Annotated in this window: 45 protein-coding genes (1 of these 45 only partly in view); 26 read left to right on the top strand and 19 right to left on the bottom strand. The window is 60.0% G+C overall.

Annotation, left to right across the window (positions count from 1 at the left end):
- Positions 1 to 509: 509 nt before the first annotated feature.
- From erpA to clcA, 3 genes are all read right to left on the bottom strand, one after another.
- The gene (gene erpA / locus ACW5XD_RS17725) at positions 510 to 860 is read right to left on the bottom strand and encodes an iron-sulfur cluster insertion protein ErpA (protein WP_456495995.1); all 351 of its coding nucleotides are present in this window, start codon (positions 858 to 860) and stop codon (positions 510 to 512) included.
- 90 nt (positions 861 to 950) lie between these two features.
- A complete protein-coding gene (locus ACW5XD_RS17720) occupies positions 951 to 1,646 on the bottom strand; it encodes a DUF6776 family protein (protein WP_065403755.1) in 696 nt (231 codons plus the stop codon).
- An 87-nt stretch (positions 1,647 to 1,733) separates the two neighbouring features.
- The gene (gene clcA, locus ACW5XD_RS17715; protein WP_456495994.1) at positions 1,734 to 3,143 is read right to left on the bottom strand and encodes a H(+)/Cl(-) exchange transporter ClcA; all 1,410 of its coding nucleotides are present in this window, start codon (positions 3,141 to 3,143) and stop codon (positions 1,734 to 1,736) included.
- A gap of 241 nt (positions 3,144 to 3,384) precedes the next feature.
- Between clcA and hemL the strand changes: the two genes are divergently transcribed.
- Complete coding sequence (hemL, locus tag ACW5XD_RS17710; protein ID WP_456495993.1) at positions 3,385 to 4,671, top strand: glutamate-1-semialdehyde 2,1-aminomutase; 1,287 nt, start codon at positions 3,385 to 3,387, stop codon at positions 4,669 to 4,671.
- A 214-nt stretch (positions 4,672 to 4,885) separates the two neighbouring features.
- Positions 4,886 to 5,701, top strand: a complete 816-nt coding sequence (locus ACW5XD_RS17705) for a hypothetical protein (RefSeq protein ID WP_456495992.1) — start codon at positions 4,886 to 4,888, stop codon at positions 5,699 to 5,701.
- On the opposite strand, the gene ACW5XD_RS17700 is transcribed toward ACW5XD_RS17705, so the two are convergent.
- Both ACW5XD_RS17700 and ACW5XD_RS17695 read right to left on the bottom strand, forming a co-directional pair.
- Positions 5,616 to 6,518, bottom strand: a complete 903-nt coding sequence (locus ACW5XD_RS17700) for a sulfite exporter TauE/SafE family protein (RefSeq protein ID WP_456495991.1) — start codon at positions 6,516 to 6,518, stop codon at positions 5,616 to 5,618. The genes ACW5XD_RS17705 and ACW5XD_RS17700 overlap by 86 nt on opposite strands.
- Positions 6,519 to 6,774: 256 nt before the next feature.
- Positions 6,775 to 7,497: a phosphatase PAP2 family protein gene (locus tag ACW5XD_RS17695; RefSeq protein WP_456495990.1), complete on the bottom strand. Its 723-nt coding sequence runs from the start codon at positions 7,495 to 7,497 to the stop codon at positions 6,775 to 6,777.
- A 197-nt stretch (positions 7,498 to 7,694) separates the two neighbouring features.
- On the opposite strand from ACW5XD_RS17695, the gene ACW5XD_RS17690 reads away from it, so the two are divergent.
- Complete coding sequence (locus tag ACW5XD_RS17690; protein ID WP_456495989.1) at positions 7,695 to 8,222, top strand: DUF2937 family protein; 528 nt, start codon at positions 7,695 to 7,697, stop codon at positions 8,220 to 8,222.
- 73 nt (positions 8,223 to 8,295) lie between these two features.
- Here the strand turns inward: ACW5XD_RS17690 and ACW5XD_RS17685 are convergent, their stop codons facing one another.
- Together ACW5XD_RS17685 and ACW5XD_RS17680 are read right to left on the bottom strand one after the other, a co-directional pair.
- Positions 8,296 to 9,876, bottom strand: a complete 1,581-nt coding sequence (locus tag ACW5XD_RS17685; protein ID WP_456495988.1) for a DUF3369 domain-containing protein — start codon at positions 9,874 to 9,876, stop codon at positions 8,296 to 8,298.
- A gap of 114 nt (positions 9,877 to 9,990) precedes the next feature.
- Positions 9,991 to 10,872 (bottom strand): LysR family transcriptional regulator, encoded by an 882-nt coding sequence (locus ACW5XD_RS17680; protein WP_456495987.1) that lies wholly within the window; start codon positions 10,870 to 10,872, stop codon positions 9,991 to 9,993.
- 157 nt (positions 10,873 to 11,029) lie between these two features.
- On the opposite strand from ACW5XD_RS17680, the gene ACW5XD_RS17675 reads away from it, so the two are divergent.
- Both ACW5XD_RS17675 and ACW5XD_RS17670 read left to right on the top strand, forming a co-directional pair.
- On the top strand, positions 11,030 to 11,443 hold the full coding sequence (locus ACW5XD_RS17675) for an SMR family transporter (protein ID WP_456495996.1): 414 nt from the start codon (positions 11,030 to 11,032) through the stop codon (positions 11,441 to 11,443).
- On the top strand, positions 11,431 to 11,751 hold the full coding sequence (locus ACW5XD_RS17670; protein ID WP_456495986.1) for an SMR family transporter: 321 nt from the start codon (positions 11,431 to 11,433) through the stop codon (positions 11,749 to 11,751). Before ACW5XD_RS17675 ends, ACW5XD_RS17670 begins: the two co-directional genes overlap by 13 nt.
- Before the next feature lie 90 nt (positions 11,752 to 11,841).
- On the opposite strand, the gene gloA2 is transcribed toward ACW5XD_RS17670, so the two are convergent.
- From gloA2 to hrpB, 3 genes are all read right to left on the bottom strand, one after another.
- Positions 11,842 to 12,243 carry an SMU1112c/YaeR family gloxylase I-like metalloprotein gene (gloA2, locus tag ACW5XD_RS17665; protein ID WP_456495985.1) on the bottom strand — a complete coding sequence of 134 codons (402 nt, stop codon included), beginning with the start codon at positions 12,241 to 12,243 and terminating at the stop codon, positions 11,842 to 11,844.
- 45 nt (positions 12,244 to 12,288) lie between these two features.
- A complete protein-coding gene (gene mrcB / locus ACW5XD_RS17660) occupies positions 12,289 to 14,604 on the bottom strand; it encodes a penicillin-binding protein 1B (protein ID WP_456495984.1) in 2,316 nt (771 codons plus the stop codon).
- A 147-nt stretch (positions 14,605 to 14,751) separates the two neighbouring features.
- A complete protein-coding gene (hrpB, locus tag ACW5XD_RS17655) occupies positions 14,752 to 17,211 on the bottom strand; it encodes an ATP-dependent helicase HrpB (protein WP_456495983.1) in 2,460 nt (819 codons plus the stop codon).
- Between the two features lie 180 nt (positions 17,212 to 17,391).
- Between hrpB and thpR the strand changes: the two genes are divergently transcribed.
- From thpR to ACW5XD_RS17610, 9 genes are all read left to right on the top strand, one after another.
- Positions 17,392 to 17,919 (top strand): RNA 2',3'-cyclic phosphodiesterase, encoded by a 528-nt coding sequence (gene thpR, locus ACW5XD_RS17650; protein WP_456495982.1) that lies wholly within the window; start codon positions 17,392 to 17,394, stop codon positions 17,917 to 17,919.
- Positions 17,920 to 17,965: 46 nt separating this feature from the next.
- A complete protein-coding gene (sfsA, locus tag ACW5XD_RS17645; protein WP_456495981.1) occupies positions 17,966 to 18,709 on the top strand; it encodes a DNA/RNA nuclease SfsA in 744 nt (247 codons plus the stop codon).
- Positions 18,710 to 18,828: 119 nt separating this feature from the next.
- Positions 18,829 to 19,278, top strand: coding sequence for an RNA polymerase-binding protein DksA (gene dksA / locus ACW5XD_RS17640; protein WP_033137830.1), 450 nt, complete (start codon positions 18,829 to 18,831; stop codon positions 19,276 to 19,278).
- A 113-nt stretch (positions 19,279 to 19,391) separates the two neighbouring features.
- Complete coding sequence (gluQRS, locus tag ACW5XD_RS17635) at positions 19,392 to 20,327, top strand: tRNA glutamyl-Q(34) synthetase GluQRS (protein WP_456495980.1); 936 nt, start codon at positions 19,392 to 19,394, stop codon at positions 20,325 to 20,327.
- A gap of 134 nt (positions 20,328 to 20,461) precedes the next feature.
- Positions 20,462 to 21,937, top strand: coding sequence for a polynucleotide adenylyltransferase PcnB (gene pcnB, locus ACW5XD_RS17630; protein WP_456495979.1), 1,476 nt, complete (start codon positions 20,462 to 20,464; stop codon positions 21,935 to 21,937).
- 11 nt (positions 21,938 to 21,948) lie between these two features.
- Positions 21,949 to 22,455 (top strand): 2-amino-4-hydroxy-6-hydroxymethyldihydropteridine diphosphokinase, encoded by a 507-nt coding sequence (folK, locus tag ACW5XD_RS17625; protein WP_456495978.1) that lies wholly within the window; start codon positions 21,949 to 21,951, stop codon positions 22,453 to 22,455.
- 61 nt (positions 22,456 to 22,516) lie between these two features.
- A complete protein-coding gene (gene panB, locus ACW5XD_RS17620; RefSeq protein WP_043138776.1) occupies positions 22,517 to 23,311 on the top strand; it encodes a 3-methyl-2-oxobutanoate hydroxymethyltransferase in 795 nt (264 codons plus the stop codon).
- Positions 23,312 to 23,417: 106 nt separating this feature from the next.
- Entirely contained in the window at positions 23,418 to 24,275 is an 858-nt protein-coding gene (gene panC, locus ACW5XD_RS17615; protein ID WP_456495977.1) for a pantoate--beta-alanine ligase, read from the top strand.
- 24 nt (positions 24,276 to 24,299) lie between these two features.
- Positions 24,300 to 24,647, top strand: coding sequence for a putative quinol monooxygenase (locus ACW5XD_RS17610; RefSeq protein ID WP_456495976.1), 348 nt, complete (start codon positions 24,300 to 24,302; stop codon positions 24,645 to 24,647).
- Positions 24,648 to 24,709: 62 nt separating this feature from the next.
- On the opposite strand, the gene ACW5XD_RS17605 is transcribed toward ACW5XD_RS17610, so the two are convergent.
- The 3 genes from ACW5XD_RS17605 to hpt all read right to left on the bottom strand — a co-directional run bounded on the left by ACW5XD_RS17605 (position 24,710) and on the right by hpt (position 27,040).
- Positions 24,710 to 25,483: an ABC transporter permease gene (locus ACW5XD_RS17605; RefSeq protein ID WP_042869444.1), complete on the bottom strand. Its 774-nt coding sequence runs from the start codon at positions 25,481 to 25,483 to the stop codon at positions 24,710 to 24,712.
- On the bottom strand, positions 25,480 to 26,397 hold the full coding sequence (locus tag ACW5XD_RS17600) for an ABC transporter ATP-binding protein (RefSeq protein WP_456495975.1): 918 nt from the start codon (positions 26,395 to 26,397) through the stop codon (positions 25,480 to 25,482). Before ACW5XD_RS17600 ends, ACW5XD_RS17605 begins: the two co-directional genes overlap by 4 nt.
- Positions 26,398 to 26,509: 112 nt before the next feature.
- Positions 26,510 to 27,040 carry a hypoxanthine phosphoribosyltransferase gene (hpt, locus tag ACW5XD_RS17595; RefSeq protein ID WP_042869448.1) on the bottom strand — a complete coding sequence of 177 codons (531 nt, stop codon included), beginning with the start codon at positions 27,038 to 27,040 and terminating at the stop codon, positions 26,510 to 26,512.
- A gap of 200 nt (positions 27,041 to 27,240) precedes the next feature.
- Between hpt and ACW5XD_RS17590 the strand changes: the two genes are divergently transcribed.
- The gene (locus ACW5XD_RS17590; RefSeq protein WP_456495974.1) at positions 27,241 to 27,855 is read left to right on the top strand and encodes a TetR/AcrR family transcriptional regulator; all 615 of its coding nucleotides are present in this window, start codon (positions 27,241 to 27,243) and stop codon (positions 27,853 to 27,855) included.
- A 116-nt stretch (positions 27,856 to 27,971) separates the two neighbouring features.
- Here ACW5XD_RS17590 and ACW5XD_RS17585 read toward each other — a convergent pair whose 3' ends face one another.
- Both ACW5XD_RS17585 and mpl read right to left on the bottom strand, forming a co-directional pair.
- Positions 27,972 to 28,583 carry a flavin prenyltransferase UbiX gene (locus ACW5XD_RS17585; protein ID WP_456495973.1) on the bottom strand — a complete coding sequence of 204 codons (612 nt, stop codon included), beginning with the start codon at positions 28,581 to 28,583 and terminating at the stop codon, positions 27,972 to 27,974.
- Complete coding sequence (mpl, locus tag ACW5XD_RS17580; RefSeq protein WP_456495972.1) at positions 28,580 to 29,950, bottom strand: UDP-N-acetylmuramate:L-alanyl-gamma-D-glutamyl-meso-diaminopimelate ligase; 1,371 nt, start codon at positions 29,948 to 29,950, stop codon at positions 28,580 to 28,582. Before mpl ends, ACW5XD_RS17585 begins: the two co-directional genes overlap by 4 nt.
- 234 nt (positions 29,951 to 30,184) lie before the next feature.
- Between mpl and ppa the strand changes: the two genes are divergently transcribed.
- Positions 30,185 to 30,715, top strand: a complete 531-nt coding sequence (gene ppa / locus ACW5XD_RS17575) for an inorganic diphosphatase (RefSeq protein WP_456495971.1) — start codon at positions 30,185 to 30,187, stop codon at positions 30,713 to 30,715.
- Positions 30,716 to 30,740: 25 nt separating this feature from the next.
- Here ppa and ACW5XD_RS17570 read toward each other — a convergent pair whose 3' ends face one another.
- Positions 30,741 to 31,088, bottom strand: a complete 348-nt coding sequence (locus ACW5XD_RS17570) for a hypothetical protein (RefSeq protein WP_456495970.1) — start codon at positions 31,086 to 31,088, stop codon at positions 30,741 to 30,743.
- Positions 31,089 to 31,227: 139 nt separating this feature from the next.
- Here ACW5XD_RS17570 and ACW5XD_RS17565 point away from each other — a divergent pair, with 139 nt between their 5' ends.
- From ACW5XD_RS17565 to ACW5XD_RS17520, 10 genes are all read left to right on the top strand, one after another.
- The gene (locus ACW5XD_RS17565) at positions 31,228 to 32,106 is read left to right on the top strand and encodes a hypothetical protein (RefSeq protein WP_456495969.1); all 879 of its coding nucleotides are present in this window, start codon (positions 31,228 to 31,230) and stop codon (positions 32,104 to 32,106) included.
- 263 nt (positions 32,107 to 32,369) lie between these two features.
- A complete protein-coding gene (locus ACW5XD_RS17560) occupies positions 32,370 to 32,912 on the top strand; it encodes a YtfJ family protein (RefSeq protein ID WP_456495968.1) in 543 nt (180 codons plus the stop codon).
- A gap of 44 nt (positions 32,913 to 32,956) precedes the next feature.
- Positions 32,957 to 33,247 (top strand): hypothetical protein, encoded by a 291-nt coding sequence (locus tag ACW5XD_RS17555; protein ID WP_456495967.1) that lies wholly within the window; start codon positions 32,957 to 32,959, stop codon positions 33,245 to 33,247.
- Between the two features lie 35 nt (positions 33,248 to 33,282).
- Positions 33,283 to 33,873: a DUF2796 domain-containing protein gene (locus ACW5XD_RS17550; RefSeq protein WP_456495966.1), complete on the top strand. Its 591-nt coding sequence runs from the start codon at positions 33,283 to 33,285 to the stop codon at positions 33,871 to 33,873.
- A gap of 4 nt (positions 33,874 to 33,877) precedes the next feature.
- Positions 33,878 to 34,567, top strand: coding sequence for an ABC transporter ATP-binding protein (locus tag ACW5XD_RS17545; protein ID WP_456495965.1), 690 nt, complete (start codon positions 33,878 to 33,880; stop codon positions 34,565 to 34,567).
- Positions 34,568 to 34,643: 76 nt separating this feature from the next.
- A complete protein-coding gene (locus ACW5XD_RS17540) occupies positions 34,644 to 35,891 on the top strand; it encodes an ABC transporter permease (RefSeq protein WP_456495964.1) in 1,248 nt (415 codons plus the stop codon).
- 25 nt (positions 35,892 to 35,916) lie between these two features.
- A complete protein-coding gene (locus tag ACW5XD_RS17535) occupies positions 35,917 to 36,396 on the top strand; it encodes a DUF3299 domain-containing protein (RefSeq protein ID WP_456495963.1) in 480 nt (159 codons plus the stop codon).
- Between the two features lie 205 nt (positions 36,397 to 36,601).
- Positions 36,602 to 37,462, top strand: a complete 861-nt coding sequence (locus tag ACW5XD_RS17530) for a TIGR03899 family protein (RefSeq protein ID WP_456495962.1) — start codon at positions 36,602 to 36,604, stop codon at positions 37,460 to 37,462.
- 240 nt (positions 37,463 to 37,702) lie between these two features.
- Complete coding sequence (locus tag ACW5XD_RS17525; protein ID WP_456495961.1) at positions 37,703 to 39,340, top strand: methyl-accepting chemotaxis protein; 1,638 nt, start codon at positions 37,703 to 37,705, stop codon at positions 39,338 to 39,340.
- A 567-nt stretch (positions 39,341 to 39,907) separates the two neighbouring features.
- Positions 39,908 to 40,723 carry a TIR domain-containing protein gene (locus ACW5XD_RS17520; protein ID WP_456495960.1) on the top strand — a complete coding sequence of 272 codons (816 nt, stop codon included), beginning with the start codon at positions 39,908 to 39,910 and terminating at the stop codon, positions 40,721 to 40,723.
- Between the two features lie 623 nt (positions 40,724 to 41,346).
- Here ACW5XD_RS17520 and cysC read toward each other — a convergent pair.
- The 3 genes in view from cysC to cysN are tightly spaced (at most 49 nt apart) and all read right to left on the bottom strand, a layout consistent with a single transcriptional unit that may run on beyond the window.
- Positions 41,347 to 41,937: an adenylyl-sulfate kinase gene (gene cysC / locus ACW5XD_RS17515; RefSeq protein WP_456495959.1), complete on the bottom strand. Its 591-nt coding sequence runs from the start codon at positions 41,935 to 41,937 to the stop codon at positions 41,347 to 41,349.
- A gap of 49 nt (positions 41,938 to 41,986) precedes the next feature.
- The gene (locus ACW5XD_RS17510; protein ID WP_456495958.1) at positions 41,987 to 43,711 is read right to left on the bottom strand and encodes an SLC13 family permease; all 1,725 of its coding nucleotides are present in this window, start codon (positions 43,709 to 43,711) and stop codon (positions 41,987 to 41,989) included.
- Between the two features lie 4 nt (positions 43,712 to 43,715).
- Positions 43,716 to 44,546: the 3' portion of a sulfate adenylyltransferase subunit CysN gene (gene cysN / locus ACW5XD_RS17505; RefSeq protein ID WP_456495957.1), read on the bottom strand. It continues 597 nt past the right edge of the window; only the last 831 of its 1,428 coding nucleotides appear in the window; its start codon lies beyond the right edge, outside the window; it ends in the stop codon at positions 43,716 to 43,718.

The following is a 44,546-nucleotide window of genomic DNA, read 5'->3' as shown; positions in this document are numbered from 1 at the left end:
CTTCACCAGACATTGAAAATCAACAAAATTGTTTGATGTTCGATGCTGTGAGTGCCCACACAGATTGCTTGATTCAAATTGTTAAAGAGCGTCACGCTTGCCGCGCTGAGGAGGCGCATATTACGCTCCTCACTTAGAAAGTCAAGCGATTGTTTTCGCTTTTCTTTCGGCGCCCACTTCACTAGGAAGCTGGCTCATCAGCTCGGCGTGTTGTGCCGTGCTGGTAGGGGCGCATTATAGGGAGCTGAATCTTTCTGGCAAGTAAAAACACTGTGTTTTATTGAAGAAGACGTTCAAGTGTTTAATCAACAACCAAGTCGTATAATAAGCATCCATTCATATGCGTCAGGAGAGGCTCTATCCCTCTTTTACAGGCCAAAAAACCGTTGCGTCTGACGATGCCTTTATAAGGATGCGACGCCTTATATAGGAAGGCAGACAGGGATAAATAGAGAAAGAAATAGAAAAGGGCCCTACTGGGCCCTTTTCTATCGTGCCGTTACGACACATCAGATGGAGAAACTGGAACCGCAGCCACAGGTTGTGGTGGCATTGGGGTTGGTCACGGTAAAGCGGGAGCCTTCCAGACCTTCGGTGTAGTCCACACAGCCACCCACCAAGTATTGCAGGCTCATGGGATCGATCACCATGGTGACCCCACTCTTCTCGACCACTGTGTCCCCTTCATTGATCTTCTCATCGAAGGTGAAACCGTACTGGAAACCGGAGCAGCCACCGCCCGTGATGTAGACCCGCAGCTTGAGCTCGGGATTTTCTTCTTCGGTGATCAGGTTCTTCACCTTGTTGGCTGCCGCATCCGTCATCTGGATTGGCAACGGGGCTTCTGCTACTGCACTCATTACTGACCTCACAACCGTTAAATCCACAAACATGGAAACCGCGAAATTATCCAATACCCGACCATTTAGTTCAAGTATTCACCATGCTTCTTACTGCACCGCAGGTGCCGGTGCGGGCGGAGCAACCACCAGGGGTTTGATCACCTCGCCCCATTCGGCCAGCAACTCCTGGGCGGGTTGCCGACCCTCTTTGCCAATAGTGACACGCACCCGGTCAGGTACAAAGCCTTCCGGTAACTGCCAGTTGCCTTCCAGCAGCTGAAAGTAGCGCAAGGCGTAACGCCCCTCGCCCACTTTCATGCCAAGCTCACGGCTGCCGAGGGTTCTGGGCTTGTCACCCAGGCTCCCTTCTACCTTTATCTGCACCTGACCGCGAAACAGTTCGCGCTTCTTGGCGGGCTGGGTCAAGGCCAGCCGATAGTGATAGCGACCGGGAATGCTGGTCTCCTGCAGGGTGAGATTATCGATCACCACCCCCACCTGCTCACCTGTCGGTCGCATGATGCGCTCGAAGAAGGCCAGCTGCCGCTTTTGTTCCTGCACCTGGGCTTCCTGATCCTTGAGCGTCTGCTGCAGTTGTTCGAACGCGGCTCTCTGGGTGGCCAGCAGCGTCTCCTTGATGCCGAGGTCACTCTTGAGCTGGCCAATCGCCTTGCCCTGCCGCTCCAGGGTCTCTTGCTGCACCGTCAACAAGCTGCTCTGGGCCAGTTCCTGTCGATTGCCGACGAAATACCCGATCAGCGCGCCCATCAGCAGCACAGCCAACAACTTCAATATCTGGGACATAAGGCCTCTTTTGTTACTGCGCCATACAGCGGCCATGCTCCCTTCACTATACGCGACTAGACCGGATTCGCGCTGACATACAAGGAGTTAACTGGCCATGGCACCGCTGTCTCCCCGCTTTTGACGCGCCGCAAGCCGTAAAGTTCGCTCCAGGATCTGCGAATAGATGGGACGCCCACCCAGCCACTGAGCCACCAGGGTTGCCCCGACCGTGGTGATCATCATGGGCAGGATCAGCTGGTAGTTGTCGGTCATCTCGGTGACCAGCACGATTCCGGTGATGGGAGCACGCACAGTGGCGGCAAACAACGCCCCCATGCCGGCGATGGCAAAGGCGCCCGGCTCTATGCCAAGCTCGGGAAATGCGGCATGAAACAGATGACCGAACACCACGCCAAACAGGGTGCCAAGCGCCAGGGTGGGAGCAAACACGCCACCGGGCGCACCGGAGCAGAAACAGATCAGGGTAGCCACCAGCCGGATGGAGAAGATGAGAAACAGGGTCGCCATCGCATATTCACCGCCCATCAGATGGGGAATGAGCTCTGTCCCACCGCCAGTCACCGAGGGGGCAAACAGCGACAGCACGCCGAAGGTGCCCGCCACCAGCATGCCGATGGCCACAAACCGGTGGCGTTTGTTCCGGTGCAGCGCCAGATAAGCATCCTGACAGGCCAGCACCAGCTTATTGAAGACAAAGCCCAGCACCCCGAAGGTGGCCCCCATGAAGAGGAACAGCCAGAGCGCCTTCAGCGCCGGAGCGTCATAGTGCGGCAGGCTGATCACGGGCGCCTGGCCCTTCATGTTCTGCAGCATCAGGGTTGCCATGATGGCAGAGATCCCCACCGCCTTGATAGCCAGGAAAGAGTAGCGAAACTGGGGGCGCATCTCCTCCATCACGAACAGGATCCCCGCCAGGGGGGCATTGAAGGCGGCGGCTAACCCACCCGCAGCCCCGGCAGCCAGCAGTGCATGGCTGTGCTCCTTCGGCAGCCGGAAGATATCCGCCACCATCTTGCCCAAGTTGCCCCCGATCTGTACCGAGGGCCCCTCCCGTCCCAGCACCATGCCTGAGCTCAGGGTGCAGATGCCGCCAAAAAACTTGACCGGCAACACCCGCCACCAGCGCACCGGACGCAGATCATCCATGGCACCCTCGATCTCGGGAATGCCGGAACCGCCCGCTTCAGGGGCAAAGCTGTGGGTGAGGAAGTAGCCGACAAAGCCCAACAGGGCGCTGAAGCCAAACCCGAGCAGACCGAGCTGCCACCAGGGACGATCGGCCAGCAAGGCGAGCCGCAGCCCGGCCAGCCAGTGCACGCCCGATTCGAACAGGCCGCACACCAGACCGGCCAGAGTGCCGACCAAGGCTGCCAGCAAGAGTACCAGCAGCGGCATCTTGTCTTGCTGAACAAGCTGCAGCAAGGAAGGGCGTCGCAAGACGGAGCCTGGGGGAGAGGCGAGCGGGTCGGAGGAGGAGAGTTCTTGTTGCACCAACGTATTGCACCATTTGGAAAAACCACATTCGTCTGCAAGCAGACGCGGGGATCATCCGGCATGCCGCCCGGCTGCCCAGCACAGGGCCTTTCTGCTATAGTCGGCCCGTTTCATTTAGCACGGGGCAGGCTTGGGGCCCGGATGACGAGAGCGCAAAGCATACTCCACCGCCCCCTCACTGCCGAGCCGCAATCGGCCGCCTGCGCCTGTGTGACGACCAAAATCCCATTAAGGATGATCCATGTCAAAATCAGATCAGCTGTTTGAACAGGCCCGCCAGACCATTCCAGGTGGCGTCAACTCACCGGTCCGCGCCTTCAATGGGGTCGGCGGAACACCCCGCTTCATCGATCACGCCGATGGTGCCTACCTCTATGATGTCGACGGTCAGGCCTATGTGGACTATATCGGCTCCTGGGGCCCCATGCTGCTGGGGCACAATCACCCGGCCATCAAGGCCGCCGTCATCAAGGCGGTGGAGAAAGGTCTGAGCTACGGTGCACCGACCGAGATCGAAGTGCTGATGGCAGAAAAGGTGCGCCAGATCGTCCCCTCCATGGAGCAGGTGCGAATGGTCAACTCCGGCACCGAAGCAACCATGAGCGCCATCCGGCTGGCCCGCGGCTACACCGGCCGCGACAAGATCGTCAAATTCGAGGGCTGCTACCACGGTCACGCCGACTCCCTGCTGGTCAAGGCAGGTTCCGGCGCCCTGACCCTGGGTCAGCCCAACAGCCCGGGCGTCCCGGCCGATTTCGCCAAGCATACCCTGACCTGCGTGTTCAACGATCTGGACTCGGTACGCGAAGCCTTCACCCAGTACGGCAGCGAGATCGCCTGCATCATAGTCGAGCCGGTGGCTGGCAACATGAATTGCATCCCGCCGGTGCCGGGCTTTCTGGAAGGGCTGCGCGCCATCTGTGACGAGTTTGGCGCCCTGCTGATCCTGGACGAGGTGATGACCGGTTTCCGTGTCTCCCTGCGCGGTGCCCAGGGCCACTACAACATAGACCCGGATCTCACCACTCTCGGCAAGATTATCGGTGCCGGCATGCCGGTGGGTGCCTTCGGTGGCAAAAAGAAGGTGATGCAGTACATAGCCCCGACCGGCCCTGTCTATCAGGCGGGCACTCTCTCCGGCAACCCAGTGGCCATGGCCGCCGGTCTGACCATGCTGGATCTGCTGCTGGAGCCGGGATTGTATGACCAGCTAAATGCCAAGACTGCCCGTGTCGCCGAGGGGCTCAAAACCGCTGCCGCCAAGCACGGCATCCCGCTCGCCATCAACTATGTCGGTGGCATGTTCGGTTTCTTCTTCACCGACGAGGCCGAGATCACCCGCTACGAGCAGGTGACCCGCTGCGACATGGAGCGCTTCAAGCGCTTCTACCATCTGATGCTGGAAGAAGGTGTCTATCTGGCGCCAAGCGCCTACGAGGCAGGCTTCCTGTCGCTGGCGCACGGTGACAAGGAGATTGAACATACCCTGGCCGCCGCCGAGCGCAGCTTTGCCAAGCTGGCGGGCTAAGCCACTGCATGTCGTCGCAAAAGGGCCCTCAACGGGCCCTTTTTCATTTCTGACTCAACTCCCCTCCTGTGCGCTCGATGCTGGTGCATGACTTCGACATGCGGCAGCGGTTTGTCACCAAATGGTGCACTTCCTGCCACCCTCCCTGTCATAAAGCGGGCCCACAATTTGCAGCCTTTCAGAATGGGCAAAAGCCCATTTGACCGAAGTGTCTATGGCAGAAATGAGCCCCATCGATGTGCTGCGGCGCTATCAGGAGTACGAAACCGAACTGACCCCCTTGTTGCTGGGGTTGCTCACCGCCTCCCTCGACTCGCTCAGGGGCTATCCCTTCATACTGGCCATAGGCCAGAGCCGGGAGTCTGCGAGGATCTTGCCCCCCGTGCCGGCACCACAGGCACAGCTGCGCCTGGTGGTACAGGGTCATGGCCGGGAACTGACCCTTTGCCTCAATCAGCTGATCGCCTGGCTGATGGGCGATCGGGAGCGACGCCGGGCCATGCCCTGGTTCAAGGCCGTGTACGTTGTGCTCAGCATGGCGCTATTTCTCATCGTCGCCACCCTGATCTGGCATGGGCTGGAGCAGCTCTATCTGCTGCTGTGCGGAGCCCAGCAAAATCGGCTCGGCGCCTTCAGCGCCATCATATTCTTGACCCTGGCGCTGGCAGTGTTCGATCTGGGTAAAACCATTCTGGAAGAGGAGGTGCTGTTGCATAAGGATATCTTCCGCCACAGTGCCGTTCGCCGCACCATCACCCGCTTCATCGCCGCCATCCTGATCGCGGTCTCTATCGAAGGGTTGTTGTTGCTGTTCAAGGGATCCCTCGGCCAGAGCGAGCTGCTCTGGCCTGCGGCGGGGGTGATGGGCTGCGCCGTGGGACTGCTGCTGGCCCTCGGACTCTATGTGTTTCTGGGGGCCAGGGCCGAAGCAGCGCTGGTGCAGGCTAGCCTGCGGCTCCCGCCAGCCGGGGTTGGCATTCGCGCCGCGCCGCGCGCCAGGAGGCATACATGGTCCAGGAGGTATAGATGACGATGAAGGCCACCAACCATTTCAGCATCGCCATATCCATGGATTTAACCAGCATGGCAGCCAGCACCACGCCAATGGGGCCGAAGATGGCCACCGCCAGCACGGCCTTGGCATCGAAGGCGCCCTTGCGGATGAAGGTGCCCGCCGAGAAAACGCTGAGCACAGCGGTGGAGCCCATCATGATGGGGAAGGCCGCCAGTGGATTCATGCCGAGCAGATAAACCAGCGTCATGCAGGGGGCAAACAGGCCGATCCCCACATTCATCAAGACGCCAAAGATGAAATTGCCACACAGGGCGATCCCCAGCTTGTAGCCAGTCAGCCCCATGGCATCGCCACCGAGAGGGAAGAGTCCCAGCAGACCCGCAAAGATGAGGCCGGCCACCACCAACAACGAAACCGCCATCACCAACCGGATGGTCTGGCGATCAAACGAGGCGACGTGGCGCGCGCCCCAGGCAGCACCTGCTGCCGCAGCCACCATCATACCGATGAGGGTCAGCGGATCCACCTTGACGGCACCGATGAAGATGAGGGACTGGGTGGCCGTCGGCAACACGCACTGGCCATTGAGGGTACCGGGCAACAGGCGATCGTCGATCAGCTTGAACTGTTTGTAACAGGCCGTCTTCACCGCAAAGCTGCCAACCCCCAGAGTATCGAGAAAATTGGCGACAAACCCGATGGCCGCCACAGGCCAGAACGGGGTGGGCTCCAGCGATCCCTGTTGCCGTTTTTGCCACCAGGCCTGAACCAACATGAAGATGAACGCCAGGGCACAAATGATGAATATCAAGCGCAAAAGATTAATTAACATACAGAATTCTCCAGCAACGGGCGGCGATTCTAAGGCAGCAAAAAGAAAAAATCTTGGTCAGGATCAAGCATTCAACCCATGCAAACGATTATCTGGAGAAAGTCTCAACGAGCACGCCCGAACGAATCTGCTAATACTTGTCTATGAGGGCCAGCAGGCCTGGGGCCGCCGGTGGTAGTCATGGTCATTTCGCGACGACCACAGTCACCGGCGGGAAGTAGTCAAAAAGAAGGCCGGTGCAGACCGACCTTCTTTTTTATTGCTGGCCTGCCTGTTGCCCACTATCCACCTCATGCTGCCAGCGTCCGCATGGCAGCCTGGGAGCAATCCAGCCAATCAGGGTATCCGACATCCCCGTCAACAACAGCAGCGGCAGGCAGAGCAGAGTCAGCGACAAGGCGCCGACATAGACATCCGTCAGCCAGTGCGCCCCCGAGAGAATACGGGGAGCCGAAAACAGCGGCACCATCAAGAGGGCCGTCACTCCGGCCCAGCGCGGTAGATAACGCAGGGCGAAGCCGGCGAAGATCATCAGGAACAGGGCGTGGTCGCCGGGAAAACTGTCGCTGGAGGAGTCCTTGGTCGGGATCACGCTGAGCTGGGTGACACGCAGTGCATCTACCACCGTCAGGGTCGGACTCGGGCGGCTGACCGGCAGCAGGTGGCCAAACTGATTAATCACCAGAGCCCCCAGCAGCATGACGATCCCCATGGCCATCAGACGACGGCGGTCTGTGCGATCAGACAGGAAGAAACAGAGCGAGAGAATAAGTCCCATGCAGGCCAGCACGGCCAGATCGAACAGCCGGTTGTTGGTCACGGCCACCGCATCGGCCCACAGTTGAGACTGGCCCAGCCAACCGTTGACCAGATGAAAAACGGCAAGATCCCAGTGATCCCAAGGACCATGGGCAGGCAGGACACTCCAACTGATGGCAATCAGCCCCCCCACCACATAACACGGCACAAACTTGTTCATGCAGACGCTCCGCTCCCAAAAAAGCGCAGTATTTTAGAACATAGAAATCGTGACGTGAATCACATAAGTGTAAGTGGTGGTAACAATACAAGCCGCCGCGATGGCCTCGAAGCGGCCCTGTCACGGTCAACCACAAGGGAGCACCATCTTGGCCTGAACCCGGCTTGCGGCTAGTATGAGTGCTCTTGTTTAGCGAGATGATGAGGAATATGCGCAGCTACCTTCGCATTATGCTGTTTGCCCTGGGTTTACTGGCGGGCGTGCAGATACCGGGTCTTATCGACCTTTACTACCAGCGAGTGGATGCACGCCTGCAACAGGCCGAGCTCAGTCTTGCCCCGTTTCAGGGTACGGCAGACCAGCACTTCAACGGCGATTTGAATGCACTGGTCAACCACTATCGTACCAATCCCGATCCAGTATTCGCCCAGGATGCCGCCAGCCTGCAGCAACTGGTAAGCCAGCGGCAGACTCTGTTGCAGGAGAGCGCGTTCAAGGACCGCCCATGGTATCAGCAACTGCCTCACCTGCTGCTGCGCGCCAACCCTCAACTCTGGCAAGATACCCTGCAAAACTACAGCTACGTGGTGCCACTCAAACAAGCCGCCATCTTTTGCGGCATGTCAGTGGGTCTGCTCAGTGCCCTGCTGGGAGATATGCTGCTTGGTCTCATTCTGCTGCCAGTTCGCCGGCGCCAGCCCCGTCCCCACCATATCCCGCGTTAAGTTCGTCGCCGACGGGTCGTCACACAAGTAAAAGGGGCCTGATGGCCCCTTTTACTATCTCCGGCTCCCCCGCTTACAATTCGTAAGGCAGCCGTGACTGGGTTACCAGCCGATTGAGCGCCTGTACTACCAAGGGGTCAAACTGGCTGCCTGAACGGGACAAGATATATTCCATGGTCTGCGCCAACGACCAGGGCTCCTTGTAGGGACGCTTGCTGAGCAGCGCATCGAACACATCGACCACCGCAACGATGCGAGCAGACAGCGGGATCTGCTGACCTGCCAGCTGCTCCGGGTAGCCCTTGCCATCGAAATGTTCATGGTGACCGCGGGCAATCTCGGCTCCCAGCGACAGATAACTGGTGCCTTCAACCATCTTGCCCGCCTTGTGCAGTATGCTGGCACCTATATCTGCATGCTGCTCCATGATGACCCGCTCGTCCGGCTCAAATCGACCGGGTTTGTGCAGGATATGGTCGGGCGTCCCCACCTTTCCGACGTCGTGCAATATGCTGGCCATGCCGATCATGTCGACGAAGCCGGGAGTCAACTCTTCAGGATAAGCGCCTTGCTGCTGCAACTCGGCCACGAGGGCATCGGACAGTTTCTGTACCCGCAGCACATGATCGCCGGTATCCGAGTCGCGAAACTCCGCCAGGGCAGCCAGCGCCACCACGGTCGCCTCCTGGGCGCGCAGCAACTGGTTGTAGAGATAGAGGTTATCGTAAGCAGCTGAAATTCTTTGGCAAAACACATCCAGTAAATCGCATTCGAGCGGATCAAGTGGCTGGGTTGGCGTGAAATTGAGCACAAATTCTCGACCATTTTGAGCGGCGATGTAGAGCGCATCCTGTGGGTGTTCGAAGCGGTTGCAACGGTTGGCGAGCGCCCCCATGACTGAGTCGTGTAGCGCCGGAAAAGCACTGAGCGGCGTATCGATCAGCAGGGTTTCATAATCCCCGGTGGCCGCCAGGATCTCCAACTCCTGCGAGCCGGGTCTGCGCTCGGCACAGATGGCCCCTTCGGTGCCCACATCCAGAATGGCGCTGATCTGTTTCAGCACACCGGAAGCAAATTCACGTAGGGAGTGCAGATGATAGAGATCCCCCGCCCCCTCCAGTATCTTGCCGAGCCCCTGTCGGCTCTTGTCGATGGCGCAGAGGGTTTCGTAGGAGCGCAGCGAGGCGATGACGGTGGTGTAGAGCTTCTGCACCGTCAACTCTGTCTTGGTCTTGTAGTCGTTAATGTCGTAGTCGAGGATCACCCGCTGCTCCGGTGCCTGACCGGGCTGACCAGTACGTAGCACGATGCGCACCAGGCTGTTGCGCATCTCGTTGCGGATCTGGTGCACCAGTCGCAGGCCCGCATCCTCGGTTTCCATCACCACATCCAGCAGGATCAGGGCGATGCGCGGGTTGGCCAGCAACATGGTGGCAGCTTCGGCACCGCTGTAGGCATTGAGCAGTTCGAGAGGGCGTGATTTGTATTGAATGTTGGAAAGTGCCAGCCGGGTTGCATGATGAATATCCGGTTCATCGTCCACGATCAGCACCTGCCAGGGGTTGATCGCCTTGGTCACCACGACCTCATCATCATCCAGCTCTATGATGTCGTCATCCAGCCAGATCTCATCCTTGTCTTGGGCACTGCTCATATCGTTCACGCCTCCAGGCGCTGCATGAGTGTATTGACAGTATGTACCATCAGACTGCGATGGATCACAAGAACCCGTTACCCGGACTCCCCTGCCAGCCCATTTCTACGCTGCTTATTCGAAAGGTTCAAGATACGTCTGGATGGCCTTCTTCAGCCACGCCAATACCTTGCCGTGATGGGCATTTTCCGACAAATAGACGCCATAATCGCGCCATTGCAGGCTGAATTTGTGTTTCAGGGTCAGCAGTTCCCCCTGCCGCAGCTGACTCTGGATCAAGGGGGAAGGGAGCACGGCCCAGCCCAGCCCATCCAGCACAGCATCCCGCATCAACTCGAAGCTGGAGAGGCCTATGTGCTGGCCGCCGATGGGGAGCAGGCTCTTGACCGAAAATTCATCCACGTAGGAGAGGGTAACCTGGGTATGGCCGGTCAAGTCCTGCTGCAACACCCGCTTCAGGCTGGCCAGCGGGTGGCTCGGCGCCACCACCATCAGGGTACGGATCGGATTGAGCACATCTATGTTGAGGCCGCTGCGTTCCTGCTCCTCGGTGATGAGGCCGAAGGCGGCATCGACAAACCCCTCCTCCACCAGGGCGGGCAGCTCGGGGGGCGAGGCCAGCACCAGCGAGATACTGGTGCCGGGGAACTGGCGGCGCAGCGCGCCCAGCAGGTCGCGCCAGACCAGCTCGGGGATGGCATCATCCCGCGCCACCCGCAGCGCTACCTCGGCACCGGAGGCATAGTGCTCGCACTTGAGCTTGAGGCTGTTGGCCGCCTGCAACAGCCGCTTGCAGTCATCCAGCACCAGCTCGCCGATCTCTGTCAATCGGCTCTGGTTGGCCCCTCGTTCAAAAAGTTCGACGCCAAGCTCAACTTCCAGTGCCGCGATCGCCGTGCTGACCGCGCTGCGGCTCTTGCCAATACGGCGCGCCGTATTGGCGATGGAGCCGCTGCTGGCTGACTCGACAAAGAGTTGTATCTGATAAAGCTTCATGACCGTGGCCGATGACGGAGGATCCTATATTCACACTACCTCGCCTCTCCTCGGCAAGGCAAACCTTCAGCGTCTGAATAGTCGACGCTCAGCGATTGCGGTACCCGGTCTCACTGCGGCTATCATCTCCCTCGTCGCAGCCACAGAAGGAAATTTTATGTTATTCAGTCGCATGCTCTTAGCTCGCATGTTTTTGACGGGCGCCATCCTGACCGAGGTGGCTGGCACCTCCAGCATGGCCCTGATCCCGGAAAACGAGGCCGGATGGCTCAACTATCTGCCGATGTGGATCCTCATCTCTTTCTCATATCTGTTGCTGGCCAAAGCCGCCAAAACAATCTCCATTGGTATTGCATTCGCACTGTGGGAAGGCTTGGGGATCGGCCTGATAACCCTGGTCTCCATCCTGTTTCTGGGTTACGACATAGGCACCCAGGAGCTGATAGGTCTGGTGCTGGCAATAGTGGGTATTGTTATGGTGACAATGGGTGAAACCCACGATGAGCCGGTTGCCCGCCCACGTGGCACGGCCAGCCTGAGCAAGATAAAGGAGGTCACATGCACCCGTTGATTATCGTGCTCGGCGCGGCCCTGCTGGATATCAGCGCCAACATGGCGATCAACCGCTCGGTGGGTTTCCGTTACAAGGGCTGGGGTTTCCTCGGCATCCTGCTGGTGCTGTGCGCCTTTACCCTGCTGTCGGAAGCCGTGAGCACCGGCGAAATCGACCTGGCGGTCGCCTATGCCACCTGGGGTGCCATCGGCATTCTCGGTACGGCGCTCGGAGGCCTGTTGCTGTTTGGCGAGCGCCTCAAGCCCATCGGCTGGGTCGGCATGGTGGTGATGGCCGTTGCGGTGACCCTGCTCACCACCGCCTGATCGTCACCGTCACGCACTGCGCACCATGAAAAAAGCCGCCCGGTTCGCCGGGCGGCTTTTTTGCTGATGGCAACAGACAAGCCAAGCGGATTAGCGGGCAGTTTCGTACAGCTCCAGCGGCAGACCATCGGGGTCGGCGAAGAAGGTGAAGCGCTTGCCGGTCAGTTCATCCACCCGCACCGGCTCCACCTCAATCTGATGGATCTGCAGATGCCGGATGACGCGATCGAGCTCGCTGACCCGGAAGGCCAGGTGGCGCAGACCACAGGCCTCCGGCGTTGAAGGGCGCGCGGGAGGTGTCGGGAAGCTGAACAGCTCCAGCTGGCTGCCATCAGGCAGGCCCAGATCCAGCTTCCAGGATTGACGCGCCTCGCGCAGGGTCTCGGCTATGATTGGCAACCCCAGCACTTGGTGATAGAAGTGGCGCGAGCGATCATAGTCGCTGGCGATGATGGCCACATGATGGATGGCGTCAAACAACGGGAAAGTCATATGCACTCCAGTCAAACGGGCAGCCAGGGCTGCCCGTTTCGTCTATCAGTTGAAGAAGCCGCCGAACCAGTCATCCAGCGCGCTGCGCGGTGAGGGGCTGCCACAGCTCATGGGCTCGGTCAGCCCGGCCAGTTTGGCCGGCACCTGCAGGCTGCCCGGGCAGTCGCTGACCACGCGGGATCCGCTGGCGCGGGAGAAGTTGGCCCAGCTCACCCCTTGCGGCATCTTCAACGCCAGGCTGTTGACGCCGCGCTGGCTCATGTAGCCGCTAAACAGCTGCAAGGCACCGCTGGCCCCGGTCAGCCCGGCGGACGTGTTGTCGTCACGGCCCACCCAGATGCTGACCAGCTCGTTGTTGTCCAGCCCGGCAAACCAGGAGTCGCGCAGCTCGTTGGTGGTGCCTGTCTTGGCGGCCATGGTAGCACCGGGGAACTTGGCATTCAGCGCGCGGGCCGTGCCCTGGCTCACCGTCTTGGTCATGGCAAACAGGGTCAGCCAGCTGGCCTGCTCGTCCGTGACCCGCTTGGCGGTCTGATCATGCTGATAGAGCGTGCTGCCATCGCTGTTGATCACGGCACGGATCGCCGATAACGGCTGGGTCAGCCCCTGATTGGCGATGGGCAGATACATCTGGTTCACCTCCATCGGCGACAGGGCCACGGCCCCCAGCACCAGCGATGGATAGGGTTGGATCTCCTGCTCTACCCCCAGCTTGTGCAGGGTATCCACCACCTTGTCCAGCCCCACCTGCAGACCCAGATTGACAGTCGGCACGTTGAGGGAGCTGGCCAGCGCATCCATCAGCGGTACGCTCTGGCGGAACTTGCGATCATAGTTCTGCGGTGTCCAGATCTGGCCATCCTTGCCACGAATGCGGATCGGCTGATCCTTGAGCGGGCTCGCCAGGGTCAGGCCGTTGGAGAGGCCGGTCAGATAGACCGCCGGCTTGACCAGAGAGCCGATCTGGCGACGGGCATCCAGCGCCCGGTTGAAACCGGCGTAGCGGGGATCCCGCCCCCCCACCAGCGCGACCACTTCACCCTTGTGCCAGTCGGAGACCACCATGGCCGCTTCCAGATTCTTCTTGCCGCGCTGTTTCTCGATCAGCGTCAGACCCGATGCCACCGCCTGCTCGGCGGCGTGCTGGGCGATGGGATCCAGGCTGGTGAAGATTTTGAGGCCGGACTGCTTGAGCAGATCGGCGCCGAAACGGCTCTGGATCTCACGCTTGAGCAGGCCCATGAAGGCCGGGGTGCGACCATAGCTCATCTGGCCACGGGTGATGATGCCAAGCGGCTGCTTGCTGGCGAGTTCGTACTCGGCCGGTTGCAGGCTGCCGTGATCCATCAGCAGCTTGAGCACCAGATCACGCCGGGTCTTGGCCCGCTCGGGGAAGCGCCAGGGGTCGTAATAGGAAGGGCCCTTCACCAGCCCCACCAACAGTGCCACCTGATCGATATCCAGCTCGTTGACCGGAATGCCGAAGTAGAAATAGGAGGCGAGCCCGAAGCCGTACACTCCTTGCGAGAAGTTCTGCCCCAGATAGACCTCGTTGAGGTAGGCCTCCAGGATCTCGTCCTTGCTGTAGCGATAGTCGATCAGCACCGCCATGTAGGCTTCCTGCGCCTTGCGCCACAGGCTGCGCTCGCGGGTCAGGAAGAAGTTCTTGGCCAGCTGCTGAGTGAGGGTACTGCCCCCCTGTACGGTGCGACCGGCCAGCACGTTGGCCGCCATGGCGCGCAATATGGCCACCGGCGAGACGCCGCCATGCTGATAGAAGTCGCGATCTTCGGTGGTGAGCAGGGTCACCAGCAGGCTGTCGGGCACCTCGGCGATGCGCACCAGCAGGCGATCCTCGCGATCCTCGGTGTTGAGGCGATCGAGCAGCACAGGGTCCATCTGGGCGTAGCCGAGCTGGCGCTGGTTCTCCAGCGACTGGATCCCCTCCAGCCGCGCGCCGTTGAAGGTGAGGCGCAGGCCGCGGGCACCGTCGGCGCCATCGTGGAAGGCGAACGGGCGGCGAATAAGCTCTATACGGTTGCCGTTGATCGCATACTCGCCCGGCGTGTGAGGCTGGCGCACCTGCTTGTAACTCAGCATGTTGAGCTCACGCAGCATCTGAGTCTGGGAGAGGCGCTGGCTGGGGTAGAGCTCCAGCGGACGGCTGTAGACCATCACCGGCAGTTGCCACTTCTCGCCATCGAAGCGCTCGCGCACCTTGGTATCCAGGTAGATGCCAAACACCACCATGAAGGCGGCCACCACCAGGGAGAGCTTGAAGCCAAGCCAGAACAGCTTGCGCCAGATGGTGCGTTTGGGCGCCACCTTCTTGGGTGCGCGCTTGCGTCGTTGCGTTGCCATGAATCCTCTTTGCTATTCGTTATGTCGCCATCGCGGGCGTAGTCATTATCTCATTGGTCTTGGCGAGCGCCGCAGGCTGATTAGCCGCGCAGCACCCTAGTCGAACGGCCGTGATCCACAGGTTCGCTCAGGCTGCGCCAATCACAGCTAGATGCCCATCTTCTTCTTGGTCACCTTGGTCGGCATCGCCTCCAGCGGGTTATCCGGCCAGTAGTGACGGGGATAACGCCCCTTCATCTCTTTTTTTACCAGCTCGTAGGAACCGGCCCAGAAGGCGGCAAGATCGGCGGTGATCTGCAGCGGCCGCTGGGCCGGCGAGAGCAGCTCTACCACCAGCGCCACCCGGCCATCGGCCACGCACGGGGTTGTGCCTTGCCCGAACATCTCCTGAATGCGCACCGGGATCACCGGCGCCTGACCCGGCTGATAACGAATGCGCACCCGGCTGCCGGTCGGCGCCGTGAAGTGGCTCGGCAGCGCCTCGTCCAGCCGTTTGGGCAGTGGCCAGGGCAGGGATTGACGCAGGATGTCGCAGAGATTGAGCCGCTTCAGCTGCTCCAGCCGGGTCATGCCGCTCAAGGCAGGCAACAACCACTCTTCCAGCCGGTCCAGCAGACTTTCGTCGTCCATGGCGGGCCAGCCGTCGTCCGGCAGCCAGTCACGGGCGCAGCGCAGACGGGCCAGCACGCCTTCGCTGTGTTCATCCCAGGGCAGCACATGCAACCCCTTGCGGCGGATCCCCTGCAGCAGACAGCGCCCCTTCTGCTCATCGGAGAGCTCGGTCAGCGGCCGCTGGCTCAGCACCAGCTCGCCGATCACCTGCTGGCGCTCGGCCCGCACCCGCTCCTCCCGTTCGTCCCAGTCGAACCACTGGCGCTCGCTCACCAGCTCCGGCAGCTGGCGCGCCAGCTCGTCCAGCTCCACCGGCTCGGCGATGAAGATGCGACTGCCACGATCGTTCTGCCCCATCTCGATGGCGATCAGGGCCCCTTGTCCCTGACATGGGTGACCTTCTACCAGATCGCAGCTCACCCCACCACTGAGTTGATAGCGGCTGCCGCTGCGCAGCTTGCCGATCCTGTCCGGCCAGGCGAGGGCGCACAGCAGTCCCAGCCACTGCCCCTGAGCCTGACGTTGAGGCGCGCCAGACCTGACACCGAGGCGCTCGAACCAGCGGGCCGCACCCTGCCGCAGGGCGCCAAGCCGGCGCTGAAACAGCACCGAGAGGCGCTCAGATCCTCGCAGATCTTCTTCCAGCAGCGCCACCAGGAAAGCGGCATCGGCGACAATCCCTGTCAGACCCTCAGCTTCCAGCGTGCGGGCCCGCAGCAGCATGCGCGCCAGCCGAGGATGAGTGCCGAAGGCCGCCATGGCCCGGCCGGCGGACGTAAGTTGTTGCTCACCCTCCGGCGTCATGGCGCCGAGACTGACCAACAAGCGCTGGGCGCTGGCCACAGCGGCGACGGGGGGCATGTCCAGCAGTGGCAAGCTCTCCACCCTGGCGCCCCACTGGGCGGCGTCCAGCAGCAGGCCGGTCAGCTCCTGGGTCAGTATGTCCGGCGGGCTCTGCTCGGCGAGCCGCTCCTGCACCTCGCCGCTCCAGAGCCGGTAGCAGACACCGGGGCCGAGCCGGCCGGCGCGGCCCGCCCGCTGGGTGGCGGAAGCCCTGGCAATCTGGCGGGTCTCCAGCCGGGTGACGCCGCTTTTCAGATCGAATGAGGCGCGCCGCTCCAGCCCGCTGTCGATGACTATGTGTATGCCCTCTATGGTGAGGGAGGTCTCCGCCACATTGGTGGTGAGCACCAGCTTACGGCGACCGGCCTGTGCCGGCTCGATGGCGGCCTGCTGCGCTGCCATGTCGAGACGGCCATAGAGGGGTGCGAGGCGCACGTCATCCGGCAACCGTCCCTCCAGCCACTGGGCAAGCCGCTCTATCTCCCCCTGCCCAGGCAGGAACACCAGGGCGCTGCCGGTATGGCTGGCCAGCGCCTCCAGCACCACGGTGCCGGCTTGCGGCTCCAGCCACTGCTGGCGATTGATGGGGCGATAGTGATAATCGATGGGAAAGCCGCGCCCCTCGGACCGAATGACAGGGGCATAGGGCAACAGGCGCTCGAGCGCCATGCCATCCAGGGTGGCGGACATGATGAGCAGCTTGAGATCGTCCCGCAACCCCTGCTGGCTCTCGATGGCAAAGGCCAGGGCGGTATCGGCATGCAGGCTGCGCTCGTGGAACTCATCGAAGATGACGAGCGACACGCCCGCCAGCTCGGGATCCTGCTGCAGCATCCGGGTCAGCACCCCCTCGGTGACGATCTCGAGTCGGGTACGGGCACTGGTGCGACTCTCGCCCCTTACCCGCAGGCCGATGCGCTCGCCCACCGGCTCCCCCAGCTGTCGGGCCAGAAAGCCGGCTATGTTGCGCGCCGCCAGACGACGAGGCTCCAGCATGATGATGCGACCGGGCAGCCGGTTCTGGCGGACCAGCTCCAGCGGCAGCAGGGTCGACTTGCCCGCGCCGGGCGGCGCCTGCAGGATCACGCTGGCATGGCTGTCGATGGCGGCAAACAGCGCCGGCAACACGGACACTATGGGGAGTTGGGACAAAGCGACGAGCACCTTCTGTGATGACCTTAAAAACGGCGCCTATTCTGCCACAGCCTGCCCGGCCACCGTGAGCGGATGTAAAGGGAAGGCGGTGGCCAACCCCGGCTGGCGAGACATGACCGGATGGCTGCCATAGAATGGGGGCCATGTCATGAGCGTAAAAAGGCACACTCCCCAGAAATGGCCAAACTCTTCTTTGCCCTGCCCCTGCAACGGCTCGCCCCCGAGCTTATCGACTGGCGTGACCAGCGCCCCTGGCCGGGCCAGCCGGTCCCCGAAGCCAACCTCCACCTGACGCTGGCCTTTCTCGGTGAAGCTGATCAGGTCACCACGGCCCGCCTGATGGCCGCCGCCGAGCGGCAGCACTGTCCGCCGCTGACCATCAGGCTGGATGAGACCGGCTGGTTCAGCCGTGCCAAGGCGGCCTGGGTGGGGCCGGGTGACTGGCCGAACGAGCTGAACGTGCTGGCCAGGGCGCTGCGTCGCCACGGCGAGAAGCTGGGGCTTGGCAACGGCGAGCAGGGCTATCGCCCCCACGTCACCCTGTCGCGCAAGGCGAGCGAGGCGCCCGACACCTTGCTGGCGCCGGATTTTTTGCTGCACGCGGATCACTTCTGCCTCTATCAATCCATTGCCACCCCGGACGGGGTTCGCTATGAGCCGCTCGCCTGCTGGCCCCTGCGCGCCAGAGAGAAGATGGCGTCGTGACAGTCGCTCGCCCTCGCTTCCTGCCTATAAAAGAGAGAACAGCACCATGATTTTCGATCCCCCCCTGCAATCCGGGCAACTCATCTCCCGCTACAAGCGCTTCCTGACCGACGTGCTGCTCGACAATGGCGAGCAGATCACCATCCACTGCGCCAATACCGGCGCCATGACCGGCTGCGCCGAGCCGGGCACCCGGGTCTGGTACTCCACCTCCGACAACCCCAAGCGCAAGCTGCCCCACAGCTGGGAAATCGCCGAGAGCCCGGCGGGGCACTTCATCTGCGTCAACACGGCACGCGCCAACCAGATAGCCCGCGAGCTGATCGAACAGGGGGCGCTGGCCCCGCTCGCCGGCTACGCCAGGCTGCGCACAGAAGTGAAATACGGTGAAGAGAACAGTCGCATCGACCTGCTGCTGGAAGATGACCGCAGGCCCTCATGCTACATAGAGGTGAAATCCGTGACCCTGCTCGATGAGCGCGAGCAAGCCGGCATGGGCTACTTCCCTGATGCAGTCACCACCCGTGGCGCCAAGCATTTGCGTGAATTGATGGCCATGAAGGCGGCAGGGCACAGAGCCGTGCTGCTATTTATGGTTTTGCACTCCGGAATAGTGAGAATGCGCCCTGCAGCACACATAGATCCGCACTATAGTCTGCTTATTGAGCAAGCAATTGCGGCAGGGGTTGAAATTTTATGCTATCGACCCCATGTTGGGGTGCAGAGCATGGTGGCCCAAGATTTTATCCCGTTTGAATCTTGTCACCTGCTACCCGAGGGCAGCGAATAAATGTTGGGATGGGTAACATAATTGGTACGGCTTGTTTGCCTACGCGTTACCCTTCTGCTATAGATGTCGCCCTCAATTTATGGATGGCACGGGTAGCGTGCTGAATTAGGAGACAGGGCATGCCAACAGGCGAAAACAGGAAATCTCTGGGCCCCCTGGCCATTGCGGGTGTGGCGCCTTACCAGGAAAAACCGGGTGAGGAGTACATGAATGACCAACAAAAGGCACATTTTCGCAAGATCCTGGGAGCCTGGCGCAACCAACTGATGCAGGAAGTTGACCGCACCGTTGACCACATGAAGGATGAGGCAGCCAACTTTCCGGATCCCGTGGATCGCGCCGCGCAAGAAGAAGAGTTCGCTCTCGAATTGCGTACCCGCGACCGTGAACGCAAGCTGATCAAGAAGATCGAGAAGACCTTGGTGCTGCTTGAAGACGATGACTTCGGTTACTGCGAGCATTGCGGTATCGAGATCGGTATCCGTCGTCTGGAAGCCCGTCCGACAGCCGACCTCTGTGTCGACTGCAAGACACTCGCTGAAATCAAGGAAAAACAGATGGCCGGTTGATACCGACCACTGGCATAACTGAAAAAAGGGAGCTTGCGAGCTCCCTTTTTTATTGAGCTTTTGGTCTGGGCGTCCCAGAATGCAGCCTCAATGAATCGCTTGCCCTGATTGCCATGCCCGTGAATACAGTCCCGTCGCCCCAGACTCGCCCCTATACAGGTCGCTTTGCCCCCTCCCCGTCAGGCCCGCTCCATTTTGGCTCCCTGATTGCGGCGCTCGGCAGTTTCTTGCAGGCCAGGGCGCAACAGGGACGCTGGCTGGTGCGGATCGAAGACATAGATCCGCCGCGGGAGATGGCAGGTGCCGCCCCGCTCATACTGCAGACATTGGCGGCCCATGGCCTGGAGTGGGATGGGGAAGTGATGCACCAGAGCCAGCGTCATGGTCGTTATGACGAGATCATCGGACAGCTCTATCAGGCTGGCGATCTCTACTGGTGCCGCTGTACCCGGCGCGAGATCATGGCGGGCGGCGGCTTGTACCGCGGCCACTGTCGCGACCTTGGTCTCGGGGCCGAGGGATGCGCCGCCCGGCTGCGCCAGCACCATCCGGTCTACCATTTCGAGGATGGGTTGCAGGGCCGCATTGCGGTTCCTGCGGCGCTGGCCGAAGAGGACTTCATCATACGCCGCCGGGATGGGCTCTATGCCTATAACCTGGCGGTGGTGGTGGACGACATGGATAGCGGCATCACAGAGATAGTGCGCGGCGCCGATCTGCTGGAGCCCACGGTGCGCCAAATTGCCCTCTACCAGACGCTGGGGGCCAGCGTACCCGCCTGGGTGCACCTGCCACTGGCGGTGCTGGCAGATGGCCACAAGCTGTCCAAGCAGAACCATGCGCCGGCACTGGCGCTGGACGAGGTCAGGCCGGCCCTGTGGCAGGCGCTGCACTTTCTCGGCCAGTGCCCGCCCCCCGAGCTGATGGCGAGCCGCATTGACGAGATCATCGGCTGGGGCATTGCCCACTGGCGGCTCGAGCGGGTTCCAGCCAGAGAGAAGATTAGCCTGGGACAGGGAGCGCCGGGCTTTGCATTGGGCCAGGCCTGAGCGCGCTGAGATGGACAACGCAGTTTTTTGGTTAGCCAAGCCTGAACTTTTTGAATGAACCACATCGTTTTTCATTTGGTCAGGCCTGAGCTATGATAGGCCGCTATTTTTTGGCCTCCCGTCAATTTGAAGTCATGAAGAGGTGTACCATTTTTTCCCAGATCGCAAACTTTTGCCGCAAGGTGCTCGGCAAGGAAGACGGCGAGCAGTCGGTGGAGTCTCCCATCCCGGCCCACGTAACCGGGCAACGCCGTACCTTAAGCCGTGACCAGCACCCCATTTCGCGCAAAGAGATCAGCGAGAATGCGCTCAAGGTGCTCTATCGCCTGAACAAGGGTGGCTATGATGCCTACCTGGTCGGCGGGGGTGTCCGGGATCTGCTGCTCGGGAAGACGCCAAAGGATTTCGACATCGCTACCAACGCGACGCCGGAGCAGATCAAGGCGCTGTTCAGCAACTGTCGCCTGATCGGCCGCCGCTTCCGCCTGGCCCACATCGTCTTTGGTCGTGACGTGATCGAAGTGGCCACCTTCCGGGGTCACCACCATCAGGTCAATACCAGCAAGCATGTGTCGGCCCAGTCTGATGAAGGCATGCTGCTGCGCGACAACGTCTACGGCACCATCGAAGAGGATGCCGAGCGTCGCGATTTCACCGTCAACGCCCTCTATTACAGTGCCAGGGACTTCACCCTGCACGATTTCGAGGGCGGCATCGAGGATCTCGCCCAGCGCAAGCTGGAGCTGATCGGCGACCCCGAGACCCGCTATCGCGAGGATCCGGTGCGCATGCTGCGCGCCGTGCGTTTCGCCGCCAAGCTGGACATGACCATCAGCCCGCGCAGCGCCGCCCCCATCAAGGAGCTGGCCTCCCTGCTGCAGGACATCCCTGCCGCCCGCCTGTTTGAGGAGACCCTCAAGCTGTTCCTGGCTGGCGATGGCCTGGCAACCTACAAGCTGATGCGCGAATACGGGCTGTTCCAGCCGCTGTTCCCGCAGGTGGCCGCCCTGTTCACGCCCCACGGCACCTCGCCGTTCGAGCAGTTCATCGAACTGGCGCTGCTCGATACAGACTCCCGGGTGCGGGCCGACAAGCGAGTCACCCCGGCCTTCCTCTACGCCACCCTGCTGTGGGGTTGTGTCGAAGCCCGTGCCCGCGTGCTGGAAAACGAGAGCGGCCTGCCCTGGCACGACGCCTTCATGCTGGCCATCAACGAGGTGCTGGACAACCAGGTGCGGATCATCGCCGTACCGCGCCGTTTCACCACGGATGTGCGCGACATCTGGGCCCTGCAACAGCGACTGACCCGCCGTCAGGGTCGTCACCCCGAGCGGGCCATGGAGCACCCTAAATTCCGCGCTGCCTACGACTTCCTGTTGCTGCGCAACCGGGTCGAACGCGGCCTCGGCGAACTCGCCAGCTGGTGGGAACGCTATGTGGAGTCCAATCCGGACGTGCGCCCGCAACTGCAACGGGAAGCGACCCGCCGCCCTGCTAGCGGCGAGCATGCCCAAGCCGGTGAACCCCGCAGCGGTGACGGCGAGAAACGTGATAGCAACAGTCGCAGCCGTCGTCGCCCGCGCCGTCGCAAACCGAAAACGGCGCAGTGACCACCAGCGTCATGACTGAGGTCTTCGTTGCCATCGGCTCCAATCTGGCTGACCCGCTCGGCCAGGCCCGCCGCGCCGTCGTCGCACTGGCTGCGCTGCCGGAGTCCGGGTTGCAACAGACCTCCTCGTTTTACAGCAGTCGCCCCATGGGCCCTGCGGATCAGCCGGACTACGTCAATGCCGTGGTGCGGCTGAGCACCCGGCTCGGCCCCCTGGCCTTGCTGGATCAACTGCAAAAAATCGAGCTGGAACAGGGACGTGTGCGCAAGGATGAGCGTTGGGGCCCCAGAACTCTGGATCTCGATCTGCTGCTCTACGGCGATCGGATCATCAGGCATGAGCGCCTCGTCGTTCCCCATTACGGCATGAAGGAGCGGGAGTTCGTGCTGCTGCCCCTTGCCGAGATTGCGCCCGCTCTGGTGCTGCCCTGCGGCACCCCGCTCGCACAACTGGTTGCCCGCTGCCCGCACAATGATCTTGCCATCATTGCCCCCGGAGCAGACACAGGGAAACCCTGATGAGCAGAGCTATCAACGCCCTTGTGATCCTCACAGACACACGGCGAGTAGGAGCAACGTTATGAGCAAGATCACCACCGCCAGCCTGCTGAAGATGAAGCAGGAAGGGCAACGCATCACCGCCATCACCGCCTATGATGCCAGCTTCGCCAAGCTGTTCGACGACGAGGGCGCCCACGTGCTGCTCATCGGCGATTCGCTGGGCATGGTGTTGCAAGGAGGCCAGGACACGCTGGCGGTCAGCATGGATGAGATGGTCTATCACACCCGTTGCGTGGTGCGCGGCACCACCAATGCGCTGGTGGTGACCGACATGCCGTTCATGAGCTATGCCACCCCGGATCAGACTTACCAGAACGCCGCCCGGCTGATGGCGGCCGGCGCCCGCATGGTGAAGATGGAAGGGGGCGACTGGCTGTGTGACAGCATTCGCCACCTGACTCGCAATGGCGTGCCAGTCTGTGGCCACCTCGGCCTCACCCCGCAATCCGTCCATGTGTTTGGCGGCTTCAAGGTGCAGGGGCGTGACGAGTTCCAGGCCCAGGAGATCTACCGCCAGGCACTCTGCCTGCAGGAAGCCGGCATCCAGATGCTGGTGCTCGAGTGCGTGCCGGTCGCCCTGGCCGAGCGCATCACCAAGGCGTTGCGCATCCCGGTGATCGGCATAGGTGCCGGTCCCGCTACCGATGGCCAGATCCTGGTGATGCACGATGCCTTCGGCATCACCTCGGGTTACGTGCCCAAGTTCACCAAGAACTTCCTGGCCGAAACCGGTGACATGCATGCCGCCATCCGGCTCTATGTGCAGCAGGTGAGCGAGGGTACCTTCCCCGGTCCCGAACACTGTTTCAACTGATCTGGCGGTATGGATGAGAGCGGGGGCACAGGCCCCCGTTTCGCCATCCCTTTCCCGCTGATGCAATCCGTTTTCTCTGTTTGATATTTCCGAAGGTGAACTGCCGATGTTGGTCGTTAACAATCCAGCCGCTCTGCGTGAACAGATCGGCCAATGGCGCCGTGAAGGGCGTGCCATCGCATTCGTGCCCACCATGGGCAACCTGCACCAGGGGCACCTGACGCTGGTGAAAGAGGCGCACAGCCACGCCGAGAAGGTGGTGGTCAGCATCTTCGTCAACCCCATGCAATTCGACAAGGCCGAGGATCTCGTCAACTATCCGCGCACCCTGGAGCAGGATTGCGCCGCGCTGGAGGTGGCCGGGGTGGACATGGTGTTCACGCCGACACCGGAGATCATGTATCCGCAGGGACTGGCCAGCCAGACCTTCGTCGAGGTGCCGGGTCTCTCCGGTCTGCTGGAAGGGGCGCTGCGTCCGGGTCACTTCCGCGGTGTCAGTACCGTAGTGACCAAGCTGTTCAATCTGGTGCAGCCCGATGTGGCCTGCTTCGGCCAGAAGGATTACCAGCAGTTGGCGCTTATTCGCAAGATGGTGGCCGACATGGCCATGCCCATCGAGATCATCGGCGTGCCCACGGTGCGGGCCGAAGATGGACTGGCGCTCTCTTCGCGCAACGGTTATCTGACTGCCGCCGAGCGGGCGCTGGCCCCGGAGCTGGCGCGCACCATGAACTGGATCGCCGATCAGATTGAAGCGGGGGATCATCACCTGCCCTCGCTGGTGGCGCAGGCCAGCCAGCGCCTCGACAACGCAGGTTTTCGCACCGATGCCATCGACATCGTCGATGCCGTGACCCTGGAATCCGCTACCGACCGGAGCCGGCAACTGGTGATCCTGATGGCGGCCTATCTCGGCAAGGCCCGCCTCATCGACAACCGCGTAGTCACGCTTCAGCAAGCCTGAATCAGCCACAACCAGGAGAATTTCATGTCCAAGAAGGTTTATTGCATCGCCCAGTTTCTGCCCAAGCCCGGCCAGGAGCAGGCTCTGTTTCAGGTGCTGCAGGCCCTCGAGCCCAATACCCTGCGCGAAGATGGCTGTCTGCAATATCGGGTGACCCGCCACATCGCCAGTCCGTTTGCCGAAGGGGAGAGCTTCCCCATCGTTTTCAACGAGATCTGGCATGACATGGCCAGCTTCGAAGCCCACTGCCAGCGCGCGGAAATCAAAGCCTTCTTCGAGCGTTACTGCCTGGCCGATGATGGCCTGGCCGCCAAGTGGAACGTCTGTGTCTACAGCGATGAGCCTGTGAACTATGACGCTCCGGCCCTCTGAGGCAGACCATCAGCAAATAAAAAGGCGCCCGAGGGCGCCTTTTTGATGGCCGATGCCACACCTCAGTGGCGCAACCCGGTGCCACGGGAGATGAGCCACCAGGCCAATCCGTAGAGGGCCACGATGAAGCCGATGATGATGAGGTAGGCGGTGCCGAGCGGCACGTCCGAGATGCCAAGGAAGCCATAACGGAACGCGTTCACCATGTAGATGATGGGGTTCACCTGGGAGACCCCCTGCCAGAAAGGAGGCAGCAGGCTGATGGAGTAGAACACCCCGCCCAGATAGGTCAGCGGCGTCAGCACGAAGGTGGGAATGATGCTGATGTCGTCGAAGGTCTTGGCAAACACCGCGTTGATCAACCCCCCCAGCGAGAAGAGGATAGCGGTCAGCAGCACGGTGAAGCAGACGCTGAACAGGTGGTGGATCTGCAGCGGCACGAAAAACAGCGACACCAGGGTGACGATGAGGCCGACACAGAGGCCACGAGCCACGCCACCGCCCACGTAACCGGCGATGATGACGTAGTTGGGCACGGGCGCCACCAGCAGCTCCTCCACGTTGCGCTGGAACTTGGCGCTGAAGAAGGAGGAGGCGACGTTGGAGTAGGAGTTGGTGATCACCGACATCATGATGAGGCCGGGCACGATGAACTCCATGTAGCTGAAGCCACCCATGTCACCGATGCGCGAACCGATCAGGTTGCCGAAGATGACAAAGTAGAGACTCATGGTGATGGCGGGCGGCACCAGAGTCTGGATCCAGATCCGGGTGAAGCGGCTCACTTCCTTGGCCAGAATGCTCTTGAAGGCGATGTAATAAGTGGTCAGATTCATGCTTTTCTCCCCTCCTCGACCAAGCTGACGAACAGCTCTTCCAGCCGGTTGGCCTTGTTGCGCATGCTCAGCACCTGCACCTGCTGGCTCGACAGCTGGTCGAACAGGCTGTTGAGGGACTGGCTCTTGTCCAGATCCACTTCCAGAGTACGCTCATCCTGCATCCGACCATGGAACTCGGGCACATCTGGCACCGCCGAGCCCGGAGCCAGATCCAGCATGAAGGTTTCGCGGCCCAGCTTGCCGAGCAGCTTCTTCATGCTGGTATTTTCAATCAGCCGGCCTTTGTCGATGATGCCGATGTTGCGGCACAGCATCTCGGCCTCTTCCAGATAGTGGGTGGTGAGAATGATGGTGACGCCCTGCTCGTTGAGCTCTTTGAGGAAAGACCACATGGAGCGACGGATCTCGATGTCCACCCCGGCGGTCGGTTCGTCGAGGATCAGCAACTTGGGTTCATGCATCAGGGCACGAGCTATCATCAGTCGGCGCTTCATGCCGCCAGAGAGGGTACGGGCCGGCATGTCGCGCTTGTCCCACAGGTCGAGTTGACGCAGGTATTTCTCGGCTCGGATCTTGGCTTCGGCGCTAGGCACGCCGTAGAAACCGGCTTGATGAATGACGATCTGGCTCACCTTCTCGAACTGACTGAAGTTGAACTCCTGAGGCACCAGGCCGAGCTGGGCCTTGGCCTGCTCCAGCTGGCTGTCTATGTCGTAGCCGAACACCTTCACCTTGCCGGCGCTCTTGTTCACCAGCGAACTGATGATGCCGATGGTGGTGGACTTGCCTGCCCCGTTGGGGCCCAGCAGGGCGAAGAAATCCCCCTGCTTGACGGTCAGATCTATGCCTTTAAGGGCTTCGACGCCCCCCTGATAGGTCTTTTTCAGGCCGCTGATTTCCAGTGCGTTCATTGCAACCCCTGTGATGGCAGATCCCATCTCGATACAGAAAAGGCGGCCGGGGCCGCCTTGCAGACAAAAAATGGCGCTCGGCCACCTCGCCCGTGATATTCCTGGACCTTGCTTACTCTTGCGGTACTACCTTGCCGATGAACGGCAGATTGCGGTACTTCTGGGCGTAGTCGATACCACACCCCACCACGAATTCGTCCGGAATGGAGAAACCGATCCAGTCCACCGGCACCTGTACCTCGCGACGGGACGGTTTGTCCAGCAGGGTACAGATAGCCAGGGATTTCGGCTCGCGCAGTGACAGGATTTCACGCACCTTGTTGAGGGTGTAGCCGGTGTCGATGATGTCCTCGACGATCAGCACGTCCTTGCCCTTGATGTCGTCATCCAGATCTTTGAGGATGCGAACGTCACGGGTACTGCGCATGCCGGAGCCATAGCTGGAGGCGGTCATAAAATCCAGGGTGACGGGCAGCGGGGTCTGGCGGCACAGATCGGCCAGGAAGACGCAGGAACCTCGCAGCAAGCCAATCATGACGACTTCGTCAGACCCCTGATAACGGGCGGTGATCTCTTCACCCAATTTGGCGATCCGGGCGGCCACCTCGGCCTCGGAGATCATCACCTCGACAGTGTGTTTCATCACTTACTCCATAATGGCCAAAGGCGATTTGGCCGTTCATTAACGTCAAAACCGATGATTCTACCATTCAAGCCGAGAGGCGTCAGGCATACGTGATGCTTTTATCGGCTTATTTTAATTGATAGAGTTAGCAGGCCCTTGGGCATTATCGGTGACAATACTATAAACACCATAATCAATAACTATTAGATGAAAAAACTATGGAACCACGCGCAGAAATAAGACGTCGAACCAGGCTTTCTCCGGAAGCTCGGCGCAATCAATTGATGGAATGTGCCATTGAGGTGTTCTCCCGTCGCGGCATCGGCCGTGCGGGTCACGCCGAGATCGCAGAACAGGCCAAAGTCTCGGTAGCTACTGTGTTCAACTACTTCAACACCCGCGAAGAGCTAGTGGATGAAGTGTTGGCCGAGATTGAAGGTTTCGTGCATCAGATGCTGGAACAGGCCTATACCGGCCAGGGTCCAATCAACGACAGCATTCGCCGACACGTGAAGCTGTTTGTCGATGCCGCCTATGATCAACCCGATCACGCCAGCATCTGGCTGGAGTGGAGTTCGTCGGTGCGGGAAGAGGTCTGGCCCCGTTATGCCAAGCTGCTCGACAAGGCATTGGAACGCATTGCACCCCACCTGCAACACGCCATGGATACCGGTGAGATCCAGAGCGTGCTGTCAGCTCAGGACCTGGCTCGCTCCCTGACCGGTTTCGGTTACGTCATGATGCAGATGATCAATCAGCCACAACGACCCTCTCGGGAAGAAGTGACCGATTTTCTGTTCAAATACGTGACAGCCCCGATTCAGGTCGCCTAACCCGCCTCGTCAATAAAAAGCGGCGCCGGACTGTTCAGGTCGGCGCCGCTTTTGTTTGTCCGCTTGCAGCCGGTTCAGGTTGTACCACGAGAGCCAGCAAGATGATGAACCGCTTGTCAGGGCTTGCTATAGCCCCAGCGGCTGGTCAGTTCATGTTCGATACCCAGATGGTCGAGGATCCTTGCCACCATGAAGTCCACCAGATCTTCGATGCTTTTCGGCTCATGATAGAAACCGGGAGCAGCCGGCATGATGGTCACCCCGAGTCGCGCCAGCTTCAGCATGTTCTCCAGATGGATGGCGGAGAAGGGGGTCTCTCGGGGCACCAGGATCAGCTGGCCGCGCTCCTTGATCACCACATCCGCAGCCCGCTCCAGCAGGTTGTCGGAGGCACCGTTGGCAATGGCCGAGACGGTGCCCATTGAACAGGGGCAGACCACCATCTGTTTGGGCGCCGCCGAACCGGAAGCCACCGGCGAGAACCACTCCTCCTTGCCACAGGCAACGATTTGACCATCGATGGCGCCATACTGACGGCAAAGATGGGCGGATAGCTCCCTGGGGGAAGCCGGCCAATCCTGCTGCTGCTCTGTCTTGAGCACCACTCGGGCGGCGGAGGACGTCAGCAGATAGACCCGATAGTCCGCCTGCACCAGACACTGGAGCAGGCGCAGGGCATAAGGGGCACCGGAGGCACCGGTCAGCGCCAGAGTGATCGCTTTGTTCATAGTTCGCCGTGGTAATCCTTGAGGCGGGCGATCAGCTTGTCATGAATACCGCCGAAGCCGCCGTTGCTCATGATCAGAATATGGTCGCCATCGCGGCACTCAGCCACCAGCCGGTTGATGAGTGTTTCCAGATCGTTGAACACCTTGGCAGGTCGACTCATGTGGGCTGTCACCTCGCCGAGGTCCCAGCCTATGTGGGGTGGCTGGAAGAAGAACACCTCGTCGGCACCATCGAAACAGCCTGCCAGCTCCTCCTTGTGCACCCCCAGCTTCATGGTGTTGGAACGCGGCTCCAGCACCGCCAGGATGCGGGCCTTGCCCACCTTGGCGCGCAGGCCACCGAGGGTGGTCTCGATGGCGGTCGGGTGGTGAGCAAAGTCGTCATAGACGCTGATGCCGGCCACTTCCCCTTTGAGCTCCATCCGCCGCTTGGGGGACTTGAACTGGCAGAGGGCAGCGATGCCATGTTCCACCATCACACCGGCATGACGGGCGGCGGCGATGGCCATCAGACCGTTGTTGACATTGTGCTCGCCGATACATTCCCAGTGCACCTCGCCCTGCTTCACGCCATCCAGCCACACCTCAAAGACAGAGCCGTCATCGGCCAGCTTGACCGCCTTCCACTTGGCGTCGTCCTGACCCACCAGCTCCACCTCGCTCCAGCAACCCATCTTGCGCACGGCGGTGAGGTTGTCATCGGCCTGCGGGAACAACACCCGGCCATTGCTCGGCACTGTGCGCATCAGGTGATGAAACTGGCGCTGGATGGCGGCGAGATCCGGGAAGATATCCGCGTGGTCGAACTCCAGATTGTTCATCACCAGGGTGCGCGGGTGGTAGTGGACGAACTTGGAGCGCTTGTCGAAGAAGGCGCAGTCATACTCGTCCGCTTCGATGACGAAGAAGGGGGCGGAGCCGAGACGGGCGGAGACTGGAAAGTTGCCCGGCACACCGCCGATAAGGAAACCGGGCTCCAGCTTGGCGTATTCCAGCACCCAGGCCAGCATGCTGGCGGTGGTAGTCTTGCCGTGAGTGCCCGCCACGGCCAGCACCCAGCGATCCTGCAGCACATGCTCCAGCAGCCACTGGGGACCGGAGATGTAGGGCAGATTACGGTCCAGCACATACTCCACACAGGGGTTGCCGCGGCTCATGGCGTTGCCGATCACCACCAGATCCGGCGCCGGATCGAGCTGGGAAGGATCGTAACCTTCCGTCAGTTCGATGCCCTGTTGCTCGAGCTGGGTACTCATGGGGGGATAAACGTTGGCATCCGAGCCGGTGACTCGATAACCAAGCTGTTTTGCCAACACCGCCAAACCACCCATGAAGGTGCCGCAGATCCCGAGGATGTGAATATGCATACCGCTGCCTTTTCCAGTAAAGGGAGTGCGCATTCTAGGGTCTGTTGACGCTTGGTCGCAAGCCGCGGTCGTGACGAGACGTCAATAGACACTGACAAATGAGTCGCCATCTGACAGAGCGGAGCAACACGACTTCAGCCAAGGCTGTCAGTGTGCCCTTGAAATATGGTCATTTGACGCGACATCGCTATAATATCGGCCTGCAAACTTGACTCCAACACTGAAGGAAACGTCATGAGCCTGAACCTGGTACCGGCTGGCAAGAGCCTGCCCGACGACATCTACGTCATCATCGAAATCCCGCAGAATGCCGACCCGATCAAATACGAAGTTGACAAGGACAGCGGTGCCATCTTCGTTGATCGCTTCATGTCGACCCCTATGTTCTACCCGTGCAACTACGGCTACGTGAACGCTACCCTGTCTCTGGATGGTGATCCGGTCGACGTGCTGGTTCCGACTCCCTACCCGCTGCTGGCCGGCTCCGTCATTCGCTGCCGCCCGGTTGGCGTGCTGAAGATGACCGACGAATCTGGCGAAGATGCCAAGATCGTGGCCGTGCCGCACTCCAAGCTGACCAAACAGTTCGACCACATCAAGGATGTGAACGATCTGCCCGAGCTGCTGAAAGCCCAGATCCAGCACTTCTTCGAGCGCTACAAAGAGCTGGAAGCAGGCAAGTGGGTCAAGGTGGAAGGTTGGGGCGACAAGGCAGCAGCCGAAGCCGAGATCGTTACCTCCGCCGAGCGTTACGCTGCCAAGTAAGCGTATCTTTCGTGAAAAAGGCGCCTCAGGGCGCCTTTTTTATGGGCTGTTGCAAGCGCTGACCCGGCGTCTCGCCGACAGGATCCCCCTGGATATAGATATCACGGCCGTCCTGCCGATAGGGCCGGTAATAATCGCCACCACAGCGATAGCCCCCGCCCGGCTCACTCATCAGCTCGCAATTGACCGGCAACACCTCCAGCCACTTGATGGCCTGCTGGAAACGCAGCCACTCCTGCCATTCATGCTCCCGTGCCAACTTGTCCCGCAGGGCAAAGGTATCCGCGCTGGACATCCCCTTGTTGACGATCACCTGGCCCGCCGCCGCAGGCAAGGCGGCCAACAGCAACAACAGCAGTGGAATTCGCTTCATGACGGTTTCCTGTATGACTTATTTCCAGAATTAAATTTAAAGCCTTATCAGACTGTTACCCAGATCATCAAAACTAAGCTCGTCCAAATTCGGCCAGCTCACCTAGTTGTTTATTATCACCCCGAGCAGGATGCACATCATGAAACTGGCACAAGGTCTGTTGTTGAGTCTAGTGTTCGCATCCACGGTCGGCGCCAACGAAGTCAATCTGAGCTGGCAGTGGCAGTCTGCCGACGGCCAGCAGAAGCACCTGCAGCTGAATGCAGACGAGCGCATCATGTCCGCCAGCCGCCACCAGATGACCCTGCTCGATGCCTCTCTCAACTATCCGCTGGAGACACTCTATTCCTACATCAGCCCGCGCCTTTACAACAGCATCAACCTGATCAACCAGACCAGTCCCGAAACCGCCACCAAGTTTCGCAATCTGGAGCAGGCTTTCACCCTGCACGACGACAGCATGGAGTCGACCCTGTTCTGGCAGGCCTACCAGCAATATCAGGAAGATGCCTTCTACCAGATGCGGGTGGTGCCCTGTGTGCACCCGGCCAATCGCAAGCTGCCCTGTGTGCGCCCCAACTACTCACAGCTGTTCTACCAGTTCAAAGGAGATCTGAAGCCCCTGGCGAAGCAGTTTTCTGCCAAGGATCTGGCCACCAGCGTCGGCCTGCTGCAGGAGTGGTTGAACGCAATTCCCACTCCCCCCGAGCAGATGGACCACTTCGCTCCGCCCCTGCAGGCCTTGCAGGACAACAAGGCCGACAGCGATGAGAAAGCTCTGCTGATGGCAAGCCTGCTGGCCGAGCTGGCACCGCAATACATGCTCAGCATCATATACCCCAACATCAGCATTGGCAGCGTCTCGCCAGCCTGGCTGGCCATCACGGCAGACAGCGGCCTGAAGGGTGATACTCTGGTGATCGGCAATCAGCGCCAGGTCCTGCTGACCGGTTCCCCTCTGTTGGCCCAACAGATGACCATGGCCAAGATCCCGCTGGTCAGCGAACCGCTGTATTGAGTCACGCAGACAAGTTGGTTGCACCGCAACAGGTCCAGCCGAACCACACTCCTCAAACCAGTTGATAACTAATTGATTTTTATTGACTGCGTGCCATTCTAGCCGCCTTTGCCAGCCGCTTCCTGCGCTGGCGGGCAACCCGTTCGGCTCATTCGCGCGCTTATTTAACACTTTTTAAACAGATCCGATCAGTTTAGGATGAGTTCTGCCCCATTCCCTCAAGCAAAAAATCGTTATAACATAACAAAAGGAGTGTCATCAGGATGAAACATCTCGTACTTACTCTGGCGCTGCTGCCAACACTGGTCATGGCTAATAACATCAAGGTGTCTGCCCAAGTGCCGCTGGTCAACATCAGCGACAAGGGTGAGCTGATACTGAAAGAGAAAGAGATCAGCTATCAACCTTGGCAAAGCAAGGTGCTGGCTGGCAAAATCTTTCTGATCCAACATATCGCCGGTCGTTCCAGCGCCAAGGAGCTCAACGCCCCCATGATCGAAGCGATCAAGGCGGCCAAGCTGCCCCACGACAAGTACCAGACCGTCACCATCATCAACAGCAATGACGCCATCTGGGGCACCTCGGGCTTTGTGAAGAGCAGTGCCGAGGACAGCAAGAAAGAATTCCCCTGGTCCGCCATGGTACTGGATGCCAAAGGCATGGCCCGCAACGCCTGGGATCTGGCGCCGGAAAGCTCGGCCATCATCCTGCTGGACAAAGAGGGCAAGGTGCTGTTTGCCAAAGATGGCCAGCTCGATGCCAACAATATCGCTACCGTGATGGGGCTCATCAAGTCCCATCTCTAAGTCAGAGAGAAGGGGCGCTGATGGCGCCCCTTTGATAGGGGTCTATGGGTCGTACCAAGCTGAAAATCTGGTTGCTGCTACTGGGCTGGTTGTGGTTGCAACCAGTGCTGGCACAACATCCGCTGGAAGCCGACCTGCCCGGCCACAACCATGCCTGCGTCCTCTGCGCCCTGCATCTGGATGGCAAGCTGGCACTCACCCCAACCCTGGTCATCCCGTCTTCACAAGTGGTAATCGGCACGCTCGTTGATGCCGCCTTGCCCAAACCTCATGCCACCCCGTCAGGCCAGTGCCGCATTCGCGCGCCGCCACTACTTCATCGCCTATCCAGCTAAATCCATTTTTCAATAAATTTTTCAAAGGATTAACGATGAAAGCAGTCACCCTGTTACTGGCGGCCGCCGCGTTTGGCGTGCAGGCAAACCACGATGAACACGACAGTCACGGCCACGGCGCCCACGAACACGGCCACGGTCACCTCAATCTGGTGCTCGATGGCAACCAGCTGATGCTCGAGTTGCAGGCCCCCGCCGCCGATCTGGTGGGTTTCGAGCACGCCGCCAAGAGCGATGAGGAGAAGGCGCAATACGCCAAGGCCGTGGCTCAGCTCAAGCAACCCGATGCCCTGTTTCGCTTCGATCCGGCCGCCGGCTGCAAGCTGACCCAGCAGGAACTCAATGTGGCCAAGGAAGAGGAAGACCACGACCACGACCACGACCATGACCATGACCACCAGAAGTCTGACGGCAAGCACGACGAACACCATCACGACGACGCCGGTCACGCCGACATGGGCGCCATGTACACCTACACCTGCGCTACCCCGGCCAAGCTGACCGGACTGGAGGCCACCCTGTTCAGCGTCTATCCGAGCCTGGAGAAGCTGAGCGTGCAGGGCATACTGCCCAGCGGCCAGACCGCGGCTGAGCTGACCCCTTCCGCCAACAAACTGAGCTGGTAACGCCATGAAAAACGCCGTGGTTGAGATCCGCGATCTGGCCTTTGCCTGGCCGGGTCACGAGGCTGTACTCGATCTGCCCGCCCTCACCATCAGCGAGGGAGAGCGGGTGTTCATCAAGGGACCGTCCGGCTCGGGCAAGTCGACCCTGCTCGGCCTGCTGGCCGGGATCCAGACCGCCAACCACGGCACCCTGGAGGTGTTGGGCCAGCCGCTGGCCCGGCTATCCGGCCGTGCCCGCGACCACTTCCGGGCGGCCAATCTGGGTTACATCTTCCAGCAGTTCAACCTGCTGCCGTTTTTATCCGTGCAGGACAACGTCACCGCCGCCCTCACCTTCTCGCCCGAGAAACGAGCCCGCCTGCGGGGGAGCCCCGAACAGGAGGCTCGCCGCCTGCTGCGAGAATTGCAACTGCCCGAGGAGGCGCTGCACAGACAGGTTCACGCCCTCAGCATAGGCCAGCAACAGCGGGTGGCCGCCGCGCGGGCGCTGATAGGCTCGCCACCGCTGGTGATCGCCGACGAACCCACCTCGGCCCTCGATACCGACAACCGGGCCGCCTTCATCAAGCTGTTGTTCGAGGAGTGCGACAAGCAGGGGTCGACCCTGATCTTCGTCAGCCACGATCCCTATCTCGAGCCGCTCTTCCCACGGGTTGAAAACCTGCAACAGCTCAACCGGAGAGCCATATGCTGACTCCATGTGACCACGGCGACTGCACCGCCAGACCGGTACCAACGGGTGCATCACAGCCACAAAATCGGAGGGCATCATGCTGAAACTCGCCCTGCAAAGCCTTTGGGCCCGTCGCCTTACCGCCGGACTGACCCTGCTGGCCATCGCCATCAGCGTCACCCTGCTGCTCGGAGTAGAGCGGGTACGCAACCAAGCGCGCGAGAGCTTCGCCAATACGGTGTCGGGCACGGACCTCATCGTCGGCGCCCGCTCCGGCCAGGTGAACCTGCTGCTCTACTCGGTGTTTCGCATCGGCAATCCCACCAACAACGTGGGCTGGGATGCCTATCAGGCCATCAAGAACCAGCGCGGCATCGCCTGGACCATCCCCCTCTCCCTCGGCGACTCTCACAAGGGTTTTCGAGTGCTTGGCACCAATGGCGACTACTTCACCCACCTGAAGTACGGACAGCAGCAGGCGCTGCAACTGCGGGAGGGGCGGCCGTTCGACACGCCGTTCGAGGCGGTGCTCGGCGCCCAGGTGGCCGAGAAGCTTGGCTACAAGCTGGATCAATCCATCGTCATCGCCCACGGCGCCGGTAACACCTCGTTCAGCCAGCACGACAACCTGCCGTTCAAGGTAGTGGGGATCCTGGCACCAACCGGCACCCCCATCGATCGCACCATCCACGTGCCACTGGCCGGCATCGAGGCGATCCATCTGGGTTGGGACACAGGCCGACACAGCAAGAACGTGACCGCCGAGCAGGCGCTGGCGCAGGATCTCACCCCCAAGACCATCACCGCCTTCATGGTGGGGCTCAGCAACCGGATATTGGCGTTCCAGCTGCAGCGCAGCGTCAACACCTATCGGGGGGAGCCGCTGATGGCCATACTGCCGGGGGCTGCCCTGCAAGAGCTGTGGAGCCTGATGAGCGTGGCGGAGACGGCACTCTCGGTGATCGCCGCCTTCGTCGTGGTAGCGGGCCTCATCGGCATGCTGACCACCCTGCTGGCAGGGCTCAACGAGCGGCGGCGCGAGCTGGCCATACTGCGCTCCCTGGGCGCAGGCCCGTCCCACCTGTTCCTGCTGCTGGCACTGGAGGCGATGGCCCTCACCACGGCAGGCATAGCCCTTGGGGTAGCGGTGCTCTATCTGGGTCAAGAGCTTGCTACCCCCTGGCTGCTCAGCCACTATGGCCTGCAATTGAGCCTGGGGCTGCCGAGCACCTACGAATGGCAGTTGCTGGGGCTGGTGTGGCTGGCGGGCATGGTGATAGGCCTGTTGCCTGCAGCCAGGGCCTACCGCTACAGCCTGAGCGACGGCATGAGCATTCGCGTCTAGCCCGCATAAAAAGAGAGAAGGACAGATGATGAAGTGGAAAATTATGGCGCTGCTGGCCAGCCTGCTGGCGCTGCCGGCCCTGGCCGCCGATTACAAGACCATCGACTGGGACGTGTTGATCCCGCAAGGGGAGCGGCTGTTGCCACCGCCCCAGGTAAGCCACGACGGCAATCTTGCCTCGGTGCCGCAACCTGTGGGCGGCGTCAACCAGAAGCTGGATCAACAGGACGTGCGCATCCCGGGGTTCGTGGTGCCGCTGGAGGGAGATGCCAAGAAAATCACCGCCTTCCTGCTGGTGCCCTACTTCGGTGCCTGCATCCATGTGCCGCCGCCCCCCACCAACCAGGTGGTCTACGTGAGCTATCCCAAGGGAGCACCCGTGGATGATCTCTGGGATGCCATCTGGGTAAAGGGCAAGATGCGCACCATCAGTTCCAGCCACGAGATGGCTACCGCCTCCTACTCCATGGAAGCAGTCGAGGTGAGCGTCTACGAAGAGAAGTAAACTCAATCGGACATCATGATGCACGCTGGCCCCACACTACTGAGGCGGCCGAGTTCCGCGTTCAGGAAGAGCGGCCTTCGAATGGAGGCCACTCTTTTATCCTCTTGCCGGCTGAAACCGGGTGCCAGACCCTGCTTGAGGGATTGCCCGCTATCCCGGTTGGAGTAACATTCAAGGCTAGACCTTGCGATCACGGAGCCAGAGCATGGCCGATCTTCCCCCACCCAAGAAAGAGAGTTCCATCCTGAGCAGCCAGGAGCAGACCCTGCGCCTGGCTCGCAGCCGTGGCATAGACGGCATGCTCATCCGCAACAGCGACAGCACCTTCGAACAGCGCGCCACCTTTCGCCATCTGGCGGATCAGGCCGCTCGCCAGCGCAATCTGGAAGCCATCATGGTGATGGCCTCCCGCCACTGTGAAGAGACGGCCGCCGGCGGCGAGATGGACAGCGACTGGTTGACCCGCTTCCTGCAACTGGCGGAAGACATCAGCATGGTGCCCATGCAGCAGCTGTGGGGCCGCATCTTCGCCATCGAGATCGCCACTCCGGGCCGCTTCTCCATTCGCGCCCTCACCACCCTCAAGGAGATGACCCAGCGCGAAGCCCAGCTGTTCCAACGGATCTGCGCCCTCGCCTGCCACTACGCAGGCAGTGATGAACAGCGCCTGCTGCTGGGGCTTCACAAGGGGGCCAGCCTGCTCAGCCGCGCCAAAGTGACCCGGCTTGGCCTGGGCAAATACCGATTGCCCTACAATGCCCTGTTGCAACTGTTCGAGCTCGGTCTGTTGCACAAGGGAGAGCTGGAATCCGGCCCGCTGCCCGCCGACGGGGTCGAACTGGAATTTGGCAATCAACGCTGGCGCCTGCAGCGCAAGCAGACCAACATCACCCTGCTCTACTACCGGCTGACGCCGGTGGGCAACGAACTCGCCCAACTGTTGCAGGAAACGCCGCTGGAGGAGTACCTGCAGGATCTGAAAACCGTGCTGGTACAGGGCATCCAGATCGAAGTGCAACAGCAACCCGCAGACCCCACCCCCTCAACACCAGATCCTCTCCCCTGATCTCAACGGGGCAACACCTGCCCCGCTTCAACCTGCTGGCATACACGCCCCCCCAAAATGAGTTGCAAACTGCACATGCGGTGGACGCGCGTCTCTCTGGATCCGTGGCAGATTGCAAATACGAGAGTCTCACACAGCCACTAATGACACATAAATCATTAACAATTGTACGTGGCCCGACCTTTGCACTAGGTCTTGATGCAGACCAAAATTTAACCATTACAGTTCGGGAGCAACGCCATGAGAGTCAATCAACCGGTCACCCAACGCGAACGCCTCTATCCGGATCACCAGAGCCTTATCTCCACCACGGATCTGGAGAGTCGCATCACCTATGCCAACGACGAGTTCTGCGATATTGCCGGATTCACCTACGACGAACTGCAGGGACAGCATCACAATCTGGTGCGCCACCCCGATATGCCCAAGCAGGCCTTTGCCGATATGTGGCATCACATCAAAGAGGGTAAAAGCTGGATGGGGCCGGTGAAAAACCGCTGCAAGAACGGAGATCACTACTGGGTCAGCGCCTTCGTCACTCCCATCAAGGATGGGCATGGCCGAGTGGTCGAGTACCAGTCGGTTCGCACCGCACCGAGTGAAGAGATAAAACCGCGGGCGGAACGGGTCTACACCGACCTGCGCAATGACAAGCTGCCACTGGCTCTCCGGCTGCCGACCTTCTCCCATAGCCTGGCCATCAACCTCTGCCTGCTGCTGAGCCTGCTCGCCATGTTTGCGCTGGGCTACAGCCAGGAGATGAACTGGCAGCTGGCGCTGGCCGCCATTCCGCTGGCGATTGCAGCCATTACCCTCAATGCCCTCTCCCGCCGCCTCGGCAAGCTCAACAAGATGGCCCGCAGCCGCTTCGACAATCCACTGATGCAGTTGCTCTACACCAACAAGGTGGACAACATCGCCGCCATCGAGCTCGCCATGCAGATGAATCAGGCCGAGTTCAACGCCGTGCTGGCCCGCACCCAGCAGACCTGCAGCCGGATCCTGCAAGCAGCAGAGGGGGATCTGCGCAACGCCGAGTCCATCACCGACAACCTGCAACGACAGCAAGCCGAGACCAATCAGGTTGCCACCGCCATCACCGAAATGTCGGAGTCAATCCGCGAGGTATCGCAAAGTTCCAGCGACGCCTCCAGCCTGCTGGATGAGACAGCCGTGCTCTTCAAAAGCGGCAACAGCAGCGTGGCAGAGACGGTTGCAGCCGTTGCGGGCATGAACAGCGAGCTGACCACCTCCAAGAGCGTCATCAGCGCGTTGGTCGGTCACTGCCGTGATATCGATGGCATCCTCGATGTGATCAACAACATCGCCAACCAGACCAACCTGCTGGCCCTCAACGCCGCTATCGAAGCTGCCCGGGCCGGTGAAGCGGGCCGCGGTTTCTCAGTGGTCGCCGACGAGATCCGCTCCCTGGCCATCAAGACCCAATCCTCTACCAGCGAGATCCAGAAGATGATCACCGAACTGCAAAACAGCTCTGGCGAGGCGGATCAAGCGATGGAGAAAGGGTGCCAACTCGCCGATAGTTGCCAGCAGAAGGCGTCGGCTACTGGCACCATTCTGCAGCAGATCAACAACATGTTGCAGCAAGTAGCCTCCGGCAGCGGCCAGATTGCCCAGGCAGTACAGGAACAATCCCACGTCACCGCCGAGATCAACCGCAACGTGCTCAGCATCAAGACCCTGGCCGATGACTCCAGCACAGGCAGCGAGCACGCCGTGCACGGCATCACCCAGCTGGTGACCCAGTTAAGCGATCTCGACCGACTGGTGCGCCAGTTCCAGAAAACCGCCCCGGCCACCCAAAGCCGCTATGAAACCGCGGCCACCCGCGCTGTCCCTGTGCGCCAAACCAGATAACCACCACACAAACCATCACCGCAGAAAAACCTATGGGCCAGCAGGCCCATAGGTTTTTTTAATGCCTGCCAACCAGAGGGCAACACGGCCATTTCACCGCCCGTACTCCCTCTGCGCTATGGCCGCCACTATTGAGCGGTTATATCGCCGTTCGTTATTTATTAATTTATTGATCTTGCCCAGAAAACTGCCCGCTTGTACTTCTCACCCCAGCCCCGTTCGGTAACATAGCCGCTTGGCAACCTCTCGTTGGAGTCAGCCATGAGCCAAGCCAGTACCAAAACGCAGGTAAAAAGCAGCAGACTGGAGGCTGGAATTCAGGGGCGGTAGCGTGGTTTTTGCCGATTGACGCAGAGCGTAGCGAACCCCAACAGACGAGATAATCTGGCGTGAACGAACGATAGTCATTCCACCAACTAGGCGGAATCAAGCAAGCGAAGCAGCATGTTATGCTGCAGTAAATTTTGAAGGGGCCCCCATCAGCTCAATATCTACATTCGCGCTGGATAGCCTGAAAGCAGATTCCGCCTTGCTTATAAAATTATTTAGGCCTCGAGGAGAAATAAAATGGATAGCCAGATAGCAGTTTTGGAACTTCTAATAGAAGAGGGGAAAATGTTCAACTTTGGAAACTTTTGCTATCCAAACGAGAATTTCCGAGGTGATTTCGGTGGTAAAGATAAGGCGGAATGGTTAGAGTGGAAAACCCGCTCATTAAATATCGTGAACAAAATAATGGAAAGGAACAGCCCAGCGGCAAAGCTTGCTGCTGTTGCTAGCGACATTCCAACATCAGGTTATAAACCTGAGAATTTTGAGAGAGCAAAATCATCCTTCTTAAAGGCCCTTGAAAATACCCGCAACGCATTACATGATGACTTGTTTGGTGAACTAAACAAAACCGAAAGCGAAAATACATCTCCAGCACTATCCAACAAAGTTTTCATCGTTCACGGACATGATTCAGAGCTAAAAAATGATGTGGAGCGATTTATTCACGAGATTGGTTTGCAACCTATAGTGCTACACCGCCAAGTCGATGCTGGCGCAACAATCATAGAGAAATTTGAAAAACACAGCGATGTTGGATATGCATTCATCCTCCTAACTCCAGATGAGATCGCCTATACAATAGATCAAGAACCACTCCATGATGGAGACAGAAAAAAGGAGTCTCGTGCAAGGCCCAATGTCATTTTTGAGTTCGGTTATTTTGTTGGGAGGCTCGGCAGAAAAAGAGTTAGCTGTCTACACAAAGGTGATGTTTCAATTCCCAGTGATCTAGCTGGCATCGTATACAAGAAAATAGACATATCTATCGAATCGCAGGCATACTCCATAATCCGCGAACTCAAAGCCGCAGGATACAAAATTCAAGTTTAACAACGTATAACCATACACATATATTATTCTCAGGGATGGTCACCATCCCTATTTAGTTTAATTTTACATACATCAGCTCTTGAATCATCTCGATGTTGCTCCTAAAAATAGATAAAGCTACTAATTCCACACAAAAAAAACAAATAACTATCTAAATAATGTAACCCCCTACGCATTCATAAAATGAATGAAAACCTAGCCCGTAGGTTCGAATAGCGCAGCATATTCGGACAATCGCGAATAACCCCGCCGCGATATAAGCAAGGGTCGGAAGTTCCTCTTGCGGGGTTGATATCGGCAGCCTTGAGGCGGCTCAAGGAGCGGTGCCACTATAAGCTGGATTTATGGGTTTTCCGCTGATGACCCAACTTTTGCTTATAGTGGCTGCCGCCAGCCCATAAGCGCCCGTGGTGGTCAACTTAACGGCCGCCGGGCGCTTGTTATAGGTTCTTCCGAACTAATAACTCGCAGGCGAGGCGGGCAAAGATGGCTCTTTGCCCTTACGACCCGAGCCTGCACTCTATTGGCTATTTAATTCCTTACTTTCGGCTTGCTGCCCGAGTGATTACCCGGTTGCCGGGATAACAATCCAGCTCCCTTTATCAGATGACGCAACTCAACAACTACAGGTAGTTACCCTGTCGCAGGGCGGTCAGCAACTCATCCACCAGCACTTCCACCGGTTTACCGGCATTAAGCAGATGGATTTCCGGCTGTTCGGGCGCCTCGTAGGCGGAGTCGATACCGGTAAAGTTGCGGATCTCCCCTGCCCGCGCCTTCTTGTAGAGCCCCTTGGGGTCGCGCTCTTCGCACACACTAAGCGGCGCATCGACAAATACCTCGACAAACTCGTCGGCGCCCAGCAGATTGCGCACCAGTTCCCGCTCGGCACGGAACGGCGAGATAAAGGCGGTGAGCACGATAAGTCCCGCATCCACCATGAGTTTCGCCACCTCGCCGACCCGGCGGATATTCTCCTGGCGGGCGGCGTCATCGAAGCCGAGATCGCCACAGAGGCCGTGGCGCACATTGTCCCCATCCAGCAGATAGGTGTGCTTGCCCTCGGCGGCCAGCGCCTGCTCCAGTGCCCCCGCCAGGGTGGATTTGCCCGCCCCCGACAGCCCGGTAAACCAGATCACCAGCGGCTTTTGCCCCTTCAATTCGGCGCGACTCTCTTTGCCCACGGCATGGTCGTGCCACACGATATTGCTCATTCAAACTCCTTGCGAGGCATCAGGGCCCCAAAACGAAGAGGGTTGCGCCTTAAAACGGAAATAGCAGGGGCACCATCACTATCACCCCGAGGCTGTAGGCCAGGGAGACAGGCACCGCCAGCTTGAGGTAATCCGGCATCTTGTAGTTGCCCGCCGCATAGACCATGAGGTTGGTCTGATAGCCGTAGGGCAGGATAAAGCTGGAGCTCGCCCCGAACAGCACCGCCAGAATGAACGGCATGGTGGAGACATCCATGCTGAGCGCCAGCTGATAACCCATGGGAAAGGCCAGCGCTGCGGCGGCGTTGTTGCTCATCAGTTCGGTCAGCACCAGGGTAAACAGATAGATACCGATGAAGGCGATGATGGGACTGGAACCATTGAACTCCCCCATCAGCCAGTCGGCGATCAGCCGCGCCAGTCCGCTCTTTTCCAGCTGATCGGCGATGGCAAGCGCCCCGCCCACCACCAGCCAGATATCCAGTGGAAAGCGGCGGCGGATCTCGTCCAGGGTCAGGATGCGGGAAAACAGCAGCACCACCAGCATCACCAGCAAGCCCTTGAACAGGGGCACCAGATCGCACACCGACAGCACCAACACCCCGAGAAACCCCAGCACCACGGCAGCGCTGCGCTGGCCATCGAGCCGGGTAGAAGCCTCGAGACCACTCACCACCACAAACTCCCGGGAGAGGGACTTGTTGCCGGCAAACTTGGGGCCGGGAGCCAGCAGCAGGGTATCGCCGGCGTGCAATTCAATCTGGCCGAGGCCGCCGGTGAGCTGGGTCTCGCCCCGGCGCACCGCCAATACCACCGCATCGAAGTGGGTACGAAACGCCGCATCCTTGATGGATTGCCCCACCAGCCGCGAACTGTGGCTGACGATCACTTCCACCAGATGTTGGCCGTTGAGCCGGTGCTGGCCGTAGAGATCCAGCCCCTTGAGCTCCTGCAGCACGCCGACGCTCTCCACGTCGCCGCAAAACAGCAGCATGTCCCCCTCGTGCAACTCGTGTTCCGGCTGGACCGGGCAGATCACCTGATCCCCCCGGATGATCTCCGCCAGATAGAGACTTTTCAGGCTGCGCAGGCCGTTCTCCTTGACGCTGCGCCCGGCCATGGGCGAGCCGGGGCCCACCTTGGCCTCGAGAAAGTAGCCGGATTCGCGGCTCATCTCGGTGTCCTGCTCAGGCAGGTAGCGGGCAAACAGCAGCACGGCCACCAGCCCTGTCAACAAGGTGCCAGCACCCACCATAAAGAAGTCGAACATGCCGAGCGGCGGCGCCCCCATCTTGATGAGGAAGCTGTTGACGATCAGGTTGGTGGAGGTGCCGATCAGGGTCAGCACGCCGCCAAAGGTGGCGGCGAAGCACATGGGCAACAGCAGCCGGGAAGGCGCATGGTTGGGGTTGCGCTTGACCGCCCCCAGCATGGAGGCCACCACGGCGGTGTTGTTGACGAAGGCTGACAGAAAGGCAGTGGAGAACCACACCTTGACCAGCACCCTGTTGAAAGAGCCTGTGCCCACCAGGTTGGCGAACCAGCTCATGACCCGAGTCTTCTCCACCGCCAGCGACACCAGTAGCAGCAGCACCAGGGTCAACAGGGCACTGTTGGTATAACCCGCCACCACGGCGTTGATGTCCGCCAGCCCGCTCAGATAGGTGATGAGCACGGCGCCCGAGAAGAGCAGCGCCGGGCGGAGTTTGCCCTGGATCAGCAGGGCCACGAGAGCAGCCAGCAGACCCAGCACCAGGGATTGTTGCCAGGTCATGAGCTTACTCCTTGCTTGTGTCGTTACCGATGGCAAGGGCTTGCCAGTGCGGGAAGTGCTTGCGCACCAGGGCGTTGAGCTCGATTTCAAACTCGCTGTAGTGCCCTTTTACCGCCTTGGCCGCCAGCCTTTCCACTATCATGCCCGCGCCAACAGTGACGTTGCTCAGCCGGTCGATCAGGATGAAGCTGCCGGTATCGCGGATCTCCTGATACGGGTCAAATGCCACCGGATCGGTCAGGCTCACTTCACACAAGCCTATCTCGTTGAGATGCAGCTCGCTGGCATCCAGCTCGTCCAGCTTGTTGATCTCGATGCGATGACGGATGACTTCCACCTGACCACGGGTCTTCTTGGTGGCTAGCTTGATGTCATAGACCCGGCCCGGTTGCAGGGACTCCTCCCCCATCCAGACGATGTGAGCCAGCACGTTCTGGGTCACCTGGGGCTTTTTCGCCGCATCCACCAGCAGGTCGCCCCGGCTGATGTCGATCTCGTCCGCGAAGGTGACAGTGATGGCCTGGCCCGGCAGGGCGTACTCCAGATCCCCGTCGAAGGTGACGATGCGAGTCACCGTGCTCTCCTTGCCGGACGGCAGCACTGCCAGCTTGTCGCCGACCCGCAGGATGCCAGAGGCCAGCGTGCCTGCGAAGCCGCGAAAATCGAGGTTGGGGCGGTTCACGTACTGCACCGGCAGGCGCACCGGATGACGTTCCAGCTCGCGCTCCACTTCGGCATTTTCCAGCAAAGAGAGCAGAGTCTCCCCTTGATACCAGGCCAGCTTGTCGCTTTGGTTGACCACGTTGTCACCGTCCAGCGCCGAGACCGGCACTAT

It is taken from the genome of Aeromonas enterica (assembly GCF_054052465.1).
The sequence above is the reverse complement of the archived record's forward strand: the minus strand, read 5'-3'. Positions and strand labels throughout refer to the sequence as shown.

Bases quoted from the DNA above. Each gene is read 5' to 3' on its own strand.
- ACW5XD_RS17550 (WP_456495966.1), top strand. From the start codon at position 33,283: ATGAAAGCAGTCACCCTGTTACTGGCGGCCGCCGCGTTTGGCGTGCAG.
- erpA (WP_456495995.1), bottom strand. From the start codon at position 860: ATGAGTGCAGTAGCAGAAGCCCCGTTGCCAATCCAGATGACGGATGCG.
- ACW5XD_RS17695 (WP_456495990.1), bottom strand. From the start codon at position 7,497: ATGAACAAGTTTGTGCCGTGTTATGTGGTGGGGGGGCTGATTGCCATC.
- ACW5XD_RS17685 (WP_456495988.1), bottom strand. From the start codon at position 9,876: ATGAGCAGTGCCCAAGACAAGGATGAGATCTGGCTGGATGACGACATC.
- ACW5XD_RS17705 (WP_456495992.1), top strand. From the start codon at position 4,886: ATGGCAGAAATGAGCCCCATCGATGTGCTGCGGCGCTATCAGGAGTAC.
- panC (WP_456495977.1), top strand. From the start codon at position 23,418: ATGTTGGTCGTTAACAATCCAGCCGCTCTGCGTGAACAGATCGGCCAA.
- folK (WP_456495978.1), top strand. From the start codon at position 21,949: ATGACTGAGGTCTTCGTTGCCATCGGCTCCAATCTGGCTGACCCGCTC.
- ACW5XD_RS17690 (WP_456495989.1), top strand. From the start codon at position 7,695: ATGATGAGGAATATGCGCAGCTACCTTCGCATTATGCTGTTTGCCCTG.
- ACW5XD_RS17720 (WP_065403755.1), bottom strand. From the start codon at position 1,646: ATGTCCCAGATATTGAAGTTGTTGGCTGTGCTGCTGATGGGCGCGCTG.
- ACW5XD_RS17675 (WP_456495996.1), top strand. From the start codon at position 11,030: ATGTTATTCAGTCGCATGCTCTTAGCTCGCATGTTTTTGACGGGCGCC.
- ACW5XD_RS17610 (WP_456495976.1), top strand. From the start codon at position 24,300: ATGTCCAAGAAGGTTTATTGCATCGCCCAGTTTCTGCCCAAGCCCGGC.
- ACW5XD_RS17605 (WP_042869444.1), bottom strand. From the start codon at position 25,483: ATGAATCTGACCACTTATTACATCGCCTTCAAGAGCATTCTGGCCAAG.
- gluQRS (WP_456495980.1), top strand. From the start codon at position 19,392: ATGCCCGTGAATACAGTCCCGTCGCCCCAGACTCGCCCCTATACAGGT.
- ACW5XD_RS17585 (WP_456495973.1), bottom strand. From the start codon at position 28,583: ATGAACAAAGCGATCACTCTGGCGCTGACCGGTGCCTCCGGTGCCCCT.
- ACW5XD_RS17680 (WP_456495987.1), bottom strand. From the start codon at position 10,872: ATGAAGCTTTATCAGATACAACTCTTTGTCGAGTCAGCCAGCAGCGGC.
- dksA (WP_033137830.1), top strand. From the start codon at position 18,829: ATGCCAACAGGCGAAAACAGGAAATCTCTGGGCCCCCTGGCCATTGCG.
- ACW5XD_RS17700 (WP_456495991.1), bottom strand. From the start codon at position 6,518: ATGTTAATTAATCTTTTGCGCTTGATATTCATCATTTGTGCCCTGGCG.
- ACW5XD_RS17545 (WP_456495965.1), top strand. From the start codon at position 33,878: ATGAAAAACGCCGTGGTTGAGATCCGCGATCTGGCCTTTGCCTGGCCG.
- panB (WP_043138776.1), top strand. From the start codon at position 22,517: ATGAGCAAGATCACCACCGCCAGCCTGCTGAAGATGAAGCAGGAAGGG.
- ACW5XD_RS17670 (WP_456495986.1), top strand. From the start codon at position 11,431: ATGCACCCGTTGATTATCGTGCTCGGCGCGGCCCTGCTGGATATCAGC.
- ACW5XD_RS17555 (WP_456495967.1), top strand. From the start codon at position 32,957: ATGGGTCGTACCAAGCTGAAAATCTGGTTGCTGCTACTGGGCTGGTTG.
- ACW5XD_RS17565 (WP_456495969.1), top strand. From the start codon at position 31,228: ATGAAACTGGCACAAGGTCTGTTGTTGAGTCTAGTGTTCGCATCCACG.
- ACW5XD_RS17540 (WP_456495964.1), top strand. From the start codon at position 34,644: ATGCTGAAACTCGCCCTGCAAAGCCTTTGGGCCCGTCGCCTTACCGCC.
- mpl (WP_456495972.1), bottom strand. From the start codon at position 29,950: ATGCATATTCACATCCTCGGGATCTGCGGCACCTTCATGGGTGGTTTG.
- ACW5XD_RS17520 (WP_456495960.1), top strand. From the start codon at position 39,908: ATGGATAGCCAGATAGCAGTTTTGGAACTTCTAATAGAAGAGGGGAAA.
- mrcB (WP_456495984.1), bottom strand. From the start codon at position 14,604: ATGGCAACGCAACGACGCAAGCGCGCACCCAAGAAGGTGGCGCCCAAA.
- cysC (WP_456495959.1), bottom strand. From the start codon at position 41,937: ATGAGCAATATCGTGTGGCACGACCATGCCGTGGGCAAAGAGAGTCGC.
- ACW5XD_RS17525 (WP_456495961.1), top strand. From the start codon at position 37,703: ATGAGAGTCAATCAACCGGTCACCCAACGCGAACGCCTCTATCCGGAT.
- gloA2 (WP_456495985.1), bottom strand. From the start codon at position 12,243: ATGACTTTCCCGTTGTTTGACGCCATCCATCATGTGGCCATCATCGCC.
- thpR (WP_456495982.1), top strand. From the start codon at position 17,392: ATGGCCAAACTCTTCTTTGCCCTGCCCCTGCAACGGCTCGCCCCCGAG.
- ACW5XD_RS17570 (WP_456495970.1), bottom strand. From the start codon at position 31,088: ATGAAGCGAATTCCACTGCTGTTGTTGCTGTTGGCCGCCTTGCCTGCG.
- ppa (WP_456495971.1), top strand. From the start codon at position 30,185: ATGAGCCTGAACCTGGTACCGGCTGGCAAGAGCCTGCCCGACGACATC.
- ACW5XD_RS17590 (WP_456495974.1), top strand. From the start codon at position 27,241: ATGGAACCACGCGCAGAAATAAGACGTCGAACCAGGCTTTCTCCGGAA.
- hpt (WP_042869448.1), bottom strand. From the start codon at position 27,040: ATGAAACACACTGTCGAGGTGATGATCTCCGAGGCCGAGGTGGCCGCC.
- ACW5XD_RS17560 (WP_456495968.1), top strand. From the start codon at position 32,370: ATGAAACATCTCGTACTTACTCTGGCGCTGCTGCCAACACTGGTCATG.
- ACW5XD_RS17600 (WP_456495975.1), bottom strand. From the start codon at position 26,397: ATGAACGCACTGGAAATCAGCGGCCTGAAAAAGACCTATCAGGGGGGC.
- pcnB (WP_456495979.1), top strand. From the start codon at position 20,462: ATGAAGAGGTGTACCATTTTTTCCCAGATCGCAAACTTTTGCCGCAAG.
- ACW5XD_RS17535 (WP_456495963.1), top strand. From the start codon at position 35,917: ATGATGAAGTGGAAAATTATGGCGCTGCTGGCCAGCCTGCTGGCGCTG.
- ACW5XD_RS17510 (WP_456495958.1), bottom strand. From the start codon at position 43,711: ATGACCTGGCAACAATCCCTGGTGCTGGGTCTGCTGGCTGCTCTCGTG.
- ACW5XD_RS17530 (WP_456495962.1), top strand. From the start codon at position 36,602: ATGGCCGATCTTCCCCCACCCAAGAAAGAGAGTTCCATCCTGAGCAGC.
- sfsA (WP_456495981.1), top strand. From the start codon at position 17,966: ATGATTTTCGATCCCCCCCTGCAATCCGGGCAACTCATCTCCCGCTAC.
- hemL (WP_456495993.1), top strand. From the start codon at position 3,385: ATGTCAAAATCAGATCAGCTGTTTGAACAGGCCCGCCAGACCATTCCA.